Genomic DNA, 57,671 nt, shown 5'->3' with positions numbered 1-57,671 from the left:
AGGGAGGTTATGTCGTCTGGTTGTTCGTCAATGCGGCATGCTCGGCCAATTCCTGCTGGATAAATGCCGCAATCATTGCGCGATAGACCTGTTCGGTAACCTCAGGGTTGGCGCCCACCGCCTCGGATAAACCCCGCACCTTGGCGATCACCTGTTCAACCCGTTGCGGCGCCTTGACGCCATCGGTGTCTTTTTTGAAGCGCGCTGCCTGGGAGACGTAGTGGCCGCGCTCGGCCAGCAGGGTGACGATTTGCTGGTCGAGGTGGTCGATGTTTGCGCGGACTTCTTCAAGGGTGGTGCAGTTAACGGCCATGTCCAAGGATCTCCTGATTGGGTGTGGCAATACGGTGTGTCTGAATATACGCGAGGCAAATGTGGGAGCGGGCTTGCTCGCGAAGGCGCTGGGTCAGTCAATACATCATTGCCTGACCCAGCGCCTTCGCGAGCAAGCCCGCTCCCACCTTTGAACTGCGGCGGGCGCAGAGTTCATGTCTGGCACAAATAAGTGTGGGAGCTGGCTTGCCTGCGATGGCGGTGTGTCAGCCAAGTATTCAGTGACTGACACACCGCTATCGCGGGCAAGCCCGCTCCCACACTTTTGATCTTCGCCAGGCTTCAGTCAGTAGTGATACCACTTCACTTCCAGCATCACTTCATTCACCGGCGTCGACAGATGGCTGTATTCACGCTGGGCACTCAGGCGCAGGCCCAGGTTGCGCGACAATTCCCACTGCTGATTCAGGCTCAGGCTACGTCGCACTTCGCCATTGGTGAAGAAATCGCCTTTAGCCTCAAGACTCAAATTGCCCAGCGGGTTTTTCCACAGCACGCCGGTGTTGAACCCGGCCGCCGGGGAGATGGCTTCGCTGAAGTCGTTGTTGTGTTCCACGCGCACGGTGCCGAGGGCGAAGCCGAGCATGTCGTCGGTCAGTTGCCAGGTGCCGCCGGCGCCGCCGTTGACGTGGGCGACGAGGGTTTCGTCGTCGTGCTTGCCGGGCACGCGCTCAAGGCCACCGGTGACTTGCCAGGACCACGGCTGCAACAGCGCGTTACGCGGAGTCAGGGAGCGGATGGTGGCCAAATCCAGTTGCTGCAGTTGCCAGTGGTTGCCTTCGTACTGGCGCAGTTTCATCTGCAGGATTTCAATCTGCGCGCCCAGCGGGAAGCCTTCGGCGTTGTCGTTGAGATCGTGGTAGGCCATGCGCAGGCCGTATTCGCCGAAGGTTTTACTGCCTCGGGTGCCGATGCCGGCTTGCCAGGTGCGCGACTCGTGGCCGTTTTCCGGCAGGCCGGGGCGTTCAATTTGAAGGTCTGGCGGCGGGTTCTGGTTGATCGCGCGCAGCAGTTCGAAGCTGCGCTGGGAGCGTGCGGGGTCGCGCTCCAGGCCGTTGGCGCGGTAGCGGCCGAGGCGATAGGCGGCGTCGATGATCAGTGCCTGGCGGTCTTTGGCGATGGCTTTGAACGCCGGGTCTTGCAACTGCTTAGTGTCGTCGCTGACCTTCAGCACCCATTGCTGCTCATCGCTGTTCAACGGTTTGGCGCGCTCCAGCAACTCGCGCTCACGGGAGGGGCGATAATCAATCTTTTCAACCAAACCGGCGTCTTTCACCGCTTTGACGGTGTCGGTTGGAATGGCCGTCAGTGGGAATTGTTCGGTCAGGCGCAGGCCGGGCCGCGCCACTTGCAGCAGTTCGAGCAGGCGGTAGGAGCAGTTTTCGTCGAAGAAGAAGTAATCGAACTGGATCTGCTTGAGCTCCCACACGTGCTCGACCATGCGTTTGGTCTCGACCTCAGTGAGGTTCAGGCGGTATTCCCACAGGTCGCGGTTCTCGAGGCTACGGTATTCCGAGAGTTTTTCCTGATACGGCACCAGGGCAAACAGGCCGGGGTAGCCGCCCATCAGGCCTTTCCAGGCGTAGAGAATGCTGTTGTCCGAACCTTCGATGTAGGCGCCGAAGTTGATCGCATAGCTGAGCAGCGCGGTCTTGTCTTTCTGCACGTCTGCCTGGTCGATACGCAGCAGGGTGTGGCCGAACATCGATGACGGGCTGTTCAGGTAGGCCGCCGGGAATATCATCACCGCGCTGTGGGGCGCGACGTCCTTGAACCACTGCGTGAACTCCTTGCACTCCAGTGCAGGCAGGTCGGTCAGGTTCAACTGAGCCTTGAGCCAGCGGGTGCGTGCGGGATAAACGCATTGGACATGTTTTTCACCCAGGCTCGCCGGCGCATACAGCGCTTCAACGGTGGCCTTGAGTTCAGCGTCCGGGTGGTGCGCGCCATCGGCGGCGAGGAAAAATTTCTTGTCGCTGACATAACTGCGCCAGCCACTGATTTTGCCGGCTTCGTAATGGCCCAAAGACAGCCAGAACGGGTCGTTAGCCAGTTGCTGCAAACGTTGATCATCAATATGCGGGGCCGCGTACAGCGGGGCGCAGGCGAAGAGTGCCAGCCAGGCAAAGCGTTTGAGCATAAGGGCAACTTAAGTCGGGAAAAGTGAGACCCAAAGGGGAGGCGGGTCCAAAAACAAGACCCGCGCCTCGAAAGGCGCGGGCGGGTCGAGCTTAAGCCTGGGTTGCGTATTTCGCCAGACGGGTATCGCTTTTCAGTACAGCCAGGGTGTTGTTGTGCACGTCGTCAGCGGTCACGTCAGCTTTGCTGAAGATCTGCTGGAAGTGCTCGTGGGTCACGGCCGCGAAGTGCTCGCGATCTTCCGGTGCAACGCCCAGTACCACCGCGTAGGTGGTCAGTGCTTCGCCGTTGCCTTTAGCCATGTCTTCAGACAGCTCGTTCATCATGCCATTCATGGCAATCCAGGACTTGCCGCCGTAGGTCAGGGCGCTGTTGGTGCTGCAACCGTTGGTGCCCGAGGTCATGCCGAAAGTGGCGTTACCCGAGGTGCCGTTGGTGGTGGAGGCCAGGAAGTGAGCCGGAGTGCCGCGCTGGCCTTCGAACAACATGTTGCCCCAACCGCAGTTCGGGCCACCTGGTGCTTCTGCCATTGCATTGAGGGAGACGACGGTGAAGAGAGTACCAAGAAGGATCCGTTTCATAGCTTTGTTCTCTTTGTGTGCAAACCAATGGACAAGGGTTCAGGCGCGTCGCAGCGCCCTAGGGGCCAGTTATTAGTCCAACCCGCGCAGTTTGGAGTTTAGGCACGATCCCGGGGTTCCGTTATTTTTTATAAAACAATCAGAGTTAACGCGATTTTTTTGTAGGACGGCTCCCCCGTCTATGCTTTCCCCAAAGCGTGCCTTGCCAGAGCGCGCAACCGGGAGCCAGAATGCCGACATCTGCCCCGCCTGATGTAAGGAAGCCCGATGCCTGATCCTGTTGCTGCCAGCTTGCGTTTAGCGCCCGAAGCGCTGACTCGTCCTTTTTCCGCTGAACAGTTCAGCTTCTCGACCACCAATGATTTGGAGCCCTTTCGCGGTGTGCTTGGCCAGGAACGCGCGGTTGAAGCGTTGCAGTTCGGTGTGGCCATGCCACGCCCCGGTTACAACGTGTTTGTCATGGGCGAGCCCGGTACCGGCCGCTTTTCGTTCGTCAAACGCTACCTGAAGGCCGAAGGCAAACGCCTGCAGACCCCGGCGGACTGGGTTTATGTGAACAATTTCGATGAGCCGCGCGAACCGCGTGCACTGGAGCTGCCAGCGGGCGGCGCTGCGGCGTTCATCAATGACATCAACGGCTTGATCGACAACCTTGTCGCCACGTTCCCGGCGGTGTTCGAACACCCCACCTACCAACAGCGTAAAAGCGCCATCGACCGCGCTTTCAACCAGCGTTACGACAAGGCCCTGGACGTGATCGAGCGCCTGGCCCTGGAAAAAGACGTGGCGCTGTACCGCGACAGCACCAACATCGCCTTCACCCCGATGCTCGACGGCAAGGCGCTGGACGAGGCCGAGTTCTCGCAGTTGCCGGAAGCCGATCGCGAGCGTTTCCACTCGGATATTTCCGAGCTGGAAGAACGCCTCAACGAAGAACTGGCCAGCCTGCCGCAGTGGAAGCGCGAATCGAACAACCAGATGCGTCAGTTCAACGAAGAGACCATCACCCTGGCCCTGCAGCCATTGCTCTCGCCGTTGTCGGAAAAGTACGCAGAAAACGCGGCAGTCTGCGGTTATCTGCAGGCCATGCAGGTGTACTTGCTCAAATCCGTGGTCGAGCAGTTTGTCGACGACGCCAAGACCGACGCCCAGGCGCGCAAGCTGCTCGAAGAGCAATACTGCCCAAGCCTGGTGGTGGGCCACCCGGTCAACGGCGGTGCGCCGGTGGTGTTTGAACCGCACCCGACCTACGACAACCTGTTCGGCCGCATCGAATACAGCACTGACCAAGGCGCGCTTTACACCACGTATCGCCAGTTGCGCCCGGGTGCGTTGCATCGCGCCAACGGCGGTTTCCTGATCCTTGAAGCCGAAAAAATGCTCAGCGAGCCGTTTGTGTGGGACGCGCTCAAGCGTTCGTTGCAGTCGCGCAAGCTGAAGATGGAATCGCCGCTGGGCGAGATGGGCCGCCTGGCGACCGTGACCCTCAACCCGCAAATGATCCCGTTGCAGGTCAAAGTCATCATCATTGGCTCGCGCCAGCTCTACTACGCGTTGCAGGACGCCGATCCGGATTTCCAGGAGATGTTCCGCGTACTGGTGGACTTCGACGAAGACATCCCGATGGTCGACGAGAGCCTGGAGCAGTTCGCCCAGTTGCTCAAAACCCGTACATCGGAAGAAGGCATGGCGCCGCTGACCTCGGACGCGGTGGCGCGGTTGGCCACCTACAGCGCACGGTTGGCGGAGCATCAGGGCCGTTTGTCGGCGCGCATTGGTGACTTGTTCCAGTTGGTCAGCGAGGCGGACTTCATTCGCCACTTGGCGGGCGACGAGATGACCGATGCCGGGCACATCGAGCGCGCGCTCAAGGCCAAGGCCACGCGCACCGGGCGTGTTTCTGCGCGGATTCTGGATGACATGCTCGCGGGCGTGATTCTGATTGATACCGCCGGTGCCGCCGTGGGCAAGTGCAACGGGTTGACGGTGCTGGAGGTCGGTGATTCGGCCTTCGGCGTGCCTGCGCGGATTTCCGCCACGGTGTACCCGGGCGGCAGCGGCATTGTGGATATTGAGCGCGAGGTTAACCTCGGCCAGCCGATCCACTCCAAGGGCGTGATGATCCTCACCGGTTACCTGGGCAGCCGGTATGCCCAGGAATTTCCGTTGGCGATCTCGGCGAGTATCGCGCTGGAGCAGTCCTACGGTTACGTGGACGGCGACAGTGCGTCTCTTGGCGAGGCGTGCACCTTGATCTCGGCGCTGTCGAAAACGCCGCTCAAGCAGTGCTTTGCCATCACCGGCTCGATCAACCAGTTTGGCGAAGTGCAGGCGGTGGGCGGGGTCAACGAGAAAATCGAAGGCTTCTTCCGCCTCTGCGAAGCGCGCGGGTTGACCGGGGAGCAAGGGGCGATCATTCCCCAGGCCAACGTTGCCACGCTGATGCTCGACGAGAAGGTGCTGCAGGCTGTGCGGGCCGGGCAGTTCCATATCTATGCGGTGCGTCAGGCGGACGAGGCGCTGAGCCTGTTGGTGGGCGAGCCGGCCGGTGAGCCGGACGAGGAAGGGCAATTCCCTGAAGGCACCGTGAATGCGCGCGTGGTAGAGCGCTTGCGCGCGATTGCCGAGATGATCAGCGAGGAAGATTTGAAGGAGGCGGAGAAGGAGTTGGCGCAGCAGGCGTTGGCGGAAGCCAAACCCACCTGACAGCGCGGTGAGTGTGGGAGCTGGCTTGTCGGGTCGCCGCATCGCTGCGATAGCGGTGGGCCTGCCAGCAAAGATGTCGGCCTTGAGTCAGTCATCGCAGGCAAGCCAGCTCCCACATTGGATCGGCAGTGTATTTTGGGTCATCGTCACAAAATTGACTCCCATTTCAGGGACCAACGCCCGTTGGTCCCTACAACCTTGGTTTGTCGCGGTTTTCTTCTATTCTCAGTTCAAGGGATATCCACAGGAGTCGCTGGATAGAAACAGCCTCGGCCTTGCGCTGAGGTTGAACACCGATCTACCGAGGGTCGCCGCCATGCCGCGCAACCTTTGCCTTACCCGCCAATGCCTGGGCCTGGTCACCCGTATCGAATGCTCCATTCGTCCTCTCGCCGGGGATAACGGGATGTGGACCTTGTTGTTTGCCGCCGGAATGACCGGCGAACAGCCGTCCACCATCAAGTCTCAAGGCCCGTTCCATGGGCCTTTTGTGGCAGAAACCATTCTGGGGTCCATCGTCGACAGCCTGACGCTGCATGGCTATGAGCTGGCAGACGACCCGCAGATCTGGTGCCTGCACCTGCAGGCCCATCTGCGGCAGCTTAATGGTGGCCGGAACCAGACAGCCAGCGACACCCGCCACTGAGATCATTCCCACGCTCAGCGTGGGAATGCCGCCCCGGACGCTCCGCGTCCCGCTGTCGCCACAGGGCTGAAGCCTGAGTATGTGATGCGGAGCGTCACGGGATGCATTCCCACGCAGAGCGTGGGAACGAGCGGTGGCCCACCACTGAGGGTTACTTGCTCTCGGGCTTGTCCAGCTTGACCTCGAAACCATATTGCACGGTGTCCAGGTCGGTGCGCTGGTAGCTTTCCAGCGCGGTCGGCTGGCCGTAGAAGTAATGCACGTCAAACAAGGCGGTGCCGTATTCCTCGGCGCGGTGGCTGACCCCGAGGATTTCCTTGAGGTAGTTGCCGCTGGCGTCCTTGGCGTAGAAGCGCCAACTGTCGGAGGGGAATTCCTTCTGGTCGACGATCAGCGCGTTGTCCTTCAGCGACAGGCCTTTGGGCAGCTTGGTGACGTCAATCGTGGCCTTGTCGATGGTGGCCAGGAACAACGGTACCGAACCCACTACAAACGCCGGGGTTTCCGGGAACAAGTTGAGGTCATACGTCAGCGTGCCGCTGCCCGCGTTCATCTCAAAGGCTTGAGTGGGCAATTCGATCGGCTCGCCACGTTCACCCTTGTCGTCCGCCGTGAAGAAGGTGATGGGCGCGTCGCTGTTGTTGCGCTCGGCACCGACCAGGTCGTCGTTGAAGGTGAAAGGGTGGTCAAACACGACTTTCGCGGCACTGGCGTCTTCGGTCGACTGGCTGATGGTGACGCTTTTTTTCAGCTGATCCTCGGTCATCGCCGCGTCTTTGAGCCAGCTGGCGATGCCGTCGTCATACACCGTGACCGGCATCGGCAGGGGTTGCACGGTATTTTGCAGGCTGTTCTTGTCGAAGCGTTGTACCGGCAGGTCGAGGTCTTTGCGTGTGAGCGTGGCGGTGGAGAAGTCGAGAACGTTGACCTGCAGATTGTCGATCACGCCGTTGAAATATACCTTGGCGTAATGGCTGCTCTGCTTGTGTTCGAAGGCTTTTCGCTCGTCGGTCAGCTGCTTTTCAAATGCGTCCGACCAGGCTTTTTGCTTCTGCATCTCGGCCAGTTGCTTCTCGTAAAACGCCACTTGCGCGGCATTTTCGTTGATTGAGCCCGCGCGGGTGAGGAATTGCCCGGTGCTGTCTCGGGCTTGCACCAGCAACGGGTTCGGCGATTCGTCGCCGACTTCCGGCGCCAGCGGTGCGCTGTTGGTCAGCTCGATCTCGGCGTAGTTTTTCTCAAGCAGCAGCAGGTTGAGGGTGATGTTGCCTTCGGTGCGTTTGTGGCCGACGTCTTTTTTCGTCAGGTCGAAGGTCAGCACCTTGCCCGGCGCAACCACTTCCACCGCGCCTTTAAGGCTGACCGGCTGCGGCTGGCTCTTGTTTTCAGTCTCGATGCCGTCAATGAACGGGTAAGTGATCGTCAGGTCATCGGGGTTGGTGAGGTTGGAGCTGCTGGGGCTGAGCTGGATGCCGGGGTCGGTTTCCGACCATTCCGGCTGGAAGGGGATGACTTTATTGTTGCTCAAGGTCACCGACTGCCATTCCAGGCCGTGGGGGAAGGGAAACTGGTCCGGGGTGTTGAAGTTAAACGGGAAGACCGGCTGCAAGTCGGTCAGGTAGTCGGAGTGCGAGGCTTTGCGCAGCACGAACAGGCCATTGATGTAGGTGTCGACCAGGGCTTGGGGCGTGGGGTAGTGCTTGAGCAGCGCCAGGGTGTCTTCGCCGTATTCGGCTTCGATGGGCTTGTCGGCAAGCTTGACGCGGGCGCGCTCAAGCAACAGCAGCGAGCCGCCGAGGTCGGCGATAGCGTCGCGCAGTTTGGGGTCCTGGATGCTGTCCAGCGACTGCTCGAACGTGGCAGTTTTCTCTTCGAGGGTGGCTTGCTTCTGCTCTTCTTTGGGGGAGCAGCCGCCGCTCATCAGCAACACCGCACCCAGGCCGATAGTGGCCAAATGGGATCGCACATCCATCATCTGAGTTTTTCCTGTTCGACGTCATCGAGCCGATTTGAAGGGCTCGACACTAGCAGAAAAATCCGCTTACAGATGCCGCTCAGGTCAGTTTTCTCGCGGCGACAGGTGTTTGTGAGCGGCTGGTATACTCGCGGCCATTTTTAGCAAAGCTGTGTGGGATCTGATGGAACGCTTTATCGAAAATACGATGTACGCCTCACGCTGGCTGTTGGCGCCGATCTACCTGGGGCTTTCCCTGGGCCTGCTGATTCTGGCGTTGAAGTTTTTCCAGGAAATCATCCACGTCATTCCCAACGTGTTCACCATGCTGGAAGCCGACGTGATTTTGCTGCTGCTGTCGCTGATCGACATGGCGCTGGTGGGCGGTTTGCTGGTGATGGTGATGATCTCCGGCTACGAGAACTTCGTCTCGCAGCTGGATATCGATGACAACAAGGAAAAGCTCAACTGGCTGGGCACCATGGACTCTTCATCGCTGAAGATGAAGGTTGCGGCGTCGATTGTGGCGATCTCGTCCATCCACTTGCTGCGCATCTTCATGGACGACAAGAACGTCGATCCGCAGCATTTGATGTGGTACGTGATCATCCACATGACCTTCGTGATCTCGGCGTTCGCCATGGGTTACCTGGACAAACTCACCAAGCACTGATGCACCGCGTCAGCCTTACTGCTCGACGAAGAAGTAAGGCTGGCGGTTGATCGACATTTCCTTGATCACCGTCACCTTCTCGCTCAGTTGCTCCGTGCGGTCCAGCAGCGCCACGTTGCCAGGCTTGGCCGTAAGGTAGCTGCGCAATTCGGCTTCGGTCTGCAGGATCGGCAAGTAGGCCTGCAGGTAGAACACGCTGGCCCCGGCGATGCGTTCGTTGGGCTGGAACAACACCACGTCTTTGCCTTCGGCTTGAAGTTTCTGCACCGCGCTGATGACCGGCACGAACGACTGGCGTTTGTCTGCTTTCGGCGCAAACCAGAACGCTGCCGCCAGGTAACAGGCGATGGCCAAAGTGAAAACGCCAGCGATCACGCTGCGGTGATGGCGATACAGCGCTGGTTTGTGGGTTTTCGTCCACTCCAGAAGCACCCCGGCATATTCCGCGGCGAGCACGGCGGCGGCGGGTGTAAGGGCCATCAGGTAAACAATGCGTTTGCTCGATGCCAGGGTCAGCAGGGTGAACTGCGCCACCAGCCATACGCTGAAGAACAGGCGGTAGCGGTTGCGCACCAGGCTTTTGCGAAAGTGCCACAGGCCCAGGTACACCAGGATGTTCCACGGCAGGAATGCCTCGGGCAGTTTGGCGATGTAGTAGTAGAAGGGCTCGTAATGGCCGGCCTCGACAAACGAGCCGCTGAAGCGCCCGACGCTGTTGGTCCACAGCACCTCGGCCACTGACTGCATCCCGCCACGCTGGAACAGGAAACCCAGCCAGATCAGCAGCGGAATCAGCGCCAACAGTGTGAACAGCGCGGGCTTGAGCCAGTCACCGATGCGCACACGTTTGTCCATCACGCTGGTGCTGGCCAGGTACACAAAAATCACAATGCCCGGCATCGCCAGGCCCAGCACGCCTTTGCTCAGGGTGGCGATGACCATTCCGGCCGTGAACAACGCCCATGCCCAGGCACTGGAGCCTTGGCGGTCGGGGCGCACTGCCTGGTAAAACCCCAGCAGTGCAGCGGTCACGCCCAGGCTCAGCAACGAGTCTTCACCCACGCCGCGCACATTGCCCCAGTAACTGGCCATGGTCGCCAGGATCAGCGCGGCGCAGAACGCCATGTTCTTCGGCCGCCCGAACTTGCGCAGCATCCCGTAAAACAGCATCACGCTGAACAACCCGGCAAACGCCGACGCGAGGCGCACTGCCCAGGTCGTGCCGCCAAACAGGCGAATGGCGCTGGCGTCCAGCCATAGGCTCAGAGGCGGTTTTTCCAGGAAGGGTTCACGAAACAGGCGCGGGATCACCCAGTCATTGTCCAGGTGCATGGCCATGGCAATCCCGGCGACGCGAGCTTCGGTGGAGCCTTGCAGCTCATGGCCACCCAGGGCGAAAAAGAACAACAGACCGGCGAGAAGGAGCAGCAGAGAAGCGGGACGCGTCATGGATCTGGCTACCGAGGCAAGGGACCGCTCGGGGGAGCGGCCGTGACGATCGGTTAGTATCTGTCAGCATTTCTGAATATTTCATGAACGAGTGTCAGTTTTTTGTAAGGCCCGTTTCAGGGCAGCTTCAGGCTTGGCAGTGCGGCTTTGCCTTGCGCGGTCAGCACGGGCTCCAATTGCTCCCAGGTGAAGCTCAGCTCGTTGTCACAACCGTCGCCCGTGGCCGGCGTTGAGAGTTGCAGGCCGGTTGTGTTGAAGCTCAGGTCGAAGGTGGAATAGCTGGTGACCGCCGGGCAGCCCTCGTCGGGGGTGGTTTGCGTGGCCAGCCAGGTGCTGAATGCGTGCGGTAACTTGATCTGGCCGGAGTAAGGGTTGTCCCATTCCTCACGCCCGCCCAGCCAGCTCCACGGGTCAACGCTTTCGCCGGTTTGCAGGTTCCAGCTGTGCAAGCCCCAACTGATGCCGCCGCGACCGTAACCGGCGGTCCAGCGGTAGAAGCGCACAGTGATCCATTGAGAGGACCAGTAGAACGGCTCCACCGTGATCTCACTGGTCGACGTGCCGCCGCTTTGGTCCAGCGCGTTGCGCCGTTCACGATAGAAGTCGGTCTGGCCTTCCGGGCTGACCGCCAGCCGCGCGAGGTCACGGTTGATGCGCTCGATCGCGGGCCCTTCGCCCTCAAGTTTCAACGTGACTTGCCCACCCTGGGTGTTCACTTGGTAGGCGTGGTCGCCGAAGGTTTTCTTCTCGACCGTGACCGGCGGCGGCACGGCCTCGAGCGGGTTGTTATAGGTGTCGCTGGCACAGCTGTCCGAATCTGCACGCTTGAGCGTCAATGCCAGGCTTTTGCCGCCAAGCGTCTTGCTCCAGGTACCCGTCAGCGTGTCGCCTTGAGGTTCATCCAGGTGCCAGAAGCCGGTGTTGCCTTCTTCGGCCCATGGCTCGCTGGCGTTGGCTTGGGTCAACTGGATGGGGGTGAGGATGCGTTGGTAGTAATAACTGCCGTTGGAACCATGGGCGCCGTTGAAGCAGGCGGTGATGGCGGACTTGCCGAGTGTGCCGGTCCAGACGCCGGCCAGGTCGGCAGCGCAGGCGAACAAAGGCGCGCAGACGAGCGCGATGGCAGCGAGGGGCTTGAGCACGGGTATCGGACTTCCGGTTGTCTGATAGAGGCTGTCAGGGTAATGGGAAGTGTGGCGCGATTCCAACCCGTTCACCGAAGGCGCGACATCTTGACGGAAAAATCCTAGGCCGGACTTTCCCCCAAAAGCAACAAAACCCGCACCTGGCGGGTTTTGTCGATGCTTCGAATCGGCGCACGGTAGTTAAAAGACCGCCACGGCTCGGGGGTCAGCTCGTGTGCTGCAACAGCGGATACAGCGAAATCACCAGCAACGCCGCCATGCCGAAGTTGAACACGCGCAACCAGCGCGGGTTGCGCAGCACGTTGCGCAACACGCTGCCGAACCCCGCCCATACCCCCACGCTCGGCGCGTTGATCAGGGCGAACACCGTAGCGATGATCACTACGTTCATCGTGTAGCCCTGCAAGGGTGTGTAGGTGCTGATCGCACCAATCGCCATGACCCACGCCTTGGGGTTGACCCACTGAAACGCCGCCGCGCCCCAGAACCCCAGGGGTTTGCCTTTACCTTCGGTGTCTTCGGACGCCGGGCCCGAACGGGCGATGTTCCACGCCAGGTACAGCAAGTAAGCCGCGCCCGCGTAGCGCAGGACGGTGTAGAGCACCGGATAGGCGGTAAAGGCCGCACCCAGCCCAAGCCCCACCGCCAATACCAGCACCAGGAACCCGGAGCTGATACCCAGGATGTGCGGGATGGTGCGTTGGAAGCCGAAATTGACGCCCGAGGCCAACAGCATGGCGTTATTGGGGCCTGGGGTGACGGAGGTGACAAACGCAAACAATGCAAACGCCAGCATCAAATCAAACGACAAGGACATGGGTTTTTCCTGGAAACGGGCCTTCGCGCCTTACCCGCCCCCCAGACAGCGCGGGGGGGCAGGTGCACTGTGGCCACTTGTAGTTGGAGTCAGAACAACGAACTGAGAAAGCCAATGGCAACCATCGAGTAGAACGCTGCGCAAATCAGCCCGAAGGACTTGCGGGTCCGGGTGAAAAACGGTTCTGCCGAATGGGCGGAAAACGCCAAAGCGTAGGTGCAGAAAATCAGGAAACCCAATAACGCACAGGCCGCCACCAGCACGAAACTGGCCCAGGCCGGCGCATTGACGCTCAGGCCCACGGTGGTCACGGTGAACCACGTCAAGGCCGCCTTGGGGTTGGTCAGGTGGATGCCCAACCCCTGCAAATAGAAGCCCAGGTTGCGCGTCTGCTTTGCCCGCACCTTGGTCACCGTCGTGGCGTTATGCGCCAGCGCACTGCGCACCGATTTCCACGCAAGGAAGAACAGATAGCAGGCGCCAAACACCTTTAACCACAGAATGATCTGGGTATTGGACATCAACAGCGCCGATACACCGGCAGCGGTCATCGCGCCCCAGCACAACGACCCGGAAATAACCCCCGCCGCCAACGCCAGGCCCGGTGTACGCCCGTAGTTCAAGGAGGTGTTGGCGATCGCCAGGTTACCCGGGCCAGGGCTGGCGGTGCCGATCACGTAGACCCCCAGCGCCGCTGCAAAACTTGAAAACTCAAACATAGGTGCACTCATACCCGTCGCGCCAGCGCGCAGTGAGCACTTCACGCCACCAGCGGCATGAAGTGACGGCCAAAAAAAGCTACTTGAAGCAACGATGATCCGGCTCCTGGGCGCGAATCTTCTCCATCCAGGGCTTGAGTTCCGATTGCTTGTACAGACGCTCGCCCCAATTCTCTGGCGAGACCGGCAGCGGCCGCCCCTGCAGGATGTAGTCGGTGAGCAAGTGGATAAACTGCTGCAGGCAATAAGCGCCTACATGCAGGCGCAGCGATGAGGCGGTCTCGGCGGGTGCGACGTTGAAGCGCGCCACATTGATGATCTGCCCGCTGTCCACCGAAGGGGCCAGGTGATGGCAGGTCGAGCCGTAGGTTTCATCGTTGTAGTAGATCGCGTAATGCTGGCTGCCCAGGCCCCGGTACTTGGGCGGCGCGGGGTGCAGGTTGATCGCGCCTTTGCGGGCATTCTTGTAGATGCTCTGCGGGAAAATGAAGTCGCCACGGTAGGAGATGATCCAGTCGCCTTCCCAATTATCCAGGTGGTAAGGATAAGGATCGCCCGGGTCCCAGCAAAACACCTCAAGGTTGGAGAATACGGTCTTGGCAAATTCCACGCCGTGATCACACCAGTCCATGGTGCATACCGACAGCAGGACCTTGTCCTTGCATGGCTCGATTGTCTGCATCTTCACGTCTCCATTTCCAAGTAATACGGGGGACATCGACCGTCCCCCGGTGAACCCGCTCGATCGCTAGTACGCGACAGCCCTGACCACGGCGTTGAAGCGCTCGACCATTTGCCCCAGCTCGTCTTCGCTGGTGATAAACGGCGGTGCAAACAGCACGTGATTGCCTTGTGTGCCCTGCACCGTGCCGCTGCCGGGATAGATCAGCAGGCCTTGCCGCAGCGCCTCTTGCTTGAGGGCCGCGGCATACGCGCCGCCGCCCTTGAAGGGCGCCTTGGTGGCACGGCTTTCGACAAACTCGACGCCCACGAACAGCCCGCGCCCGCGCACATCGCCGACGATATCCAGGTCCGCCAGGCTTTCCCTGAGCCAGCTGCGCAGTTGCTCACCGCGCTGGCGCACTTGCGCCAGCAGGTTCTCTTCGGCAATCACTTGCTGCACTTCCAGGGCAATGGCGCAGGCGAGCGGATGGTTGACATGGGTCTGGCCGTTGCCCAACACACCTGAACCACCGGCCATTACCGAATGCACCTGTTCACTGATCAACAGCGCCGAGATCGGCATGTAGCCCGCCGCCAGGCCTTTGCCGACGGTGACCATGTCCGGCACGATGCCGTCGTCGGCATAAGCGAACAGTTGCCCGGTACGCCCCATGCCGGCCATCACCTCATCGAGGATCAGCAGCACATCGTGACGCTCGCACACCGCCTTGATCTTGCGAAAGTAACCGGGCACCGCAGGCACCGCACCGTTGGTGGAACCCACCACGGTCTCGGCAAAGAACGCCGCGACGTTTTCACGGCCCAGACTACGAATTCTGGCGTCCAGTTCATCGGCCAGGCGCGTGGTGTACTGCTCGTCGCTTTCGTCGGGCCGCTGATCACGGTAGGCGTAGCACGGCGAGACAAACTCGGCCGGCGTAAACAGTCGGCCAAACACCGACTGGCGCTGAGGGTTGCCGGAGATGCTCAAGGTGCCCAAGGTGCTGCCGTGGTAGCTCTGTCGGCGGGAAATGAACACCGACTTGTCGGGCAAGCCGCGCTCGCATTGGTACTGGTAAGCGATTTTCATCGCCAGCTCCATCACCTCCGAGCCGCCGGATAAAAATTGCGCACGTGCCAGGCCGCCGCTGGCTGTCACCAGGCGTTCGGCCAGTTCCTCGGCGGCGGCGGTGGTGAAGCTGCCCGCATGGGCCCAGGCCAGTTTCTTTGCTTCGCGTTCGAATGCCGCGGCGATACGCGGGTGGCCATGGCCCAGGCTCGACACCGCGACACCGCCGCAGGTGTCGAGGTAGCGTTTGCCCGTTGCGTCCTCAAGCCACACCCCGGCCCCGCCGACCGCCAGGATCGGTGAGGTGTTGAGGTTTTTGTAGATTACTTTTGACATGCGCGCGGTTCCTCGGGCGGTTGGCGTTACAGGTGACTCACGGAGTGATCCCAAGCCGTCGGGGCCTGGTGAAAGCGCCGTCCGAAACGGGAAGAGTGAAAGACCGAACGCGTCAGGCCGATGGGCAGCAGCACGACGATAAACATCAGAAACGCAAGAAATCTCAGCACGGTATAAGCTCCAAAAGGTTAAGGGTCAGGATCAATCCAGCGGGATCTCGCTGCGCCAGTCGACGGCCTCGACGAAGGCAGGCTGCCCGGGGCGCTCCAGCACGTAACGGCCGAGGACCAGCACGTCCATTTCCGTGCGCATGAAGCAGGCGTACGCTTCCTCCGGCTTGCACACAATCGGTTCGCCACGCACGTTGAACGAGGTGTTGACCAGCACCGAGCACCCCGTGCGCTCCTTGAAACTGCGCAGCAGGTAGGTGAAGGGCGCGTTGTCTTCCTCGGTTACCGTTTGCACCCGTGCCGACAGGTCTACGTGGGTCACCGCCGGCAACTGCGAGCGAATATTGTTGATGCTGCCCAAGCTCCGCTGCGGGCCGCCTTCCTGGAGTGACTGCCGGGATTTGATCGAGTCGGTGACCGGCGCGACCATCAGCATGTACGGGCTTTTTTCGCAGATATCGAAATAGTTGCCGGCGTCCTCGGCCAGTACGGCCGGGGCAAACGGGCGGAACGACTCGCGGTATTTGATTTTCAGGTTCATGGTGCGCTGCATCTCGGGGTTGCGCGCATCGCCGAGAATCGAACGCGCGCCCAGGGCCCTGGGGCCAAACTCCATGCGCCCCTGGAACCAGCCCACCACGGCGCCCTCGGCCAGGCGACTGGCGACTTGGTCATACAGCCCGGCGTCGTCATAGCGGGTAAAGGGGTATTGGTTTTCCAGCAGAAACCGGGCGATTTCTTCGTCGCCAAAGCCCGGCCCAAGCAGGCTGCCGCTCATGGCATCGGACTTGTTGCCCTCCAGGTGCGGGCGACCGCTGTGCTTGACCGCAAAGTCCAACGCCGCCCCCAGGGCACAACCGGCATCGCCGGCTGCCGGCTGGATCCAGATCGAATCGAAACGCCCCGAGCGGCTGAGCACGCCGTTGGCCACGCAATTCAAGGCCACGCCACCGGCCAGGCACAGGTTGCGCTCGCCGGTCTGCTTGACCGCGGCAGTGGCCAGGCCCAGCACCACTTCCTCAGTGACTTTCTGGATCGACGCCGCCAAGTCGCACTCGCGCTGTGAGATCGGGCTTTCGGGCTGGCGGATCGGCCCGCCGAACAGCGTCTCAAAGGCCTCGCCCACCATGCGCTCACCGCGCAGGTATTCGAAGTACTTCATGTTCAGGGTGAACGAGCCGTCCTCGCGGATATTGATCAGCTCGTCGCGAATCTTGTCGGCATAGATCGGCTGGCCATACGGCGCCAGGCCCATCAGCTTGTATTCGCCGGAGTCGACCTTGAACCCGCAATAGTAGGTCATGGCCGAATACAGCAAGCCCACGGAGTGGGGGTAGGAAATCGAGTTTTTCAGCTCAAGGCTCGAACCCTTGCCGTGCCAGATGGTGGTCGAATGCCACTCGCCGATGCCGTCGATGCACAACACCGCCGCGTTTTCGAACGGTGACGGGTAAAACGCCGCCGCCGCGTGGGAACGGTGATGCTGGGAGGCCTGGGTGCGCGGCGCCTTGCCCCGGTTCAGGGTCTCCAATTGCTCGTCGACAAACTTGAGCACGTTCCACTTCCAGCGAATCCACTCCGGCATCGCATTGATGAACGTACGCGCGCCGCCGATGCCGCCGCTGGCAAACGACGAAATCACCCGTGAGAATTTTTCCTGGGGGTCTTCGTAGTAAACCACTGCTTGCAGGTCATCCAGGGTGATGCCCTCGGCGTCCAGGCAATAGGCAATGGCCTGGGCCGGGAACGCGGGGTCGTGGCGCACGCGGGTGAAGCGCTCTTCCTGGGCGGCGGCGACGGGCACACCGTCCTTGACCAGGGCGGCAGCACTGTCGTGGTAGAAGGCAGAAATCCCTAAAACATAAATAGCCATTTAACTGTGCATCCTCATCGCATCATGCCAATCCGTGGAGTTGCCTGCGCCAATCGACATGCTGACGTCTTGGCAACCTTTCTCTGCGTTTCAAGACCACCATTGGGAAAATGGCAGGCTTCGTAAAACCGGGATCAAGGAGATCACGAGCACCAGGCTCATGCTGATATTGAACGCCTTCAAACGTTGCGGTTGGGTCAGGAATCGCCGCAGGTATTGCCCGAAAAACACCCAGACCATGGAGCACGGTGAACCGAATACAAAAAACAACAGGGCAATCAGGAACACCTGCACCGTGTACGAACCAGAGGGCGAGGTGTAGGCCAGCACCGCGCCCACCGCCATCACCCAGGCCTTCGGGTTGACCCACTGGAACAACGCCGCAGCGGTGAACCCCAAAGGCTTGCCGGATTTGTCACCCAGGTCAGTGGTGGGCGCACTGGCTATCTGGTACGCCAGGAACAACAGGTACAGCGCGCCGATCACCTGCAAGCCGTCATGTAGGCGCGGGTACTGCCGGAACACCGCCCCGGCCCCCAGCCCGACCGCCACCACCATCAGCGGAAAACCGATGTTGATACCGGCCACATGGCGCAAGGTGCGGCCCATGCCGAAATTGGCGCCGGACGACATCAACATCACGTTGTTCGGCCCTGGCGTGACGCACGTGGCGATCACGAACAGCACAATCGAGTAGTAATCCAGTACCTGCATGGTCACGCCCTGCTCAACGGTAATCTTCCAGCGTGCCGCGTCGACGAATGTCGACGGACACACAATGGAAGCCGCCGCTCAAACTGCGCGCATGGCGCATCTTCAGCGGCGCCACATCGATGCCGTGTTTTTCCAGCGCGCGAATCAGCGGGACCTGCTGGTCATTGATCACCGCCAGCGACGGGTTGACCATGATGAAGTTCATGCCTTGCCAGATCGACGCACGCGGGTACGACCAGCAGTAGCCGGTGTCGACCATGTCGGGAGCCCAGATGATGTCCCAACCCTTGAACACCTGCGGCACCTGGTCCTTGCCGATGCGCTCGGGGTTCAATACCACCAGCCCCGGGCGTACCAGGGTGATGGTGGTGTCCAGGTGCGTACCGTCGTAGAACCCGCTGAGGGCGTGCACCCGATATTGATCACCGAGCACGCGCTTGAGCCACTCGTAACCCTGGCGATTACCGCTGCGCGACACCAGGTAAAGAATGTCGCGGCCCATGCGAAGGACGTTGGCGGCATCGAAAATCGGCTCATCGTTGGCGATGATCGAACCTTCACGCGGGTTGACCCGGTAGGTGCTGTCCGGCAGTTCCGGCTTGGGCGCGGAAATCCAGTTGGCGCCGCTGGCGAAGTACGCGTGCAGGTGTTCGCGGTAGGCAAAAGGTTCGAAGTAACGGCTGCGCAAGGCCATCGGCGCTTCAATGATGGTCTTTCCAACCGGCAGCAGGACATCCCTTGGGCAGTAGTTGTATTCGCCGTCGGTTTTCCAGTCGGCGGTGCCGAACAGCGCGGCATGATAGGTCTCCCTGGGCCGGCGCACGGTTACCCCATGGCCGACCAGGAAGGCGGCAAAGGCGTCCAGGTCTTCCTGAGCCTCTTCAACCAGCTGCTCGGGATAAGGGCCTGACGGAATCTCCTGGGGCGAGTCGTGGTGTTCGCTGTAGTCGAGGGCGAACAGGCCTTTGTCCGGCCGAGGCACGCGCGCGCCACGGGCATTGCCCACGATCATTTCCTCGAGGGGGTCCCATTCGTTATGCACTTCTACCAAAGACATAATTGCTCCTCGTGGCGTTATTGTTCGTGGGTTTCCAGCAGTACTTCCCGCGTGATCGGCAAGTGATGCAGATAGCTTTTTGAAGCCGTTCTGCGTGCCGGACGCGGGAGTACGTTGCCTGCGGATGAGAGGCCCAATCGACGCAACAGCGAGGTCCACTTGCCCGGCATCGGCGCCAGCGACTCATAGCCCACCCGCACGCGTTGCCATTGCGCGGCGAGCTGCTCGGCGCTGGTGAATGCGCGCATGTAGGCGTCAATCGCATCGGCCGCCCAGGCCGAGTGCCCGGTGGACACGTTATCGATGGTGTTGTGCAGATCGACAAACGCTGTGCTGAAGCCGTAGTGCCGTAAAAAGCGTCGCGCCGAGCGATAACTGCCGCCCACGCCGGACAACTCCATCGCCAGGTTCATGCCGAGGACTTCAGGCATGAACGTCACGGGCAATTTGCCCAGGCACAGCCAATACACCGGCAGTCCGAAGGACTCCTCATACAGGCGCGGGTCTTCGGAGAATTCACGGCTACCGGTGGGGGCCAGTTCGAAATCCATTTCCCGCAGGCCATCGCGGTAGATCTTCGGGTGGTTGAGCGCCTCGATGCCGTTGCCCAATTCGTCCCAATAGGTCTGGAACAGGGTGTAACCCACATGGGAAGACGCCAGCCCCACGTCGGTAAACCCTTGCAGCCACGCGCCGTCGATCAGCGTGAGAGGCGCCAGTTGCAGGGTCGACTCGACGATTTCTTCACGGCTCGGCATTTGCGCCGGGTCGCTGTCATCGAACTGCCGGCCGTTCTGGTCATGCTTGTCCAGCAACCAGGCGCGCAGCACGTGGGGGCCCCACTGCTCGGGCAATTGGCGCCCGGAGGTTTTCAGCGATTGGCGCGACTGCTCCAGCCAACGGCTCACATAGGCATGGGCGAACGTCAGGGTGGTTGGCTGCAGCGCGCGCCCCTGCAAGACAAAATAGGCCTCGCGCAGGTTCTGCGGCCAGTGCCCTGTGTCGGCCGTGCTGGCGGTACTCGGGCGGGCCACCATGGCGCGGCTGTCGATCGGCTGGCGCGGCAGTTGCACCGTATTGGCAGCCTGGGGCAACCAATCGATCCACTGGCGAATCACGTTTAAGTCAGCCTCGCTGAAGATGCGGAACATGCGCCCGGTCGGCGCTACCAGGCTGGTGACCAGCAAGCTTTTTTTCGAGTTGCCAGGCACGATCAGACGGCTGCGCGACAGCACATCCAGCAGGGGCAACGGGTCGTGCTGCGCGTCTTCAAGCCACAGCGCCAGGCTGCGGCCTTCGATCAGGTAATTCTGGTGATACACCGCGCCAACCCGGGCCAGGCGCTGCATCAAATGCGCGATGGCCTGCTGCGGCGAGGTGGCGGTCAGCGAGGCGTTATACAGCCGCGCATTCCAGCGTTGCAGTGCGCCGAACAGCCAGTTGGCGCCGCGCAGTAGACGGGCTTGGCGGTCTTCGCCCTGTTCGATGATCCGGTGCGCAACCCACTGGCTGATATGGCGCAACGAAGCCGGCTCCAGGCCGGGGAAGGAGGCGCTCAGGTCCAGCCGACCCAGCTTCAGCGCCAGCCCCTCAAGCTGCCCCATGGCTGCCCAGCCCGGGCACAAGCCTACGGCGCGCAGGGCCCAATCGACACCGCACAGCTCATCGCCAAAGGCATCGCTGCGCCGGCTCAGGGCCAGCAACAGTGCGGGCAGTTCGAACGCGTCGTCATTCAGGTCGGGCAGGGTCGCCAGTTGCGCCGGGGCCAAGGCGTATGCCGTCAACTGTAACTGGCCCAGCAGCGCGTTGAAGTGATGGGCGCGGGAGGCGTTCGGGTAGCCGACGCCCACGTCATGGGCAAACAGTTGCATCAAGCGCAACTGTGCGGGGTCTTCAAATACGCCGGGCGCGCTCATGCCCTGCAGCCAGCAGCCCAGCACCGAGGCCATCGGTGCCGAGTAGACGGCCAACGCCTGGGCAAAGGCGTGGGCGTTGTGCTGTTCGACGGCGGCGGCCGCGGCACCGGCATACGCCGAAGCCTGTTCCAGTTGCCACGCGTCGATCTGCCGGGAGAGCAGCGGCAATGGCGCCGTCTCGCGGTTGTCACCCAACAGAGTGTCGAGATACTCCGCATCCAGGAAACATTCAGGGTCGAGCGCCAGACGGTAGAGTTCGCGCCACCTGTCATCTGCGGGCATCCGCGTTAAAACCGAACCATCCATAGCCATTACCTTCCAGTGCTGCGTCAGAACATCGGGTAAATGGAGGAGTCAGGCTTTTTCTTCTTTTTTCCAAACAGGCGCTGAAAAAACTTTTTGATGGATTTCATGTGCAAGTCCTTTAGCGGGTGACATCGAGAATTAGTTTTGAAACCCGGTCGTTGCCGGCATCGGTGAAGTGGATACGGTCGACGAACTGCCAGTCCTGTGGCTCCAGTGCCTCGGCCAGCAATGGCGTGATGTCGACAAACTTCACCCCCATGTCCTGTGCCCCTTCGCGCAGGCGCTGGGCATAGGTTTCGCGCACCGAGGTTTGCAGGATGTCGCCATACGCCTCGGTGAAATTGCCGAGCTGGTCGAGTTCGGCAAACAGTTGCTCTTCCTCGCGGCTGCCGGTCTTGCGGACCCAGCCGGCCAGGGGTTGCAGGATGAACGTGAGTTTCGCGCCCATGTCCGCGGCCAGGGCGCGCCAGATATCCAGGTGCTGCAGGGTCAGCCTGGCGGCGTAGTCAATCTGTTCCTGCATCGACGGCGGCTCGGGTTGCTCAGGCTCCTGAGACTTGCCGAACAGATTCGACAGGCTCCACGTGCTGGCGGCCGGCTGTTGCGGCGCCAAGGCATCGAAAAACTGATTGCAGTTGAAAAACGCCCCGTGCTCGCCCCGGGAGGCTTGGGGCTGACGCGCCAGGCCAAGGTTGTTGAACCCGGAAAACAGTACGATTTCATCCACCTTGGGCAGGTGGTGCCGGTTCAGGGTGAACAGCACCAGCTCTTGAGTGGAATTGAAACTGCGACCGCCGAAATTGATCCAGCGCGCGCCACGGGAATCGTTGTGCGTCAGACGCGAGGCCAGGGTCCAGCTGTCGGCGCTGGCGCCAATGCCGAACACGGTGGAGCTGCCCGCCAGCACGCGCACCGGGCCATTATTCTTGCTGGCATCGACCACCGAATAACTGGTGCCCAATGACTCGGAATAACGGAAGCCGGACGAATCTGTATTGACCACGGATGAAGAATGGTTGGTCGGGTGGAAATACATCAAATAGGGCAACCATCGAACTTCACCGGCATCGGTAAATTTCTGTTCGTACTCGGCCATTTGCGGTGTGAGCGTCATCCTTGCCGTCATTGCGCTTGGTCCTCTTGGCATTCGCCGGGCAGGTTCAAACACCTGGCTTGTTATTTATTCAGGTGTCTGTCGTGTAGGGCATTTCTTAAAATTGTGTGTGTACTGTGACGAGTTACGATTTAGCGTCTACCGTTTCCAAGGTCGTGTGCACCGTTCTGGGGCTTATCATCCCAAGGCGACGGTGTGTATTGCAGATACAGGAGAGTTCAATCTTTTAGATACAGATCGGGTTTTTAGGCTGAATTTTTTTCAAAAAAAGACCGATCTGTAACTTCTTAAGTATCAGATGAGCAGCTACAGTCAGACCCATGACCCTTTATCTGAACCTCGCCGAATTCATCAGCAGCCGCATCGAGCAAGGCCTTTACGGGCCTGGCGAGCGCTTGCCGTCTGTACGCACCCTCAGCCATGAGCACGGCGTCAGCCTGACCACCGTGCAACAGGCCTACCGTGTATTGGAATGTTCGGGGTTGGCGATACCGCGCCCCAAATCGGGCTATTTCGTGCCGTCGGATCGGCGCGTGGCGCCGTTGCCGCAGATGGGCCGGCCCATCCTGCGGCCGGTGGACATTTCCCAGTGGGACATGGTCCAGGAACTGATGCGCTTCGATCAAAGCACCGAGGTTGTCCAGCTGGGATGCGGCATGCCGGACATCAGCGTACCGACCCTCAAACCGCTGCTGACCGCGATGGCCCGTATCAGCCGGCGCAGTGACAACGCGAGCCTGCAATACAACCACATCCAGGGTGTATTGGCCCTGCGCGAACAGATCGCCCGGCTGTCCATCGATTCGGGCTGTCGCCTGGCCCCGGCTGACCTGATTATCACCAGCGGCTGCCAGGAAGCCCTGTCCACCGCGATCCGCGCGATTTGCTCGCCCGGCGACATCGTGGCGATCGCCTCGCCGAGCTATCACGGGATGATGCAGATCCTCAAGGCGGCCGATCTCAAGGCGCTGGAAATCCCCACCGACCCCGTCACCGGCATCAACCTGGAAGCCCTGGAAATGGCACTGGAGCAGTGGCCGATCAAAGTGATCCAGTTGACCGCCAACTGTAACAACCCCATGGGCTACATCATGCCCGACGAGCGAAAACTCAAGCTGATCCGCATGGCCCAGCGCTTCGACGTGCCCATCATTGAAGACGACATCTACGGTGACCTGTCGCACCGCTACCCACGGCCGCGCTCACTCAAGTCCTTCGATGAAGACAACCGGGTGGTGCTCTGCAGTTCATTTTCCAAAACCGTAGCCCCAGGCCTTCGCGTCGGCTGGATCGCTCCGGGGCGCTATTTGCCCCAAGTGCTGCACATGAAATACATCGGCTCCGGCGCCACCGTCACCCAGCCGCAACTGGCAGTGGCCGAATTCATCGCCAAGGGCAACTACATGCTGCACCTGCGCCGCATGCGCAAACAATACAAGCGCAACGGCGACCTGATGAGTGAGTGGGTCAACCGCTACTTCCCGGCGGGCACCCGCGTCAGCCAGCCCCAGGGTGGCTTTACCCTGTGGGTCGAACTGCCCGGCGAATTTGACACCTACGCCCTTAATCGGCTGTTGGAAGCTCAGGACGTGCAGGTGGCCAACGGCAATATTTTCTCGGCGGCGGGGAAGTACCGAAATTGTATTCGGCTGAACTTTGCTCATCCGCCGACGCGGAAGATTGAGATGGCGGTGCAGAGGGTTGGGCAGACTATTGGGCAGTTGATGCAGATGGAGTTGGATAATGCCCTTGTGGCGCAACAGCGGGGGGGGTGAGCGGCTGCGTTTTTTTGGTGTTTCTAGGGGTGGGAATGCCAAACCGTAGTGCCGGCCTCTAGGGTGATCGCGCTGCAATCCTGCCGGATGGCGGCCTGCACGAGATCCTACAAGGTCAGTCCCGTTTTGTTTCGAGTGAGCAAAAGTGCGTTGAGCGCTGAACTTTCTAGGACCGAGTTGCTGTAAAGCGACTCGGCCTTTTGATTTTTGCTACTGCGGGGACGGTGACGTGTCTGTTGCGGGGTGCAGTACAGCCAATACCCGCTCGATCAGTAATTCACCCAGCACGATTAATTGTTGGCTACCCAAAAGCTTCTGACGGTTTTCGCCTTCGAGTTCGAAAGCCAGGTCAGTGGTGATAGCGTTCAGCGAGGCAAGGGTTTCGCTGGCTTGAATCAGTAGAGTTTCAGGTTCGATGTCTTGAGTGACCGTGAAAAGGCTCGCTGGAGGATTGGGGGTGATTTTTTTCATGATGAAGCTCCCACACTGTTTAAGGAGCTGCCGCCTCTCTGCTGTCAAACAGGATTGGGTGGCAGCTGTACGCGGGTTGACAGACCGGAAGTGTAGGAACCCGGCGCACCCGAAGATGCCCCACGCACAGCCGCCATGAACGAGGCGGGATGCGTGAAGCATGCCGTTAAATCATGGGGTGTGAAAGGTTACACTTTTCGGCCTGTCAAAGCCGGTCGCTGATGAGCAGCGACGGGGGGAACGTTAGCGTTGTGGTGGGGGCTACGCCAGTTCACCAACGGCGCGACATCTTGAAGGAAAAATCCGAAGGCCCGCCGGCTGGGCTTTCCAACCCTCAGAAACAACAAAACCCGCACTAGGCGGGTTCTGTCGATGCTTCGAATTGGTGGGCCGGGGTAATCTGAATCGGTCTGTTATGCTATTGATTATTTTAAAAAATATTCGAGCTGTATTTTGATTGGAATACCAATTGGAATACTTCAGATGGCAATGCCATGACCCGCCGCTCGTAATCGAATTGACAATTTTGCTCGGCAGCCATGGTTTACGATTATTATTTGTTAACTGCCTACCCGTTGATAGAGGTCCACAGATTTCTATCGTGGACGAAATAAATTTGTAGGTGGCGACCGTTATCCCGGAGGCGCAATTTCAAGTTTCGGTCTTTCCGCATCTTGTGCTTTTGCCTTGGCCGCTAAGATACGGTCTTTCATTATTCGCGCGACCGCTTCGAAAACAGGCACTGCTACGGAGTTGCCGAATTGACGGTAAGCTTGGGTGTCAGAGACAGGAATCACGAAGCTGCTCTCGCCCGGTTTGTCAAACCCCATCAAGCGGGCACATTCATGAGGAGTAAGGCGGCGCGGCCTATTCATATGATTAAGTTCGCCATGAAATTCAAGTTTTTCCGAGAATCCGCGATCAACAAGAATTTCGGAGCCATCCTTGTGGTAGCGGGCGGACAGCGTACGCGCCACACTGTTGGGGCCAGTCAGGCCGAACCCGAAGCCGTTACCCTTCTCCTTGTGTTTCTGAGCGTACTTATAGAGATACTCCCACAGCTTGGGCGTGAGGATGTACTTGCTGTCGACGTCCTCGTCTAGAAGATCGCCGAACGAAGGCCGTTGTGCTGGCTGGTGCTTGACTATGTCTTTGAGAGTGAAGCCCTCATGGACATTTAAATCGCGTCTGAAGCCTACCAGTACGATCCGCTCGCGGTGCTGAGGCAGAAATTTCATGGCATCAATCACCTTCGGATCGGCACCCTTAGGTGCGTTTACATCAGCCACTTCGTAGCCGAGCTCGTCCAGCGTCTCGCAGATGATCCGGAATGTGTTGCCCTTGTCGTGACTCTTAAGATTTTTCACGTTTTCGAGCAAAAACGCTGCTGGCCGCTTGGCCGCTATGATTCTGGCAACATCGAAGAAGAGCGTGCCTTGAGTTTCGCATTCAAACCCATGCTTGCGACCTAACGAATTCTTTTTAGAAACGCCTGCCAAGGAGAAAGGCTGGCAAGGAAAACCTGCCAGCAACACATCATGATCTGGTATTTCAATATCAATATTGCGATATGCCTCGTCCTCGCTGACGTCAGGCCGATCGGATAGTGTCACGGACCTGATATCCAAGTTGAAGCGATGGCGAGCTGGGTCGCAATAATGGTTGGCTTTGTAGGTCCGAACTGCGTACTTGTTCCATTCGGAGGTGAACAGGCACTCGCCGCCGATCGCCTCGAAGCCCTTTCGAATACCGCCGATCCCGGCAAACAAATCGATGAAAGTGAATGTGCGCTTGCCTTCGACCTTTCGAGGTAGCAGCTCACTGAGGCGCGCGTGCTCGACGTAGGAGAGTTTCGGAGATGCCTTACCCTTGTGCCAGCGGTTGATCGTCTCGCGACACCAGTGCCCAGGACTGGCTTCGTTGAGGGTCTCAGCCAAAAAGCCTTGGTCGTAGATGTCGAGCAGCTTCTTTAACAACGTTAGGTCGTTGTCGGCATGATTAGCGGGACGATTCGCCAATAAGCTCGGTGCATCTCCATAAGCGTTTTGTTCATTGTCAACGAAATTCATATGAGCTCTTCTGGGTCAAATCTGTGACGAAATATCACTATAATATCCCTATGGCAGCTAATGTGAAGCGTTTTCTAAATTAGCTTGCAGGAGCAAAAAACGACTTGAAATTATGGCTTGGCTGTGTGCATGTACAGTGCTTTGCGGTGGCAGATTTTGTTTGCCGTTCTGGTACATGATCCAAGCTATTACCGAATCCAGCTCAGCTGCTAGCTTGTCGGCATGTTTCTTGAACCTCGCAAAGCGAGAGTTACCGAACAGAGATCTTTCACGGTTACGGTTCAGATATGGACACTGTAGACACTGCAACTCGTTCTAGGATGATGTCCGCCATTCGCGGCAAGGACACTGTGCCAGAAATGGTAGTCAGGCGCTTTTTGCACGGTCGAGGTTACCGTTATCGCATCCATCGTAAGGACCTAGCCGGCAAGCCAGACATCGTGATCCCACGTCTGAAGGTCTGCATCTTTGTCCATGGCTGCTTCTGGCACCGTCACCCGGGCTGCCCTTACTCAACGATCCCGAAGACGAGGCCAGAGTTTTGGAAGGAAAAATTCCAGAAAAATGTCGCAAGGGACCTCGCCAACATCAATAGCCTTGAGGCTGCCGGCTGGAATGTTCTGATTATCTGGGAGTGTCAATTGAAGAAGGAACCGGACACATTGGACCGGCTGGAGCGGAAACTTAGCCTGCTATCGTCCGATCAGGCACCCTCCTAAAAAAAATGGTTGCGACATCGGACTAGGCTTGCTGGAACGGATGTTCATTAAAAGCCGATTGAGCGAGTTGTCCTGCAGCGTCAGAGTACAATTATACTGGCCTGAATTTTCGCTTGGTGCAGAAACTCGCCGGACTAGACGGTAGAAGCCCATGATAAAAGGATTTCGATGTGAACGATTTGATCAACGAGCCCGATGCTCCACGTTTGATTTTTGGTCTTAGGGATACTGGCTACAACGTTAGGACTGCGGCTGCGGACATCATCGACAATTCGATTGCCGCGAAGGCGGGGCAGATCAATGTCGAGATCACTCTCCGTGAAGACGGCCGAAAGTTTGTCTATTTCGGCGACAACGGCGAAGGTATGGATGCGCAGGGCATCCATCGGGCCATGCGCTACGGGGCTCCCGAACGCGAGAATCCTGAGAGCCTTGGCAAGTTCGGGCTTGGTCTGAAGACGGCGTCAAGCTCCGTATGTCTCAAGTACACTCTGATTTCCCGCAAGAGTCCGGACCAGGAACTCGCAAAGCTTGCTTGGGATCTCGAGTATGTTGCCAAGCAGAAAAAGTGGGAAATGCTCAAGGAGCCAGTTACCTCAGACGAACAGGAGATGTTTGAAGAACTCTGCGGTGACAAGGGAACGCTCTTGATCTGGGAGAACTGTGACAGGATCCTGACGAAGGATTATGAGCCTGGCTCGGCTAAGGAACAGGCTGCGATCAAGCGGCTGGCAGAAAGCCTAGTCAAACATCTTTCGCTCGTTTACCACCGGTTCGTCGACTCGGCTGACGATAGGGAGCGCAACGTATCCATTTTCGTTAATCAAATCCCTGTCGATCCTTGGAATCCCTTCTATCCCTCCCGCTCAGAACAGGTCCTTGCCGAGACAAAGCAGAAGCTGCTAGTGGAAATGCCCGACGGCTCGGAAGAGATCGCGAATATTCGGGCGTGGATCCTGCCCCATCGCAGCGACATGACCAAAGATGAGGAAAAAGCCCATGCGCGGATCTCCAACCGCGCTCAGGGTTTCTACGTGTATCGAGAGGGGCGCTTGATTCAAGATGGCAGCTGGATGGAAGTCTTCGGAGCTCCTGAACCGCACACTTCGCTGCTGCGGATCGAGTTCGACTTCGGCCACGAGCTTGATGATGCGTTCCGGATCGACGTAAAGAAATCCCGGATTCTTTTCCACCCCGACCTAGAGGATGGTCTGCGTGATCTACTGCAGCCAATCTACCGGGAAGCTGGGAAGCGTGCTCGAAGGCAAACTCGTGAGCAGACAAATGTTCGTCAAATCGACCACACCAGTGCGAACAAGAACATTGCGGATACAGGCAGTGCCAGTAAGGCTCAGGTGACATCCGTCGATCCTGCTGCCCAGTCGGCAGTCATCTCCAACAACATGGGTTCGAAGATCAAGCTCAAGCTTACTGTCCAAAGCAATGTGAGCGCGGACACGGTATATGTCGATGCGGTCGAAGACATCAATACTGGTGAGCTATGGCAGCCTGCCCTGCGTAGCGCAGGCGATAGCGGCCACATGCCGGCGGTACTGCTGAACAAACATCATGATTTCTACCAGAAGATATATAAGCGTGCCGCTGCCAACGGTTACGCGGTAGAGGGTATGGACCTGCTTCTATGGGCATTTGCCGCAGCAGAGCAAAACAATACGAACGAAGAGCTGGAACCGATCTTCGAGGACATCCGCAGCGAGATATCGAACAACCTGCGCAAGCTCCTGCGCAATGTTCCTGATCCTGACCCTGCTGACTTGATGATTGAGGATGAAGACGCAGAATGATCGTAGGGAAGAAGGATCTGATTTTAAAGGAGCTGGAAGAGGGAACCGGGGCTGCGATCGCTGCCGCAGTCGACGTCAGCGGACTGCGATCGGGCCTGCGTATATGGTTCGGAGATCTTGACCAGAAGCACGGACCGGTTGCCGAGCTTAAGCCTTACGGCTTGAAAGGGCACAGCGTCGGTCTGTCGTTTGGTAGCTTCTCAGGAGAGATAATCGGACAAATCCGAAGGGCAGCTTCGGAGGATGTGCAGTTGGCGCGTGCTCTTGTCGCCTCGATCCGGTCAGATATTGCGGTGGAAATCGCTGGCCAAAACCTCGCCGACTGGGCTGTTACGTCTGGCTCTTTCCGGATGACTGCACTAATCCGGAATCAGGACCATCCACACGATGACGTTGCGATCATCGCCATCTGTCGCGACGTGATAGTACCGATGATGGCCGCAATGGCCGAGCTCATCGGATATGACGTTATTGAGGAGGAGGTCAATGATGAAATTCCCGCATTTGAAGGCGCTATTCTTCAGTCAGTCGTGAAGCGAAGGGAGCGAAACCCGCGCAACAGGCTCTTGTGTATCCGCATTCACGGAGAACGTTGTATCGTTTGCGGACTCGAGCCCCGACGGGTCTACGGGGAGGCGGGGGCGATAATTGAAGTACACCATCTTGAGCCGCTTGCTTCGCTTATTGAACCTCGCTCTTATGATCCACGTACCGATCTAGTTCCACTTTGTCCATCCTGTCATCGAGCGCTTCATACGAAGCGCCCAATTCCTTGGGATATTGAGGATTTAAAGCGGTTGAGGAGTGGCTGCAATGACTGAGCCTGCCGAGTTCCCAGAGATTTATGAGTCGCTGCGACAGAACATACCCGAAGGCTTGATGCTTTCGGAGCGATTGATCGACCCAGTAATGATCATCGGCCGGGCTGGGGACTGGATTGTTGCGCGACTTGGTGGGGTCCGCTTGCTGAGAGGAAATCGCTATGTGCATCTCGCGCCCAGCAATCGCCATGCATGGGTCATGGACGGTACGACGATTCGGCCTTTGCCGCGAGATGCAGTCATCCTTTTCGAAAAAATGCTGAATGGCTGTTCTCCTGATAGGCTTACCTATAGCCAAGCAATCAGCCTTATCCGCGGCGTGGATGCAAGTATGCAGGTCGAGGTCGAAGAGGGGTTTCTTCAGGCTGGTAGAGTCGCTGCTGAGGACCTAGATGGCGAAATGACTATTCAGGGGCTGACAGCTACCCTTTTTCCGTACCAATCGCGCGGCGTCAGTTGGATGTGGAACACCATTAAACATACCGGCGGATTGATCTTAGCCGACGAAATGGGGCTAGGGAAAACACTACAGATCATTGCGTTGTTGCTGATGGAGCCGCCGAAAACCGATGCTCCTGCCTTGATAATTTGCCCGACCAGCTTGATTGCCAACTGGGTGCGTGAATTTGAGCGCTTCGCGGCCGGGATGACAGTGATGGTTCATCGGGGGGCCAATAGAGCTGGAATTTACCGAGAGCTCCAACGGACAAGTGTGGTCATTACGACCTACGACACGATGGTTAATGACATTTCAATCTTTTCATCGTTTGAATGGTCATGGGTAATCTGCGATGAGGCACAAGCCATCAAGAACCCGGACTCGAATCGTAGAAGTGCAGTCGTATCGATCCCGCGCCGGCGAACCATTCCTATGACTGGCACTCCGGTTGAAAACAGTCTATTGGATCTGTGGTCACTAGCAGATTTTGCGATACCAGGTTTGTTGGGTTCGAGACGGGAATTTGAAGCAGCCTACTCGGACAGCCTCGAATCGGCACAAGCTATTGGGCACTTTACGGATCCGATCATTCTCAAACGCAGAGTGGTGGACGTGGCAGGTGACCTTCCCGCGCGAATTAATATCGATATTCCGTTAGAGCTGGATGATTTGCTCGCCGGCCATTATTCCATGGTACGTGCGGCTACCTTGGCTAAGTACCCTGTGGCGGGAGCTTTGGTTGCAACGCTCCAACTGCAATTAGTTTGTGCGCATCCTTGGCTGCGGAAAGATGAAGAAGGTGACGACGAGGGCGAAGAGGCGAGCGTGCTCCGCTCAACTGGGTGTCCTCTCATGACTCCCAAAATGGAGCGTGTTGTGAGCCTGCTTCGTGAGGCATTCTGTAATGGACGAAAGGTCATTGTGTTTGCGCTCTTCAATCGGGTCGGGGGACTCTTGATGGAGGCGGTCCAGAGCCTCCCCAGCACATATTGGGGAGCGATTAATGGTTCGACTCCTCAGCAAGACCGCCAGGCGATAATTGACGATTTTTCAAATCATGACGGGCCGGGATGTTTGGTATTGAACCCTAAAGCCGCAGGTGCCGGGTTGAATATCACCGCAGCCACAGTTGTAATCCATTTCACTCCAGTGTGGAACCCTGCATTGGAGGCCCAGGCAAGTGCGAGGGCCCACCGTCGTGGACAGACACACCCAGTAACCATCTATCGTCTTTTCTACAAGGGTACAGTAGAGGAAGTGATGATTGATAGATCACTTTGGAAAAGTGAATTGGCAAATGAAAGTGTCCCTGTTTCGTCCAGAGATGCGGCCGACTTGAAGCGAGCCCTAGAAATAACTCCAGGAAGAATATGACTCATAGAACCTTTAGCAAGACACTTAGCGCAAATGACGTTGGCTCGACCGGGGGGCATCAGGGTGGCATTCTCATTCCGAAATCGGAAGGAGAGCTGCTAACTTTTCTGCCTCCGTTGGATGCGACTGTCAAGAATCCCGATGCATGGATCGATTGTGAAGACGAAATGGGGACTCTGCGAAAGTTTCGATTCGTTTACTACAATAATAAGTTACATGATGTCGGCGGAACCCGGAATGAGTATCGCATTACCTACATGACTAAATACTTTCGTGAAATTGGGGCTAAAGAAGGCGAGGAGCTGGAAATATCCAAGGGTGTGGCTTCGAGCACTTACAAAATTCGTGTGGTGCGTACAAATGTCCCCCAACAAGACGAACAAGAAGCTGACGTCGTTAGAATAAAAATCAAATCAGGCTGGAGGCGAGTCCATTAATGAAATAGCTGTTTTATTTGAGAGGCAGGTAATAGCGTATGTCAACTGAGTTGGTCGAAGAATGGAGGTTGACGCTGACGATATTGGGCGAGGTGATTGTGCCTATCGTTTTGTATCCGTGATCTTCTGGCAAGGTTGCATATTTCTATCAAGCTATCATTGATGGCCTTCGCTTTTCGAAAAAAAGTATTTGGGGTGGGCGCTTTCCCTCTCCCCGCGTTCGTATTGAGTTAGGGCTAACTCGTAGGTCTCAAGTGGGTAGGTCGCGGTTTTCCCGAGCCGATCTCGAAAGGCCGGGAAGAAACTACGTCGAGTACATGCCCTTGATTGCCCTAATTTGCGCCACTTATCTGGCCAACTCATGCTGTGAGCATCGCTACGCGCATTGGCGAGCATTTTGAATAGTGATCTATTCCGCTCTCGCGGAGTATTTTTGTTTTATCTATATGAAAAATATAAGATTTTAATTGAATTCTATACCCTATTTAATCCTTCGAATTGTGTTTTTATACTGCGGTCTCCGGCTTCATTGCGATCCAATTGTCGGCCTGTCCTAGGCATGAAAAATTTTTTGTTACGCATCCGCAGTCAGTCGGCAGCGATTTTCCAGCACTCCCTCTTGAAATGCTGTCGATTTGGCATCATATGGTAAGGGCAGAGTCTCCAGGCGGTTGCTATGGTGAGCCTCGGTGATTACCCCCCAATATTTGAATTTCAGAAGGATTGGAATGCGATGTCGAATCGACCTATTGTGCTGAACCCCGCTTGTATCAAGACCCTTTCTGCGGTGGAGGCCCGCCCAGAGCGTTCAAACCAGCATGAGTTTAATGGCGTGGCTGCGCTCAAGGACGTGCTAGGAACCAATCGGTCAGAGTTGAATGTCCACTTCTCTGTGAGAGGGGAAAACATCGGCGCTCAAGCTAATGTTACTTGGTACGATGCTCGTGAGGACCACCCTACTCGCTCCGAGCATCGTCTCTACTTCCAAAAAAATGAAGTAATGGATCAAGCGCAAGAAGGTGACAACGTCATCATCGGCTACGATGGGCAGCGCACTCTTCACTGTATTCTCATCCGCACTGGCAGTAGCGAGCACCGTCCTGGGATCGGCCAGTGGGAAACATATTAAGAGTGAGTTTATGGCTGTGAGGGAGGGGTAGTAGCGCACATGCTTGTGTCGAGTATTTTCATCCGAGCAGCCTCGGCTTCAGATTAAGTGCCGCACTGGAGGATCTGCTTGGCGGCTCCTCCAAGGCTCAGATATGATTAGCACTTCGTTCCTTGGCTGCATGTGCTGCCAGTTGCTCAAGTGCATACTGGACTGCATACGGAGCTGGTCGATAGGTAGCTGACTCTTGATCGCTCAAGTAGTAACGCATAACTCGATCAGTGATACCTAGTGCGGTCGCTGCTGCTTCTTGGGTGACGCGCGCGATCTCCAGAAGTTCACGTAGATAGACTGGTGAAGGATTGTGTAAGGAAGCGTCCGGTCTTTGAGGGTGCTTATCTTCATTTCGGTATTCGGGATGCACGCTAAGGCTCCTCAATAAGGTATTCCTCTTTATCAGTAGATTTCAGCGAGCTTTACTTCTGTTCTCCTCAATGGCTGCTGCGTTCTAGGTAGTTGCAAAGTAATACTCGTCATCCGCGTGCGGATCGAACTCAGGTCGAGCGATGCGACCTTGATCCAATAGGTATTGGATTATGTCGCGCACTTCCAGCCAGCCATCGGATTCGATGATATTAAGATCTTCTATGGCTTTGCTAATTTCTCTCCAGCCAGTGTTTTTTGGCTTGATGACATTCAGTAATGTATTCAGAACCAGTTGCTGGCGCTCGTCTTGATTCATTTCAGTCAAGGGTTCCACCTCGTCGGTCGATTTCATTACGCTCGCACTTGCATCGACGCGGTAGTCACGAATAAATTCGTAAGCCTCTTCGCGGCTCATATCGCCCTTGATAATCTCCACGCGATCACGCATCGGCTTGTCGTAGTGAACAACAGTCACATCATATTTGCCGCCGCCGACTTGGACAGAAATATTCACCCCCGTACGTTCACGAGCCTCTAAGACGATGTTCTGTTCTGCTCGCATTTGGACTTCGGCGTCAGTAACGACATCCCACTCTGGCCGTTCAAAAATGTCTGGGTACACACGATGTTTGGTCGTGAAGTAGCGCTTGGACATCTCGATGCAATTTTCACGATTGCAATTTGGCGTTTTAATCACATAGAGGAATGGTGTTTCCAGGTTCTTTTCGCGCCAGTTGTTGCATTTACGGAAGCTGGAAAACTTGACTGTTTGAAATAGCTCTCCGTTATAGAAAATCTCGAAATCCAGAAGTGTTTCAGCAGGCTTGACTGTTTTTTTGACGCTCATATCGTCCTGCTCCGTCATTGTGTGTGCCACTGCGTAAACTTAATATCATTTTAGGAACAATGTTCCTGATTGGCAAGGGTGTGCGTGCGTGGCATTCCGATATGTAAGAGCGTCCTACCGCTCAATGCGTTAATCAACAGGTCGTCGGGTACTATCCTGTCGCCTGCGTTGAGGGCTGTCCTATGATCTAAAACCCCACGGGGCTCTGCGGAGTCTCAGGCTCCCCGAATAGTGCCCAACGCATTTCTTTTTTCGTCGACTCTTCAGCAAAATCATTTTTTCGAAAGGATGTCATGTATGTCGTTTCCGATCCTGTCAGGGTGATGGGGTTTAGGAGAAGACGCTGCATTCTATCGTGCCCGCAAAAGCCGCTAGATAACGACAACCGCTAGTTGTGCCGGACGCTTTCATCTGAATGCTACACTTATTGACACTCATGCTTGTGTTGTCGTGGCTTCACATTTACGCTTTGCTCTGTCGCGGTCAATCCCGTGGCCGGGTGTCAGAACCTGCATTGTTCGAGGCGCATAGCGCCATAGCCAGCGATTAAGTGCTTACAGAGGCTTAGCTGCTGCTTTTCTATGGCGGTCCGTGCGGGGCAGGCTTCGGCCTGGCCGGTTCCCTCGGACGCCGGTTTCTGACCCCCGTACGGTCCGCCACCCATTTCGTGTCAGAACGGCTGGGTGGACGGCTCCTTAACTGTCCGAGGAGATAAGGAAAATGACCTGTCCCCCTTTTAAGCTCGTGCGCCGCCCTGGCCGTTTTTTTAGTACCGCAAACTATCTCGGAGGATTCCGTGATGTTTGATCTCTCGCTCCTCATCGGCCTCCCCAAACCCAGCAGCATCGATACCGCGTTGCTTACCCCTGAAGATGCCGCGATTAAACTACGGCAGGCTGCCACTCTTCGGCTTAATGGAGCACAGAGTATTCTGCTTCATTTTCCGCAAGACGTTGAGCTGGCGGTAGAGCTGTTGGATGACGCGGCAGTGCTATTCGACAAGGCATTCCGATATCTGTCGGGTATCCCTGCTCAGCGCGTTCATCAACAGATTGGTGAGTACGTCTCTGTCCCTTCCGCAGAAGGCGGTCCAGGTATCCGAACACCATGGGGCAATGAATTCCGCCCGATGATTGAGGACGGCGTTCGGTGTGCTGAGACCTGGCTCGATGGTTCATCATTGCCGCTGTGGTGGGCACTGGCGCAAAACCGAAAGCATCATCGTCCAGGTGATCCCCAAGAAGCATTTGAAGCAGGTTTTCTGCTGCGGTTGCAGCAGACGCTTATCATGCGACGTGAGGCCGTCACTTCTCAATCAACCCGCTTTGATGCCTGAGTCTGTAATTGACGTTTGAGATTTGCTTTTTTCCGCCAAACCCTCCGATCAAGCGATCTTTGATCGCGCCGATCGGAGGGTTCACTCGCTTTTTCTCGAAGCCGCGGAGTTCCACCCTCCTATTTTCAAATTTGACGAACGCCACGCTTGCTTTCCCCCGTCAGTAATTCCCTGCAACCTTTATCAAACGCAGCGCCATTTCAGTGTATGTGCGAATCTTTTCGTTGGGCATGGATGTAGGTGTGGCGACAGCGGCGACGCCGGCGACAACCCACGTAGAACGTGGCCTGGAGCATGGCGACAAAATTGGCGACAGTCGCCACTTTCTGAGCGCTTTGGCAGTGATGCTTGACCGCCATTTCGAGTGGGTATAAAAATTGGCGCACGGATCGCTGTCGTTGACAGCACCAGCCCAGGTAGCCAGAACCTTCAAGGCTACGCCACTTGCGTGGTGGTTCTCCCAAAGTGCGATTAGCATCCGGCGGCTCGCACGGTCACTCCCCAAGAGTGATGGATGCCTACTCCACTTATCTGTCCACTGCGACAGACGATGGACCTTCCTCGCTGCACTGCAGCAACCTCACCTCTCGGCGCACTTCGCTGCGCCAGATCGCGCCCGTCTCTTTCTCCTGGAAAGAGACGGGCGCTCGTACCACTGCTGCAAGCCACGTCGTACAGGGCATTGCCGCAACTCTCCGCGTGACAATCGGCCTGACAAATCCGATTCGTCGCCATCCGCAACGACACAGGCACCGGTGCCGCAGCCTATTGAAAGGCTGCACCTGAATGACAGTCAGGCATGCCCCAGGTTTCGATGTTGTTGCCTTCTCTCGCTCAGGATCTCTAGGTGCCGAACTCGTCAGTCGGCACAGCCTCCACCCGCCCGCATCTTCGGATGCGTCTAAGGAGGCCAGATTCATGGGGTCATGCCCTTGCTCCCGGTCGTAAGGAGCCGTTCGTTCCGCGTCAGTGAGCACCTCACAGGCCGCAGGGGCCTTGATCCCTGATAACACTCAACAGCCGTGGCGGGACTACGTGAGGACAACCGGCAATGAACGAGGAGAGGGCCATGCAGCAGTTAGATCCGAAGCTTGAACTACCACGACCACCTCGACCGCTGTTTGAGTCGAATGCCGTGGCCCAGCCTTATCCGGTGCAGGCACTGGGCGGGATTCTTGGGCCTGCGGTGGAACGCATGGCCGAGGTCATCGGCGTGCCCCAAGCACTGGCCGCGCAATCGGTGTTGGCCGCGTCGGCCCTAGCCACTCAAGGTCATGCGGGCTTACAGCTCGACGGGAGAAATTATCCCCTGTCGCTGTACCTGATCACGGTGGCAGCGTCGGGGGATCGTAAAACGGCGGCAGACCGATGTGCATTGCTGCCGGCACGGCAATGGGAGCGTGAGCAGTGGCAGCGTTATCGCGAACAGCTTGCACGGCACCGTGCCGCACAGCGGCAGGCGCAGCGTATCAATCCTGCTGATCCTGAGTCCGCGAACGGGGCGCCGCTCGAAGCGGAGCCCTCAGCCCCTAGGCTGATCACCACGGACCCGACTATCGAGGCCCTGATAAAGGGGCTCTGTCATGACCTGCCCAGCATGGGTTTGTTCTGTGACGAGGGCGGACAATTCCTCGGCAGCAGCACCATGAATAGGGACAATCGTTTGAAAGCGGTCACGACCTTGTCGTCGCTCTGGGACGGTAGCCCGATTGATCGTGCGCGCTCCATGGCTGGCGAAAGCCTGCGAGCCTACGACCGACGCTTGAGCCTGCACCTGATGCTGCAACCGTATCTAGCCATGCAGTTGCTCAGTGACCCGTTGCTGCAGGGGCAAGGCATTCTCGGCCGCTGCCTGATGACCTGGCCCACTAGCCTGGCTGGACAACGCAGCTACCAGGCTGTCGACTTGTCCAATGACGCTGCCCTAACGCGCTATCACCACCGCCTTTCAGCCCTGTTTCGTCAGCCCTGGTCACTTTCCGCTGACGGTGCTCTGCAGTTGTCATCCCTGACCCTCAGCCCGTTGGCCCGCCGTCGCTGGATTGATTTGCATGATGCTATCGAGGCTCAGCTGGGTGAGTTTGGCGAGCTGGCCAGCGTGCGGCCCAGCGGTTCGAAGGCCGCCGACAACCTTTTGCGCGTCGCCGGTATTTTGGCCGTTGTGGAGGAGAGCAGTGTCGTGGAGGTCGACCATATCCAGCGGGCCTCGGCCTTAGTCGGCTACTACCTCACCGAGATCCAGCGCCTGACCGAGCAGGAGCCGGTGTGCAGGGTAAAAGAAGAGGCGGACCGGCTGTTGCGCTGGCTGCAGGTCAAGGATTGGAAGCGCTTCAGTATTCGAGATGTGAATCGCAACGGTCCCCGCTTTGCCCGCAAGAGCAGTCGTCATGCCGCAAAGCTGCTGGTCGAGTTGATTGATCATCAGTGGTTGATCTCCGACGGCCACACCTTCGAGGTGCGTCATGTTCAATCTTGATGAAGCGCTGCGCAACCATCTGGCTCAACGCGAAAAGGAGCCGAAAGTGCGATTTGTCGCCGGTACTGTCGCCACTTTGTCGCCACGCTCAAAGGCAGGCAAGGCAAGGGTTGTCGCCGGTGTCGCCGGTGTCGCCACCCTCCATAGAACTATCACCTCTACGACCGCCATTATCCAATGGTTGGAAGAGCAGGGCGCGCATCTTTACGTCACCGACAACACGCTGTGTTTTCGCCCGACTGATTGGGCTCAGTTCGCGATTGTAAGTGCGCACTGGCGAGCCCTTTTGCATGATCTCGCGGCAGTCGATCAGGAACAGAAAAATGGCTCGGGTCGGTAAGCGAACGGGGCGCAATTTCGGCTTCGGTCGCCAGCTCGGCTATGCCGGACCGCAAGCCCTGAAAGACCTGTTTGGGGACGGCCATTTTGCTACCGTCAAAGCCCATAGTGATCGCTGGCAGGCGTTCGTGCATTGGTGTCGATCTGATGAAGGGCCGAGGGTCAACGACGCGCGCCAGATAGACCGCGAGATCCTCATGCGGTACGCCGTCCACGTGCGGGAGCAGGTTGATCAGGGCAACGTCGGCATTGCCACCGCGCAGAACCGACTGTCCAGCGTGAACCGAACGATGGCCGCGCTGCGCGGTGATCAGTACGTCAAAATCCCGAGTCCGAGTAAGGCGCTTGGCCTGCAGCGCTCAAGCGTGCGTAGTGAGGCTCCGCAAGGCCAAGACCGTGCGCAGGTCGAGTTGATCGCGCGGGCACTGTCAGATCGTCAGCAATCGAGGGTGAGTGCCATTGTGCTCCTCGCCCGTGAGACTGGTATGCGCCTGCGCGAAGCGATCCTGGCCGATCTGCCACGACTGCAACGTGAGGTTCGGCAACTGGGCAAGATCAACATCCAGGATGGCACCAAAGGCGGTCGATCAGGGGCCTCGGCACCGCGCTGGATTACGGTAACGGATCAAGTTCGCGATGCCCTGGATTGGGCCAGCGCGACCTTACCCAATGGCAGCCGGAATTTGTTGGCGCCCGACGAAAGCTACAAAGACTTTATTCGGGCAGTTGTGCGACCGGCACGGGACATCTTGCATGAGCATGGATTGAAAGGCTTTCATGAGCTGCGGGCGGCTTACGCCTGTGAGCGTTATGAGCAACTGACTGGCTTGAATACACCCGTCAATGGCGGTCGTGTTCATCGAGAAGATCGAGAGCTTGATCAGCGTGCACGACAGCAGATCAGCCACGAATTGGGACATAACCGCATCGATGTGGTGAGTGCCTACATCGGAGGTCGGCGATGACGTCCGAGTTCGACATAGCGTTGTTTCTGCGCCCCGTGCTCAAAGGTGCACATGCCACGCGGCAGCGGCACATCAGGCAAGCAGAAAGGATGCACGAGGTGATTCGTGAGCGCTGGGGTTGCGCGACTCCCTGGTCCTGGAGAGAAAAGCACGTGAGATGGTTTCTGGAGCACTACCTGCGATGCTCAGCTCCAGCTACCGTCTACTACTACGCCTTAACAGCAGGGTTGATCCGTCGTATAAAGGCAAAAATCGTGGTTGCCTGATAGACCTTTAAGCGTGAGCCCCTGAGTATGGGAATGCGGAGCCTTCCCATACTCAGGGGCTTGGCTGAAAAAGCGTAGGCATACCAGAGATCTGGCAACTGTCGTCACTCCTTTCGCCCTACTACACGACACGGATCGTAGCCGGTGGCGCGTACTCGTTGGATGTTCAGCGAATCGGTACGACGTTGCGATCTCTGGTTTGATGGATAGCCGATGCCGACAGGCTGCCGGTGGCCGCCTTCTGGATATGTTCACTCCACCAAGCCATCATCGGGCGCCGACGTTCGATGTAATCCGCCCGGTTGTAGGCGCTACGAACTTCGTCCTTGTCGACATGCGCCAGCGCGACCTCGATCAGCTCGGGATCCCAGCCATGCTCATTCAGGATGGTGCTCGCCATCGAGCGCAAGCCGTGGCTGACTAAGCGGTCCTGAAAGCCCATGCGCTTCAACGCCATGTTGGCGGTCTGGCTATTGGCATGGGTGCGGGGATTTCTATCTGAGGGGAACACGTACTCTCTGTTACCGCTGAGTTGCTTGAGCGTCTCTAGTAACGAAACTGCCTGATCGGTAAGAGGGATTGTGTGCGGCCGACGTTTTTTCATGCGCTCTGGCGGAATGGTCCATATGCGCTTGTCGAAGTCGATATCTGCCCATCGTGTGGTGGCTGCTTCGGCAGGGCGGGTCATCGTGTGCAACTGCCATTCGATCAGGCAGCGGGTCGTGCGCTTGATGCTGGCATTCGCGATTTCCATCATGAGCTCGGGAAGCTCCTCAGGTGGTAGCGCAGCCATGTTCTCTTTTTTGGGTTTCTTGAACACGGCCCGAATTCCATTGAGGGGGTTCGCAAATATCAGCCCGGAGTTGACCCCGTAGGTCATGATCTCGTTGAGTCGTTGGCTCAATCGTTTGACGGTTTCGAGGCTTCCTTTGGCCTCGATTGGGCGAAGGATCTTGATAACCATCGGAGCAGTGATTTGAGAGAGCGGCGTTGTTTTCATGCTTGGGAAAACATGGAGCGTCAGCGATCTCCAAATGTCTTCGGCGTAGGCTTTGGTTACGGAGTCTTTCTTCAGCTCGAACCAAGCGGTGGCCACCTTCTCGAATGTGTGTTCAGTCTCAGCAAGTTTGGCTTGCCTTACCTCATCACGCTGGGTTTTGGGATCAGTGCCCAAAGCAAGCAGCTCACGCGCCTCTGCGGCTTTCTTGCGGGCGTTGGCTAACGAGAGGTCGGGGTATGGACCAAGCGCCATGTTGATACGGCTTCTGGTCAACGGCTCGCGGTAATTGAAATTCCACATCATCGAGCCGCTCGCGCGTACTCGAAGCTGCAAGCCATCGCCGTCGCTGAGGACGAAGTCTTTACCAGTTGCCTTGACTGCCTTGAGCTGGCGATCGGAGAGGCGGGTTGCGTTAGTAGGCATGGGGGCTACCTCCAGCACCGTTTTGGTATCCTGAAAATAGCATCTGGTAGTCCGGGATACCACCTGGGATACTAAAACGGCTGGAACTCAGAAATCCTCCAAAGCCCCCAAAAGAGCTGAAACCCCCGTATTCACTGGATTTCAGGCACAAAAAAAGACGTCCGTGGACGTCTTTAGATGATGAAGTGGTGGAGCCGGGGGGATTTGAACCCCCGTCCGCCAGTACTCCGCTGTCGGTACTACATGCGTAGCCGTTTCTATTAAGTTAACCCTCAGCGACCCGAAGGGCAGGGTGCTTTGGGCGAGTTGTGTAAGTTTTAGCCGCTTCGTCCACAACGTACTGCACGGCGATTCTGTTCTATATGACAATCACTTTGGGTTTACAGACATCCCCTGGTGATTGCTGGACCCGAAGGTACCAGAAGCTCAGGGCTAAGGCTGCTTACGCAGCGAGAGCGAATTCCTGGCCGTAGTTTTCGTCATTGGCAACTATAAGAAGTTGCAACAGTGGATTTACGAGTTCTGTTACCAACTCGGCATGCACCTAAAGTTTCGCGACCGGCGTCGAATCCTAAACGGCCCCGTGCTTGTAACTCGTTGTTTCTTAGTGAGTGACAAGCCTGTGCAGTGTACGCCAAACGGTCCGAGAAGGCCAACCCGAAGGTTGGCCTTGAGACGGCGTCCGGTTTACTGGCCGCCTTTCTCACTGTTCTGCAGGTCTTGAATGGCCTTGGAGGTGATCTCGATGCACTTCTTGTCATCGCCAGCGGCGTGAGCGGCTTTGGCTTGGGAGACGGCGGTGTCGATTTCACCACTTTTGCCACTGGTGTCGGTGGCGAGGAGGGCTTTGCCGTTGTTGATTTTGTCGAGGTTGATCTTGCACAGATCGGTGTCGCCGGCAGCAAAAACAGGGGAGGCCAGCATCGCAGCGGTAATGAACAAGCCAGCAAGAGCGGAACGCTTCATAGGGTATCTCCTTGCGAAATAGGGCTCGACGCTGCTGGCGTTTCACAGGCTGCCAGCGACATCACTGTTGAGCCTCGTGCGCCGAGGCCTATGTAGATGACTACGCCGGCGCGCAGGGGTTCTGTTTGTTTGCAGGTTTAATGCACGCGGGCCTGGGTGACGCGGTCCACGAGGTACACCAGCCCGTGGTAGTCGATGCCGCCATGCTGGCTCAAGCCGATCTCGCAGGTGCGGCTGGTGGAAATGCCTTCACTGCAATATTGCACTGCGTCCTTGAGGGTGCGCAGTGAGTGGGCGTTGAGCTCCGGTGTGGTGAAGCCTTTGTCGCCCGCAAAGCCGCAGCAATGGATGCCTTCCGGAATCACCACGGTGTTGGAACAGCGCCGGGCGAGGTCGATCAGCGCCTGGCTTTCGCCCAAATGCTGGGTGCTGCAGGTGACGTGCACGGCGATGGGCGCTTCCTGCGGGGTGAAGTCGAGGCGGTCCATCAGGTGCGTGCGGATGAAGCGTACCGGGTCGTAAAGGTCGAGGCGCGTTTCGCCGAGGTCTTGCAGTAGCCGCAGGGTGCAGGGGCTGGTGTCGCAGTAGATGGGGTCGAGGCCGCCACGGCTGGCGTGGAGCAGCGCGCCGATCAGCTCCTGGCGTTTGTGTTCGGCTTGCTCGGCGTAGCCTTTGGAGGCGAAAGGCTGGCCGCAGCAGAGGTTGTCCTGGTTGTCTGGGAAGACGACTTGGTAACCGGCTTTTTCCAGCAGGCTGCGGGTTTTGTCGTACAGCGACGTCTGCTCTTTATCTCCCGCTGCCGGGCCCATGGCGCGTGAGACACAGGCCGCCAGGTAGACCACGCGCGGGCGCTCGTCATCGACGGCCGGGCTGAAGCGAATGGCTTTTTCCGGCTGCGGCATGGCGTCTGTCCATTGAGGGATTTGCCCCTTGGACAGCTGCGTGATTTTCGCCGAGAGCTTCGCCAGACGCGGCGCGCCCAGCAGCATGCGTGCGCCATTGGCGACGTGCAGGGTAAAGCGCGCACCTTGCAGCGCAGTGGCGAAATGGCTGGCGAGCCAATCGGCTGTTTTCGTACGGTCTGCGTCACGGCTGCGCAGCTTTTTCACCAGGTCGCCGGTATTAATGCCGACAGGGCAGCGTTGGGCGCACAGCCCGGTAGCGGCGCAGGTGTCGATGCCTTGGTAGTGGTAGGCCGCCTCCAGTTCGGTGGTGTCGATGCCTGCGCGTTTCTTCGCCTGGATATCGCGCCAGATCACGATGCGTTGGCGCGGGCTCAAGGTCAGGCCTTTCGATGGGCAGACCGGTTCGCAGAAACCGCATTCGATGCACTTGTCCACAAGCTCGTCAGCGGCGGGCAGCGGTTTGAGGTGTTTGAGGTGAATTTGCGGGTCGTCGCTGAGCACCACGTCGGGGTTGAGAATGCCGTTCGGGTCGAGCAGGCGTTTGAGCTGCCACATCAACTGATAGGCATCGCTGCCCCATTCCAGCTCAACAAAGGGCGCCATATTGCGGCCGGTGCCGTGCTCGGCTTTCAACGAGCCGCCGAACTCCACGGCCACCAGGTGTGCCACGTCGTCCATGAACGCCTGATAGCGTGCGACTTCTTCGCTGCTGTTGAAGCCTTGGGTGAAGACGAAGTGCAGATTGCCTTCCAGGGCGTGTCCGAAAAGGATTGCTTCGTCGTAGTGATGTTTGTCGAACAGCTCGATCAAGCGGTTTACGCCGATGGCCAGTTGTTCGACCGGGAAGGTCACGTCTTCGATGATCACCGTGGTGCCGGTTTTACGCACGGCGCCGACGGCGGGGAAGGTGTCTTTGCGGATCGCCCACAGGCGGGCGTTTTCCACGGGGTCTTGGGTGAAGTCGACCTGTTTTTCCACAGGGAAGGGCGCCAGGGCCGTCATGATCAGCGCCAACTGCTCCTGCAGCAATGACGTCGACGCGGCGCGCGATTCGATCAGCATCGCGCAGGCATTTTCCGATAACTGCTGTACGAAAGCGGGCATGCCCGGTTTGTTCTGCACCGAGCGCAGGCTGCGTCGGTCAAGCAGCTCAACGGCTGAGACCGGTTGGGTTTTCAGCACGGTGACCGCGTTGCAGCAGGTTTCGACATCCGGGAACACAATCAACGCCGAGGCTTTGTTCGGGTGGTCGATCACCGTGTCGTAAGTCACTGCACTGATAAAGCCCAGGGTGCCTTCGGAACCCACCAGCAAGTGGCTGAGGATATCCAGCGGCTCATCAAAATCCACCAGGGCATCGAGTGACAGGCCGGTGGTATTTTTCAGACGGTATTTGTGGCGGATCTTTGCAGCTAATTCAGCATTTGCCCGCGTCTCGCGGCCGAGTGTTGCCAGGTGTTCCAGCAATGCGCCGTGGCTTTCACGAAAGGCTGTGATGCTGGCGGCGTCTTCGGTGTCCAGGCAGCTGCCGTCTGCCAATACTAGGCGAATGCCTGCCAGGGTGTGGTAGGTGTTCTGCGCCGTACCGCAGCACATGCCGCTGGCGTTGTTGGCGACGATGCCACCGATTTTGCACGCGTTGATCGACGCCGGGTCCGGCCCGATCTTGCGTCCGAACGGTGCCAGCCACGCATTCGCCTGGGCGCCGATCACGCCGGGTTGCAGGCGGATCTGCGTGCCTTGCCCGCGAATTTCGCGGCCATTCCAATTGTCGCCGAGCACGATCAGCACCGAGTCGCTGATGGCTTGGCCGGACAAGCTGGTGCCTGCTGCGCGGAAGGTCACCGGCACATGGTCACGCTGAGCCAGTTGCAGCACTGCAACCACTTCGTCTTCCGACTCCACGCGGATCACCAATTGTGGGATCAGTCGGTAAAAGCTGGCGTCGGTGCCGAAAGCGAGGGTGGAGAGTGGATCGTCGAAGCGACGATTTTTCGGAATCAGTTGTGCGACGTCGCTCAGAAAAGCAGCAGGCAGGCCCATCGGTCCTCCAGAAATAGCAGACGCCGGACGCGTTGTGCGGCGTCGATTCTTACTCTGTTACGTGCGGGTCTTTAGTGCACCAGCATACCGGTGAACCCGTAGGCCTGCGACATGCTGATCGGTCAGCATCGGGATCTGTACTTGGCGATTATCGAGGGGTGGGCCGAGCAGGCGCGGGAAGTCTCAACACGTCACCTGCTGTATGTGCAGGAAGTGCTGGAGGAGGTGCGTCAGGAGGTTCAGCGGGAACGGCGTAAAGGCATGTAGCCCCGGGTGATTGGCCCAGGGCTACATCGCTGCAAGGGTTAGTCTTCCTTGCCCTTGTTGCGCACGGCGCGGTGCAGCTCGCGATTGGAGTCGCGTTCGCGCTCGGTGTCGCGCTTGTCGTATTCCTTCTTGCCCTTGCCCAGCGCGATCTCGCACTTGACCAGGTGCTTGCTCCAGTACCAGGACAGGCAGATGCAGGCGTAGCCTTTCTGCTGTACGGCGGCGGCGAGCTTTTCCAGTTCGCGCGCATTGAGCAACAGTTTGCGCGTGCGCACCGGGTCGGCAATCACGTGGGTGCTCGCGGTGGTCAGCGGGGTGATATGACTGCCCAGCAGCCATGCCTCGCCATCCTTGAGCAGGACGTAGCTGTCGACCAGTTGCAGCTTGCTGGCGCGCAGACTTTTTACTTCCCAGCCGGCCAGGACCAGACCAGCCTCGAACCGATGTTCGATGAAGTAATCGTGTCGCGCCTTTTTGTTTTGCGCGATGGTCCCTGTGGGGTGTTTCTTTTGTTTAGCCATAGGGGCGGCATTATAGGGAGTTGCGAGCGTGTCGGCTACGGTCAACCTGCGTGCTTGAGCGTGTTGAGCGAATCCCGGACAATACGGGCAGTTCTTTGGTTTTTTTCTCTCGCGGATCGGGCTGTTCTTTCGCGATGTTTGCCTCAGCAGTGGAAGTAACGCTCACATGACGACGCATATTCAACGTTCGGCTTTATTGCCTTATCCGGCGCAGGCGCTCTATGACCTGGTCAACGACGTGGCGCGTTACCCGGAATTTCTGCCGTGGTGTTCCGCCGCCGAGGTGCTGGAGAGCAGTGACGAGCACATGGTTGCCAGTGTTGGGGTGGCCAAGGCGGGGCTGAGTCAGCATTTTGTGACGCGCAATATTCTGGTGCCCGGAAAATCCATTGAAATGAATCTGGAAGAAGGGCCGTTCACTCAACTGCACGGTGTGTGGGTGTTCAAGGCGTTGACGGAGAAGGCCTGCAAGATCAGCCTGGATTTGTCATTCGAGTATGCGGGGCCGATTGTGCGGGCGACCTTGGGGCCTTTGTTCAATCAGGCGGCGAATACCCTGGTGGATGCATTTTGCCAGCGAGCCAAGCAACTGCATGGTTGAGGTCGAAGTGGTGTATGCCGCTGAAGATCGCCAGGTATTGTTGGCGGTGGCGGTGCCCTCGGGCACGAGCGTGAGAGCTGCCGTGCAGGCATCTGGAATCGCAATGCAATTTCCACAGCTGTCGCTGGCTGAGTGCCCACTGGGCATATTCGGTAAGGCGGTCGCGGACCCTGAGGTGCGTGAAGTGCAATCGGGCGACCGCATCGAGATTTATCGACCTTTGCTGGCTGACCCAAAAGAAGTGCGCCGGCTGCGCGCGGCGAAGGCGGCGATGGCCAGGAAGCAGGATTCATAGACTTGGTAATCGACAGGCAACAAAAAGCCCGGCATGCCGGGCTTTTTATTGAGCGCCGCAAAATTACTGCGGGCTGGTGTCCAGAGGCTGAGGCGTCGGGACGGGGACGGCTTGCACGCCATCGACATCTTTCTGGATGGTATCCAGCAAGGAGCCTGGCTTGGCCGGTACTTCAGACTTCGGCTTCTCGGCTTCCTGCGCAGGCGCGGTCACGTTAGTGCCGTTGTCTTTGCCGAGCAGGGCTTCATCACGGCTGACGCCGGGCATGAAGTCACCGGACAGGCTGACAAGCTGGTCATTGCCATTAAAAATGACGCTGACGCGCTCCTGCTGGCGTTCACCGCCACCAGGCTGGATGCTGTAGAGATAATCCCAGCGATCGGCATGGAAAGTGTCGGTCAGCAGGGGGTTACCCATGATAAACCGTACTTGCCGTCGGGTCATTCCGGGGCGTAACTGGTCTATCATGTCCTGCGTGACGACATTGCCCTGCTGGATGTCGATTTTGTAAACCCCGGGGAATGAACAACCGGCGAGTGCGAGCAGTCCCACAAAGGTGAAACTGGTTAGCAAGAGCTTGGTGTTTTGCATCGGTGGGCGACTTCCACTATCTTGGCTGGGACAACGTAAACGCCGATCATACCCGTATTAAGAGAAGCTGCGAAGCAGCATCCGCGAGAAAGCTAACCATGGTTGAAAATAGCGAACTACGCAAAGCCGGTCTTAAAGTGACTCTGCCACGAGTCAAGATTCTACAAATGCTCGATTCTGCTGAGCAGCGCCACATGAGTGCCGAGGATGTTTACAAGGCACTGATGGAGTCTAACGAGGACGTTGGCCTGGCCACGGTTTACCGTGTGCTGACCCAGTTTGAAGCCGCAGGGCTGGTGGTTCGTCATAATTTCGACGGCGGTCATGCAGTGTTCGAATTGGCTGACGGCGGTCATCACGACCACATGGTTGATCTGGATACCAATGAGGTTATCGAGTTCACCAGCCCGGAAATTGAAGCGCTGCAGCACAAGATTGCTGAGGAGCATGGCTTCGATTTGGTAGACCATAACCTGGTGTTGTACATCCGTAAGAAAAAGTAAAAATCGTCGCAGATGTGCTCTGCGAAACGATGGAAGGCGACCCTTGGGTCGCCTTCGTGCTTTCTATAGAGAGGAAAATGCCGGCTTAAGCCTTGGCTGCCACGACCATTTTCTTCGCGTGAGCCAGGGACTCCTTGGTTAGATCGATCCCCCCCAGCATCCGCGCAACTTCTTCCACGCGTTCTGATTTGTTCAGTTTCGACACGGCTGTGTGCGTTGCATCGTTCCCGCGCACCTTATGCACAAACAAGTGCTGATGCCCTTGGGCGGCCACTTGCGGCAGGTGAGTCACAGTCAATACCTGGCCTCTATCCCCAAGTCGGCGCAACAGCTGGCCAACGATCTCGGCCGTCGGCCCGCCAATCCCTACGTCTACTTCGTCAAATACCAGTGTCGGCACCCGCGAGGTTTGTGCAGTGATGACCTGGATCGCCAGGCTGATCCGCGACAGCTCACCGCCAGACGCCACTTTAGCCAGTGCCTTGAGCGGTTGCCCAGGGTTGGCGCTCACTAATAGCTCCACCTGCTCAAGCCCGTGGGGTTGCAGTTCGTTGCTGGCGTTGGTGCGCAGCTCAATGGTGAAACGCCCGCCTGGCATGCCCAATCGCTGAATTTCCAGCTCCACGGCGTTGGCCAAACCTGTGGCGGCCTGGTGGCGCAGGTCGCTCAGCTCGCGTGCCTTCTCTTGATAGTGGCGGGCAAAAGAGGCGAGTTCTTCGCCGAGGCGCTCGATGGATTCGTCATTGGCGTTCAGTGTTTCGATTTCATCCAGCAGCTTTTGCTGCATCGTCGCCACTTCAGTGGGCTGGATGCGGTGTTTGCGGGCCAATGTATAAATAGTATCCAGGCGTTCTTCTATTTCCTGCAGGCGCGACGGGTCGGCATCGAAGTGACCCAGGAAGCGGTTCAACTCGCCGACGGCTTCTTCTACCTGGATTTGTGCACTGGTCAGCAGGGTTGTCGCTTCGCTCAGGGAGCCAGATCCGCTGTTCACGCTGGACAGTCGGTTCAGGCTCGCCGTCAGTGCGTTAAGGACATTCCCTGAATCACTTTCGCTGCATTGCTCTACCACCTGACGACAAATACCCAGCAGGGTTTCGGCGTTGGTGAGGTTTTTGTGTTCCTGCTCCAGTTGCTCCAGTTCCGTTTCGCCAAGGCCAAGACTTTCCAGCTCTTCAAGCTGGTAGCTGAGCAACTGATGGCGGGCGCGTTGCTCGTCGCCGGAATTGGAAAGGCGCTCCAGTTCCAGGCGTGTCTGGCGCCAGCGTTGGGCAGCGAGCTGCACCTGGCGGGCAAGGTCGGTGGCACCGGCGTATTCATCGAGCAGGCGACGGTGGGTGTCAGTTTTCAGCAGGGATTGGTGTTCATGTTGGCTGTGGATATCAATCAGCAATTCGCCCAGGGCTTTCAAATCACCGAGTGGGCAGGGCGTGCCATTGATATAGCCGCGCGAGCGCCCTTCGGCTGTGATGACCCGGCGCAGGATGCACGGGCCTTCATTATTAAGGTCGCGCTCGGCCAGCCAGGTTTCGGCTTCGGGAATATCCGCGAGGTCAAAGGTGGCCAGGATGTCGGCCTTGTCTGCGCCGGGGCGCACCACGCCGCTGTCGGCGCGGTCGCCCAGGGTCAAGCCCAAGGCGTCGAGCATGATCGACTTGCCGGCGCCGGTCTCGCCTGTGATTACGCTCATCCCGCGATCCAGTTCCAGATCCAGATGTTCAACGATTGCGTAGTTATGTACGGACAGGTGCACGAGCATGACGGCCGCTCCCAGGCTTAATGTCTGGTTATTTATACAGTGTTTTGCTCCGAGCTGACAATCCTGGCGCTTAGCTCGATTTGCTCGATATGCCGTGCTACTTAGCGCAAAGAGGAATGAGCGATCATGAATTGATCCGCATCACTGGAAAGACTTTTGGTAACGCTTGCGCCCTTGAACCTGAAAATTGTGGCCCCATATACCGGAACAGAAGCGCGAGTTGAGTTCGCGCATGATTTTGAAAGGAGAAATCTATGGCTGACGAACAGACGCAGGATACGCAAACTCCAGACGCCAATTCGGCTGCCGGTGATGAACTGGCGACTCGCGTGCAAGTGCTCGAAGAGCAGTTGGCCGCTGCGCAGGATCAATCGTTGCGTGTTGCCGCCGATCTGCAGAACGTCCGCCGCCGCGCCGAGCAGGATGTAGAGAAGGCTCACAAATTCGCGCTGGAAAAATTCGCCGGTGATCTGCTGCCGATCATCGACAGCCTGGAGCGTGGCCTTGAGTTGTCCAACCCGGACGACGAAAACATCCGCCCAATGCGCGAAGGGATCGAACTGACCCTGAAAATGTTCCAGGACACCCTGAAGCGTTATCAGCTGGAAGCCATCGATCCGCAAGGCGGCGAACCGTTTAACGCTGAGCATCATCAGGCGATGGCCATGCAGGAAAGCCATGACCTTGAGCCTAACAGCGTGTTGAAAGTGTTCCAGAAGGGCTACCAGCTCAACGGTCGCCTGTTGCGCCCGGCAATGGTTGTTGTGAGCAAGGCTCCTGCACCTGTTGCACCTTCTATTGATGAGCAGGCTTGAAATCAGTCGTAACGGCCCCATCTATAAGTCAAGCGTTTAAGTGCTACCGCAGTTAGCCACCACTGCTGCGGCAACCAAATTAAAGTTTCGGGAGAGTAAATCATGGGCAAAATTATCGGTATCGACCTAGGGACCACCAACTCCTGCGTCTCCGTACTGGAAAACGGCGTTGCCAAAGTTATTGAAAACGCTGAAGGCGCGCGCACCACGCCGTCGATCGTTGCTTACGCCAACGACGGTGAAATCCTAGTCGGTCAGTCGGCCAAGCGTCAGGCTGTCACCAACCCGCACAACACTCTGTACGCGGTAAAGCGTCTGATCGGTCGTAAGTTCGACGAAGAAGTCGTACAGAAAGACATCAAGATGGTCCCTTACAAAATCGCCAAGGCTGACAACGGTGACGCCTGGGTTGAAGTAAACGGCCAGAAAATGTCGCCGCCACAAATTTCGGCTGAAATCTTGAAAAAGATGAAGAAAACCGCCGAAGACTACCTTGGCGAAACCGTGACTGAAGCGGTGATCACCGTTCCGGCCTACTTCAACGACAGCCAGCGCCAGGCGACCAAAGACGCCGGCCGCATCGCGGGTCTGGACGTAAAACGTATCATCAACGAGCCTACCGCTGCTGCTCTGGCTTACGGTATGGACAAGGCCAAAGGCGACCACACCGTGATCGTTTATGACCTGGGTGGCGGTACGTTCGACGTGTCCGTGATCGAAATCGCTGAAGTTGACGGCGAGCACCAGTTCGAAGTGTTGGCCACCAACGGTGACACGTTCCTGGGCGGTGAAGACTTTGACATTCGTCTGATCGACTACCTCGTTGACGAATTCAAGAAAGAAAGCGGCATGAACCTTAAGGGTGACCCGCTGGCCATGCAGCGCCTGAAAGAAGCTGCCGAGAAAGCCAAAATCGAGCTGTCTTCCGCTCAGTCGACCGACGTGAACCTGCCGTACATCACTGCAGACGCCACCGGTCCTAAGCACTTGAACGTGAAAATCTCGCGTTCCAAGCTGGAAGCGCTGGTTGAAGACCTGGTTCAACGCACCATCGAGCCTTGCCGCATTGCGCTGAAAGACTCCGGTATTGACGTTGGCTCGATCAACGACGTGATCCTGGTCGGCGGTCAGACCCGTATGCCACTGGTTCAGAAGCTGGTGACCGAATTCTTCGGTAAAGAAGCCCGTAAAGACGTGAACCCGGACGAAGCGGTTGCCATGGGTGCTGCCATCCAGGGCGCGGTATTGGCCGGCGACGTGAAAGATGTGCTGCTGCTGGACGTTAGCCCGCTGACCCTGGGTATCGAAACCATGGGTGGCGTGATGACAGCGCTGATCGAGAAAAACACCACGATTCCTACCAAGAAATCGCAAGTGTTCTCGACTGCCGATGACAACCAGGGCGCTGTGACCATTCACGTGCTGCAAGGTGAGCGTAAGCAAGCGGCTCAGAACAAGTCCCTGGGCAAGTTCGACCTGGCCGAGATTCCACCAGCACCACGTGGCGTGCCACAAATCGAAGTGACCTTCGACATCGACGCCAACGGCATCCTGCACGTCGGCGCGAAAGACAAGGCGACTGGCAAAGAGCAGAAGATCACCATCAAGGCCAACTCCGGCCTGTCTGATGAAGAAATTCAACAGATGATTCGTGATGCTGAAGCCAACGCTGATGCGGATGCCAAGTTTGCCGAGCTGGCTGGCGCTCGCAACCAGGGCGACGCACTGGTTCACTCGACGCGTAAAATGGTCTCCGAAGCGGGCGACAAAGTGACTGCTGAAGAGAAAACCGCTATCGAAGCTGCTGTGGTTGCTCTGGAAGCTGCCATCAAAGGCGACGACAAGGCTGCCATTGATGCCAAGGTTGAGGAGCTGTCGAAGGTTTCCGCGCCGGTCGCACAGAAAATGTACGCCGAACAAGGTCAGCCAGCTGATGGCGCTGCACAACACGCAGAGCCTGAAGCCAAGCACGACGACGTTGTCGATGCCGAGTTCGAAGAAGTCAAAGACCAGAAGTAAGTTGGTCGCCCGGTTGACCGCTGTCCAGCGGTGACTGGTAGGATGTCGCCGCGCGGGAGCTTGCTCCCGCGTTGGCGTGTCTGGGGTATGCGAATTTTTACAGCATGCGACAGCGTTCGGATGTTGGCGGTGTGATCGGGAATGCTCCTGCGTTCCGAGCAGTAAATACCGCATTTTTGGCCGGGTGCCTGGCTAAAAGCAGTAATGACCAGGATCGTTGAATTGACGTGAGTTGGGTCCGGGCCTGTATTGGGGCTCAACGAGTTTGGCAAGGCTCAGGAGGGTCTGGCCGAACGTCCTTAAGAGTGCAAAGACTTATGGCAAAGCGTGACTATTACGAAGTATTGGGTGTGGAGCGCAGCTCCAGCGAGGCGGACCTGAAAAAGGCCTACCGTCGCCTGGCGATGAAGCATCACCCGGACCGTAATCCGGATAGCAAAGAATCCGAAGAGATGTTCAAAGAGGCGAACGAAGCCTACGAATGCCTGAGTGATCCCAACAAGCGCGCGGCCTACGACCAGTATGGCCATGCCGGCGTTGACCCGAGCATGGGCGGCGGCGGTGCCGGTTTTGGCGGTCAGAACTTCTCCGACATTTTCGGCGACGTATTCAGCGACTTCTTCGGCGGTGGCCGTGGTGGTCAGCGTGGTGGTGCTCAACGCGGCAGCGACTTGCGTTACACCCTGGAGTTGAATCTGGAAGAGGCCGTTCGCGGTACCAGCGTCAATATCCGCGTGCCGACGCTGGTCAACTGCAAGCCGTGCGACGGCTCGGGTGCCAAGAAAGGCTCCTCGCCGATCACCTGCCCGACCTGTGGCGGTATCGGCCAGGTGCGCATGCAGCAGGGCTTCTTCTCGGTGCAGCAAACCTGCCCGCGCTGCCATGGCCAGGGCAAGATCATTTCCGATCCGTGCGATTCCTGCCACGGAGAAGGCCGCGTAGAAGAGTACAAAACCCTGTCGGTGAAAGTGCCTGCGGGCGTGGATACCGGTGATCGCATTCGCCTCTCGGGTGAAGGCGAGACGGGGACTCAGGGCGGCCCTACCGGCGACCTGTACGTGGTGATCAACGTGCGCGAGCACTCGATCTTCCAGCGCGACGGCAAGCATCTGTTCTGTGAAGTGCCGATCAGCTTTGTCGATGCGGCGTTGGGTGGCGAGATGGAGATTCCGACGCTGGACGGTCGGGTCAAACTCAAGATCCCGGAAGGCACGCAGACCGGCAAGCAGTTCCGTATCCGTGGCAAAGGCGTTGCGCCGGTGCGCGGTGGTGGTGCAGGCGACTTGATGTGCCGTGTGGCGGTGGAAACACCGGTCAACCTCGGCCGTCGTCAGCGTGAACTGCTCGAAGAGTTCCGCAGCTCGCTGGAAGGTGATGACTCTCACTCGCCGAAATCCACTGGTTTTTTTGACGGTGTTAAGCGCTTCTTCGGCGACCTGTAAGGAATGAGTATGCGACGTATAGCCGTGATGGGCGCTGCAGGGCGCATGGGCAAGAACCTGGTTGAGGCGGTGCAGCAGCGTTCGCCGGCTTCCGGGTTGACTGCCGCGATCGTTCGTCCGGGCAGCTCGCTGATCGGTGCGGATGCTGGTGAGCTGGCGTCTCTGGGCCGTATCGGAGTTTCGCTGTCGGGCAGTCTCGAGCAGGTAGCTGATGAGTTCGACGTACTGATCGACTTCACCTTGCCGGACGTGATGCTGAAAAACCTCGCGTTCTGCCGCAAGGCAGGCAAGGCCATGGTGATCGGTACCACGGGTTTGAGTGCTGAGCAGAAGCAGTTGCTGGTGGAGGCGGGCAAGGATATTCCTGTCGTCTTCGCTGCCAACTTCAGCGTCGGTGTAAACCTGTCGCTGAAACTTCTGGATCTGGCGGCGCGCGTGTTGGGGGATGAGGCGGATATCGAGATCATCGAGACCCATCATCGCCACAAGATTGATGCGCCGTCGGGGACTGCGCTGCGCATGGGTGAGGCGATTGCCGATGCGCTGGGGCGTGACCTGTCGAAAGTGGCCGTTTACGGTCGTGAAGGTCATACCGGCGAACGTGCGCGTGACACCATCGGTTTTGCGACCGTGCGCGGTGGTGACGTGGTAGGTGATCACACCGTGCTGTTCGCCTCTGAAGGCGAGCGCCTGGAGATCACGCACAAAGCGTCCAGCCGCATGACATTTGCCAAGGGTGCGGTACGTGCAGCGCTCTGGCTCGACGGTCGCGAGCCTGGCCTGTACGACATGCGCGATGTGCTGGACCTGCACTAATCAGTAGCTAAAAAGGGGGCTCAAGCTTATGCTTTGGCCCCGTTTTTACCCGCTAAGCGACGTCCTGTCGCATTCCCCTGCCTTTTAGGCTCATTAGCGGTGGACCAAAAAAGCCTTTTTCTGTAAGCTACAGCTTTAGTGTGTTCACTAAAAGCGCGCAGAATAATTCAGTGAATAAGCGGAGTGACGTGTCCATACGTCACTCCGCTTTTTTACACCTGCGATCGCCCTTTCAGGCTTTATTTACGGGAGGTCTTCTTGACTAAGCCAGCCATACTCGCCCTTGCTGATGGCAGCATTTTTCGCGGCGAAGCCATTGGAGCCGACGGTCAAACCGTTGGAGAGGTGGTGTTTAACACCGCCATGACCGGCTATCAGGAAATCCTTACCGATCCTTCCTACGCCCAACAGATCGTTACCCTGACCTATCCGCACATCGGCAACACCGGTACTACACCGGAAGATGTCGAGTCTGATCGTGTCTGGTCGGCGGGCCTGGTGATTCGTGACCTGCCACTGGTTGCGAGCAACTGGCGTAACACGATGTCGCTGTCCGATTACCTGAAAGCCAACAACGTTGTGGCAATCGCCGGTATCGATACGCGCCGCCTGACACGCATCCTGCGTGAAAAAGGCTCGCAGAACGGCTGCATCATGGTCGATGACAATATTTCCGAAGAGGCGGCGATTGCCGCAGCCCAAGGCTTCCCTGGCCTGAAAGGCATGGACCTGGCGAAAGTTGTCAGCGTCAAAGAGAAGTACGAGTGGCGCTCCACTGTCTGGGACTTGAAGACCGACAGTCATGCAACGATCGAGGCCGCTGACCTGCCTTACCACGTCGTGGCCTACGACTACGGCGTCAAATACAACATTCTGCGCATGCTGGTCGAGCGCGGTTGCCGCGTGACCGTGGTGCCGGCGCAAACCCCGGCAAGCGACGTGCTGGCCCTGCAGCCGGATGGCGTGTTCCTGTCCAACGGCCCGGGTGACCCTGAGCCTTGCGACTACGCCATCCAGGCGATCAAGGAAGTACTGGAAACCGAGATTCCAGTCTTCGGTATCTGCCTTGGTCACCAGCTGCTGGCCTTGGCCTCCGGTGCCAAGACCCTGAAAATGGGTCACGGTCACCACGGTGCCAACCACCCTGTGCAAGACCTGGACACTGGCATTGTGATGATCACCAGCCAGAACCACGGTTTTGCGGTGGACGAAGCGACCTTGCCGGCTAACGTCCGGGCTATCCACAAGTCGCTGTTCGACGGTTCCCTGCAAGGCATCGAGCGCACCGACAAGAGCGCGTTCAGCTTCCAGGGCCACCCTGAAGCCAGCCCGGGCCCGAACGACGTAGCGCCGCTGTTCGACCGTTTCATCAATGAGATGGCCAAGCGACGCTGACTGAGCGGCTTGCGGGCGGCCCCGAACTTCGGTGGCCCCCGCAGGCACTTCAAGGATTGTTCAAGACGGCTTGCCGACTGACCTGCGGATTTGAGTGACAAACCCATGCCAAAACGTACAGACATAAAAAGCATCCTGATTCTCGGCGCTGGCCCGATCGTGATCGGCCAGGCCTGCGAATTCGACTACTCCGGCGCCCAGGCCTGTAAAGCCCTGCGCGAGGAGGGTTACCGCGTCATCCTGGTGAACTCCAACCCGGCCACCATCATGACCGACCCGGACATGGCCGACGCCACCTACATCGAGCCGATCAAGTGGCAGACCGTTGCCAAGATCATCGAGAAAGAGCGCCCGGACGCACTGCTGCCAACCATGGGCGGCCAGACTGCACTGAACTGCGCCCTGGACCTGGAGCGCGAAGGTGTCCTGGAGAAATTCGGCGTAGAAATGATCGGCGCCAATGCCGACACCATCGACAAGGCTGAAGACCGTTCGCGTTTCGACAAGGCCATGAAGTCCATCGGCCTTGATTGCCCGCGCTCGGGCATCGCCCACACCATGGAAGAAGCCAATGCAGTGCTCGAGAAGCTGGGCTTCCCGTGCATCATTCGTCCGTCCTTCACCATGGGCGGCACCGGTGGCGGTATTGCTTACAACCGTGAAGAGTTCGAAGAAATCTGCGCCCGTGGCCTGGACCTGTCGCCGACCAAAGAGCTGTTGATTGACGAATCCCTGATCGGCTGGAAAGAGTATGAGATGGAGGTTGTCCGCGATAAGAAGGACAACTGCATCATCGTCTGCTCCATCGAAAACTTTGACCCGATGGGCGTGCACACCGGTGACTCGATCACTGTTGCGCCGGCGCAGACCCTGACGGACAAGGAATACCAGATCATGCGTAACGCCTCCCTGGCGGTATTGCGCGAGATCGGCGTGGAAACCGGCGGCTCCAACGTCCAGTTCGGCATCTGCCCGGACACGGGTCGCATGGTGGTCATCGAGATGAACCCGCGGGTATCCCGTTCCTCGGCGCTGGCCTCGAAAGCCACCGGTTTCCCGATTGCGCGTATCGCCGCCAAGCTGGCGATCGGCTATACCCTGGACGAGCTGCAGAACGAAATCACCGGCGGCGCAACGCCGGCGTCCTTCGAACCGTCGATCGACTACGTCGTCACCAAGCTGCCACGTTTCGCTTTCGAGAAATTCCCGAAAGCCGACGCACGCCTGACCACTCAAATGAAGTCGGTGGGTGAAGTC

The 57,671-nt window shown here is 57.9% G+C and carries 48 protein-coding genes, 1 other RNA gene and 1 pseudogene (1 of these 50 only partly in view); 25 read left to right on the top strand and 25 right to left on the bottom strand.

All coding sequences use genetic code 11. The annotated features are described in order from the left end of the window. Positions 1–7: 7 nt before the first annotated feature. From BFW87_RS07010 to BFW87_RS07000, 3 genes are all read right to left on the bottom strand, one after another. Entirely contained in the window at positions 8–313 is a 306-nt protein-coding gene (locus BFW87_RS07010; protein WP_078739193.1) for a chorismate mutase, read from the bottom strand. A gap of 306 nt (positions 314–619) precedes the next feature. Then, positions 620–2,473, bottom strand: a complete 1,854-nt coding sequence (locus BFW87_RS07005) for an Lnb N-terminal periplasmic domain-containing protein (RefSeq protein WP_078739192.1) — start codon at positions 2,471–2,473, stop codon at positions 620–622. Between the two features lie 91 nt (positions 2,474–2,564). Beyond that, positions 2,565–3,053 (bottom strand): DUF3015 domain-containing protein, encoded by a 489-nt coding sequence (locus BFW87_RS07000; protein ID WP_003215845.1) that lies wholly within the window; start codon positions 3,051–3,053, stop codon positions 2,565–2,567. 267 nt (positions 3,054–3,320) lie between these two features. Here BFW87_RS07000 and BFW87_RS06995 point away from each other — a divergent pair, with 267 nt between their 5' ends. Then, on the top strand, positions 3,321–5,759 hold the full coding sequence (locus tag BFW87_RS06995) for a Lon protease family protein (RefSeq protein WP_078739191.1): 2,439 nt from the start codon (positions 3,321–3,323) through the stop codon (positions 5,757–5,759). Between the two features lie 316 nt (positions 5,760–6,075). Then, on the top strand, positions 6,076–6,405 hold the full coding sequence (locus BFW87_RS06990; protein WP_078739190.1) for a PA4575 family protein: 330 nt from the start codon (positions 6,076–6,078) through the stop codon (positions 6,403–6,405). A gap of 151 nt (positions 6,406–6,556) precedes the next feature. Here BFW87_RS06990 and BFW87_RS06985 read toward each other — a convergent pair whose 3' ends face one another. After that, on the bottom strand, positions 6,557–8,380 hold the full coding sequence (locus BFW87_RS06985; RefSeq protein WP_078739189.1) for a hypothetical protein: 1,824 nt from the start codon (positions 8,378–8,380) through the stop codon (positions 6,557–6,559). A 163-nt stretch (positions 8,381–8,543) separates the two neighbouring features. Between BFW87_RS06985 and BFW87_RS06980 the strand changes: the two genes are divergently transcribed. Next, a complete protein-coding gene (locus BFW87_RS06980) occupies positions 8,544–9,032 on the top strand; it encodes a TIGR00645 family protein (protein WP_078739188.1) in 489 nt (162 codons plus the stop codon). A 15-nt stretch (positions 9,033–9,047) separates the two neighbouring features. Here BFW87_RS06980 and BFW87_RS06975 read toward each other — a convergent pair whose 3' ends face one another. From BFW87_RS06975 to BFW87_RS06925, 11 genes are all read right to left on the bottom strand, one after another. Further along, positions 9,048–10,481, bottom strand: coding sequence for an ArnT family glycosyltransferase (locus tag BFW87_RS06975; protein ID WP_078739187.1), 1,434 nt, complete (start codon positions 10,479–10,481; stop codon positions 9,048–9,050). A 116-nt stretch (positions 10,482–10,597) separates the two neighbouring features. Further along, positions 10,598–11,623: a hypothetical protein gene (locus tag BFW87_RS06970; RefSeq protein WP_078739186.1), complete on the bottom strand. Its 1,026-nt coding sequence runs from the start codon at positions 11,621–11,623 to the stop codon at positions 10,598–10,600. 208 nt (positions 11,624–11,831) lie between these two features. Then, positions 11,832–12,443: a LysE family translocator gene (locus BFW87_RS06965; protein ID WP_078734878.1), complete on the bottom strand. Its 612-nt coding sequence runs from the start codon at positions 12,441–12,443 to the stop codon at positions 11,832–11,834. Positions 12,444–12,532: 89 nt separating this feature from the next. Continuing rightward, positions 12,533–13,162 (bottom strand): LysE family translocator, encoded by a 630-nt coding sequence (locus BFW87_RS06960; protein WP_078739185.1) that lies wholly within the window; start codon positions 13,160–13,162, stop codon positions 12,533–12,535. Between the two features lie 79 nt (positions 13,163–13,241). Further along, positions 13,242–13,844: a formyltransferase family protein gene (locus BFW87_RS06955; protein WP_078739184.1), complete on the bottom strand. Its 603-nt coding sequence runs from the start codon at positions 13,842–13,844 to the stop codon at positions 13,242–13,244. A gap of 66 nt (positions 13,845–13,910) precedes the next feature. Next, the gene (locus BFW87_RS06950; RefSeq protein ID WP_078739183.1) at positions 13,911–15,230 is read right to left on the bottom strand and encodes an aspartate aminotransferase family protein; all 1,320 of its coding nucleotides are present in this window, start codon (positions 15,228–15,230) and stop codon (positions 13,911–13,913) included. 201 nt (positions 15,231–15,431) lie between these two features. Further along, complete coding sequence (locus BFW87_RS06945; RefSeq protein ID WP_078739182.1) at positions 15,432–17,273, bottom strand: carbamoyltransferase family protein; 1,842 nt, start codon at positions 17,271–17,273, stop codon at positions 15,432–15,434. 90 nt (positions 17,274–17,363) lie between these two features. Continuing rightward, on the bottom strand, positions 17,364–17,987 hold the full coding sequence (locus tag BFW87_RS06940) for a LysE family translocator (protein ID WP_078739181.1): 624 nt from the start codon (positions 17,985–17,987) through the stop codon (positions 17,364–17,366). Between the two features lie 13 nt (positions 17,988–18,000). Beyond that, on the bottom strand, positions 18,001–19,044 hold the full coding sequence (locus tag BFW87_RS06935) for an inosamine-phosphate amidinotransferase 1 (protein ID WP_078739180.1): 1,044 nt from the start codon (positions 19,042–19,044) through the stop codon (positions 18,001–18,003). A 17-nt stretch (positions 19,045–19,061) separates the two neighbouring features. Beyond that, complete coding sequence (locus BFW87_RS06930; RefSeq protein WP_254865857.1) at positions 19,062–21,242, bottom strand: iron-containing redox enzyme family protein; 2,181 nt, start codon at positions 21,240–21,242, stop codon at positions 19,062–19,064. Positions 21,243–21,384: 142 nt separating this feature from the next. Next, entirely contained in the window at positions 21,385–22,392 is a 1,008-nt protein-coding gene (locus BFW87_RS06925) for an SGNH/GDSL hydrolase family protein (RefSeq protein ID WP_078739178.1), read from the bottom strand. 308 nt (positions 22,393–22,700) lie between these two features. On the opposite strand from BFW87_RS06925, the gene BFW87_RS06920 reads away from it, so the two are divergent. Next, positions 22,701–24,155, top strand: coding sequence for a PLP-dependent aminotransferase family protein (locus tag BFW87_RS06920; protein WP_078739177.1), 1,455 nt, complete (start codon positions 22,701–22,703; stop codon positions 24,153–24,155). A gap of 210 nt (positions 24,156–24,365) precedes the next feature. On the opposite strand, the gene BFW87_RS06915 is transcribed toward BFW87_RS06920, so the two are convergent. Both BFW87_RS06915 and dcm read right to left on the bottom strand, forming a co-directional pair. Then, complete coding sequence (locus BFW87_RS06915; protein ID WP_078739369.1) at positions 24,366–24,626, bottom strand: DUF6124 family protein; 261 nt, start codon at positions 24,624–24,626, stop codon at positions 24,366–24,368. A gap of 632 nt (positions 24,627–25,258) precedes the next feature. After that, positions 25,259–26,695, bottom strand: coding sequence for a DNA (cytosine-5-)-methyltransferase (gene dcm / locus BFW87_RS06910; protein WP_078739176.1), 1,437 nt, complete (start codon positions 26,693–26,695; stop codon positions 25,259–25,261). Positions 26,696–26,982: 287 nt separating this feature from the next. Here dcm and BFW87_RS06905 point away from each other — a divergent pair, with 287 nt between their 5' ends. The 6 genes from BFW87_RS06905 to BFW87_RS06880 all read left to right on the top strand — a co-directional run bounded on the left by BFW87_RS06905 (position 26,983) and on the right by BFW87_RS06880 (position 33,419). After that, on the top strand, positions 26,983–27,414 hold the full coding sequence (locus tag BFW87_RS06905) for a very short patch repair endonuclease (RefSeq protein WP_078739175.1): 432 nt from the start codon (positions 26,983–26,985) through the stop codon (positions 27,412–27,414). Positions 27,415–27,584: 170 nt separating this feature from the next. Continuing rightward, positions 27,585–29,219 carry an ATP-binding protein gene (locus tag BFW87_RS06900; protein WP_078739174.1) on the top strand — a complete coding sequence of 545 codons (1,635 nt, stop codon included), beginning with the start codon at positions 27,585–27,587 and terminating at the stop codon, positions 29,217–29,219. Further along, entirely contained in the window at positions 29,216–30,040 is an 825-nt protein-coding gene (locus tag BFW87_RS06895) for an HNH endonuclease (protein ID WP_078739173.1), read from the top strand. Before BFW87_RS06900 ends, BFW87_RS06895 begins: the two co-directional genes overlap by 4 nt. Beyond that, positions 30,033–31,853 (top strand): DEAD/DEAH box helicase, encoded by a 1,821-nt coding sequence (locus BFW87_RS06890; RefSeq protein WP_078739172.1) that lies wholly within the window; start codon positions 30,033–30,035, stop codon positions 31,851–31,853. Before BFW87_RS06895 ends, BFW87_RS06890 begins: the two co-directional genes overlap by 8 nt. Next, positions 31,850–32,290 (top strand): EcoRII N-terminal effector-binding domain-containing protein, encoded by a 441-nt coding sequence (locus BFW87_RS06885; protein ID WP_078739171.1) that lies wholly within the window; start codon positions 31,850–31,852, stop codon positions 32,288–32,290. Before BFW87_RS06890 ends, BFW87_RS06885 begins: the two co-directional genes overlap by 4 nt. A 733-nt stretch (positions 32,291–33,023) precedes the next feature. Continuing rightward, on the top strand, positions 33,024–33,419 hold the full coding sequence (locus BFW87_RS06880; RefSeq protein WP_078739368.1) for a type II restriction endonuclease: 396 nt from the start codon (positions 33,024–33,026) through the stop codon (positions 33,417–33,419). 487 nt (positions 33,420–33,906) lie between these two features. Here the strand turns inward: BFW87_RS06880 and BFW87_RS06870 are convergent, their stop codons facing one another. Beyond that, a complete protein-coding gene (locus BFW87_RS06870) occupies positions 33,907–34,671 on the bottom strand; it encodes a hypothetical protein (RefSeq protein ID WP_139372403.1) in 765 nt (254 codons plus the stop codon). 799 nt (positions 34,672–35,470) lie between these two features. On the opposite strand from BFW87_RS06870, the gene BFW87_RS06865 reads away from it, so the two are divergent. From BFW87_RS06865 to BFW87_RS32230, 5 genes are all read left to right on the top strand, one after another. Then, positions 35,471–36,007, top strand: a complete 537-nt coding sequence (locus tag BFW87_RS06865; protein ID WP_078739168.1) for a LasR-specific antiactivator QslA — start codon at positions 35,471–35,473, stop codon at positions 36,005–36,007. Between the two features lie 1,069 nt (positions 36,008–37,076). Continuing rightward, positions 37,077–38,483, top strand: coding sequence for a YfjI family protein (locus BFW87_RS06860; RefSeq protein WP_078739367.1), 1,407 nt, complete (start codon positions 37,077–37,079; stop codon positions 38,481–38,483). Further along, positions 38,470–38,823 carry a hypothetical protein gene (locus BFW87_RS06855; RefSeq protein WP_078739167.1) on the top strand — a complete coding sequence of 118 codons (354 nt, stop codon included), beginning with the start codon at positions 38,470–38,472 and terminating at the stop codon, positions 38,821–38,823. Before BFW87_RS06860 ends, BFW87_RS06855 begins: the two co-directional genes overlap by 14 nt. Further along, the gene (locus BFW87_RS06850) at positions 38,807–39,787 is read left to right on the top strand and encodes an integrase domain-containing protein (RefSeq protein ID WP_078739166.1); all 981 of its coding nucleotides are present in this window, start codon (positions 38,807–38,809) and stop codon (positions 39,785–39,787) included. Before BFW87_RS06855 ends, BFW87_RS06850 begins: the two co-directional genes overlap by 17 nt. Next, a complete protein-coding gene (locus BFW87_RS32230) occupies positions 39,784–40,053 on the top strand; it encodes a hypothetical protein (protein WP_078739165.1) in 270 nt (89 codons plus the stop codon). Before BFW87_RS06850 ends, BFW87_RS32230 begins: the two co-directional genes overlap by 4 nt. Positions 40,054–40,219: 166 nt before the next feature. Here the strand turns inward: BFW87_RS32230 and BFW87_RS06840 are convergent, their stop codons facing one another. From BFW87_RS06840 to BFW87_RS06825, 4 genes are all read right to left on the bottom strand, one after another. Further along, on the bottom strand, positions 40,220–41,476 hold the full coding sequence (locus tag BFW87_RS06840) for an integrase domain-containing protein (protein ID WP_078739164.1): 1,257 nt from the start codon (positions 41,474–41,476) through the stop codon (positions 40,220–40,222). A gap of 186 nt (positions 41,477–41,662) precedes the next feature. Continuing rightward, positions 41,663–42,059: a transfer-messenger RNA gene (ssrA, locus tag BFW87_RS06835) on the bottom strand. Positions 42,060–42,163: 104 nt separating this feature from the next. Continuing rightward, on the bottom strand, positions 42,164–42,442 hold the full coding sequence (locus BFW87_RS06830; protein ID WP_078739163.1) for a hypothetical protein: 279 nt from the start codon (positions 42,440–42,442) through the stop codon (positions 42,164–42,166). A gap of 137 nt (positions 42,443–42,579) precedes the next feature. Then, positions 42,580–45,390 carry an FAD-binding and (Fe-S)-binding domain-containing protein gene (locus BFW87_RS06825; protein WP_078739162.1) on the bottom strand — a complete coding sequence of 937 codons (2,811 nt, stop codon included), beginning with the start codon at positions 45,388–45,390 and terminating at the stop codon, positions 42,580–42,582. 108 nt (positions 45,391–45,498) lie between these two features. Between BFW87_RS06825 and BFW87_RS06820 the strand changes: the two are divergent. Next, a pseudogene (locus BFW87_RS06820) lies at positions 45,499–45,657 on the top strand (GntR family transcriptional regulator); the annotation flags it as partial. A 38-nt stretch (positions 45,658–45,695) separates the two neighbouring features. Here BFW87_RS06820 and smpB read toward each other — a convergent pair. Then, positions 45,696–46,178 (bottom strand): SsrA-binding protein SmpB, encoded by a 483-nt coding sequence (smpB, locus tag BFW87_RS06815; RefSeq protein WP_003235073.1) that lies wholly within the window; start codon positions 46,176–46,178, stop codon positions 45,696–45,698. 166 nt (positions 46,179–46,344) lie between these two features. Between smpB and BFW87_RS06810 the strand changes: the two genes are divergently transcribed. Continuing rightward, positions 46,345–46,779, top strand: coding sequence for a type II toxin-antitoxin system RatA family toxin (locus tag BFW87_RS06810; protein WP_078739161.1), 435 nt, complete (start codon positions 46,345–46,347; stop codon positions 46,777–46,779). Then, positions 46,772–47,074 (top strand): RnfH family protein, encoded by a 303-nt coding sequence (locus BFW87_RS06805; RefSeq protein WP_078739160.1) that lies wholly within the window; start codon positions 46,772–46,774, stop codon positions 47,072–47,074. The genes BFW87_RS06810 and BFW87_RS06805 overlap by 8 nt, the downstream gene beginning before the upstream one ends. A gap of 63 nt (positions 47,075–47,137) precedes the next feature. Here the strand turns inward: BFW87_RS06805 and BFW87_RS06800 are convergent, their stop codons facing one another. After that, positions 47,138–47,665, bottom strand: coding sequence for an outer membrane protein assembly factor BamE (locus BFW87_RS06800; RefSeq protein ID WP_078739159.1), 528 nt, complete (start codon positions 47,663–47,665; stop codon positions 47,138–47,140). Positions 47,666–47,763: 98 nt separating this feature from the next. Here BFW87_RS06800 and fur point away from each other — a divergent pair, with 98 nt between their 5' ends. Beyond that, positions 47,764–48,168, top strand: coding sequence for a ferric iron uptake transcriptional regulator (fur, locus tag BFW87_RS06795; RefSeq protein ID WP_003194220.1), 405 nt, complete (start codon positions 47,764–47,766; stop codon positions 48,166–48,168). 85 nt (positions 48,169–48,253) lie between these two features. On the opposite strand, the gene recN is transcribed toward fur, so the two are convergent. Continuing rightward, entirely contained in the window at positions 48,254–49,927 is a 1,674-nt protein-coding gene (recN, locus tag BFW87_RS06790) for a DNA repair protein RecN (RefSeq protein WP_078739158.1), read from the bottom strand. 254 nt (positions 49,928–50,181) lie between these two features. On the opposite strand from recN, the gene grpE reads away from it, so the two are divergent. From grpE to carB, 6 genes are all read left to right on the top strand, one after another. After that, the gene (grpE, locus tag BFW87_RS06785; RefSeq protein ID WP_078739157.1) at positions 50,182–50,742 is read left to right on the top strand and encodes a nucleotide exchange factor GrpE; all 561 of its coding nucleotides are present in this window, start codon (positions 50,182–50,184) and stop codon (positions 50,740–50,742) included. Positions 50,743–50,844: 102 nt separating this feature from the next. Next, complete coding sequence (gene dnaK / locus BFW87_RS06780) at positions 50,845–52,761, top strand: molecular chaperone DnaK (RefSeq protein WP_078739156.1); 1,917 nt, start codon at positions 50,845–50,847, stop codon at positions 52,759–52,761. Positions 52,762–53,078: 317 nt separating this feature from the next. Continuing rightward, the gene (gene dnaJ, locus BFW87_RS06775; RefSeq protein ID WP_078739155.1) at positions 53,079–54,203 is read left to right on the top strand and encodes a molecular chaperone DnaJ; all 1,125 of its coding nucleotides are present in this window, start codon (positions 53,079–53,081) and stop codon (positions 54,201–54,203) included. Positions 54,204–54,212: 9 nt separating this feature from the next. Beyond that, positions 54,213–55,019 carry a 4-hydroxy-tetrahydrodipicolinate reductase gene (dapB, locus tag BFW87_RS06770; protein WP_078739154.1) on the top strand — a complete coding sequence of 269 codons (807 nt, stop codon included), beginning with the start codon at positions 54,213–54,215 and terminating at the stop codon, positions 55,017–55,019. Positions 55,020–55,277: 258 nt separating this feature from the next. After that, positions 55,278–56,414 (top strand): glutamine-hydrolyzing carbamoyl-phosphate synthase small subunit, encoded by a 1,137-nt coding sequence (gene carA / locus BFW87_RS06765; protein ID WP_078739153.1) that lies wholly within the window; start codon positions 55,278–55,280, stop codon positions 56,412–56,414. A 105-nt stretch (positions 56,415–56,519) separates the two neighbouring features. Beyond that, positions 56,520–57,671 carry the 5' portion of a carbamoyl-phosphate synthase large subunit gene (gene carB, locus BFW87_RS06760; protein ID WP_078739152.1) on the top strand. 2,070 nt of this gene lie beyond the right edge of the window, so 1,152 of the gene's 3,222 nt are visible here — the first part of the coding sequence; the start codon lies at positions 56,520–56,522; its stop codon lies off the right edge, out of view.

Origin of the sequence: Pseudomonas fluorescens, assembly GCF_002022275.1 — a bacterium.
Taxonomy (GTDB): Bacteria; Pseudomonadota; Gammaproteobacteria; order Pseudomonadales; family Pseudomonadaceae; genus Aquipseudomonas; species Aquipseudomonas fluorescens_AJ.
Note: the sequence above shows the minus strand (reverse complement) of the source record. Positions and strands in the feature narration are given on the sequence as shown.

What these genes read in the sequence shown, in the direction of transcription:
- BFW87_RS06990 (WP_078739190.1), top strand. Translation starts at nt 6,076, where the DNA reads ATGCCGCGCAACCTTTGCCTTACCCGCCAATGCCTGGGCCTGGTCACC.
- BFW87_RS06930 (WP_254865857.1), bottom strand. Translation starts at nt 21,242, where the DNA reads ATGCCCGCAGATGACAGGTGGCGCGAACTCTACCGTCTGGCGCTCGAC.
- BFW87_RS32230 (WP_078739165.1), top strand. Translation starts at nt 39,784, where the DNA reads ATGACGTCCGAGTTCGACATAGCGTTGTTTCTGCGCCCCGTGCTCAAA.
- recN (WP_078739158.1), bottom strand. Translation starts at nt 49,927, where the DNA reads ATGCTCGTGCACCTGTCCGTACATAACTACGCAATCGTTGAACATCTG.
- BFW87_RS06925 (WP_078739178.1), bottom strand. Translation starts at nt 22,392, where the DNA reads ATGACGGCAAGGATGACGCTCACACCGCAAATGGCCGAGTACGAACAG.
- BFW87_RS06880 (WP_078739368.1), top strand. Translation starts at nt 33,024, where the DNA reads ATGTCGAATCGACCTATTGTGCTGAACCCCGCTTGTATCAAGACCCTT.
- BFW87_RS06885 (WP_078739171.1), top strand. Translation starts at nt 31,850, where the DNA reads ATGACTCATAGAACCTTTAGCAAGACACTTAGCGCAAATGACGTTGGC.
- BFW87_RS06985 (WP_078739189.1), bottom strand. Translation starts at nt 8,380, where the DNA reads ATGATGGATGTGCGATCCCATTTGGCCACTATCGGCCTGGGTGCGGTG.
- dcm (WP_078739176.1), bottom strand. Translation starts at nt 26,695, where the DNA reads ATGAATTTCGTTGACAATGAACAAAACGCTTATGGAGATGCACCGAGC.
- smpB (WP_003235073.1), bottom strand. Translation starts at nt 46,178, where the DNA reads ATGGCTAAACAAAAGAAACACCCCACAGGGACCATCGCGCAAAACAAA.
- BFW87_RS06980 (WP_078739188.1), top strand. Translation starts at nt 8,544, where the DNA reads ATGGAACGCTTTATCGAAAATACGATGTACGCCTCACGCTGGCTGTTG.
- fur (WP_003194220.1), top strand. Translation starts at nt 47,764, where the DNA reads ATGGTTGAAAATAGCGAACTACGCAAAGCCGGTCTTAAAGTGACTCTG.
- BFW87_RS06975 (WP_078739187.1), bottom strand. Translation starts at nt 10,481, where the DNA reads ATGACGCGTCCCGCTTCTCTGCTGCTCCTTCTCGCCGGTCTGTTGTTC.
- BFW87_RS06905 (WP_078739175.1), top strand. Translation starts at nt 26,983, where the DNA reads ATGGACACTGTAGACACTGCAACTCGTTCTAGGATGATGTCCGCCATT.
- BFW87_RS06935 (WP_078739180.1), bottom strand. Translation starts at nt 19,044, where the DNA reads ATGTCTTTGGTAGAAGTGCATAACGAATGGGACCCCCTCGAGGAAATG.
- BFW87_RS06915 (WP_078739369.1), bottom strand. Translation starts at nt 24,626, where the DNA reads ATGAAAAAAATCACCCCCAATCCTCCAGCGAGCCTTTTCACGGTCACT.
- BFW87_RS06810 (WP_078739161.1), top strand. Translation starts at nt 46,345, where the DNA reads ATGACGACGCATATTCAACGTTCGGCTTTATTGCCTTATCCGGCGCAG.
- BFW87_RS06840 (WP_078739164.1), bottom strand. Translation starts at nt 41,476, where the DNA reads ATGCCTACTAACGCAACCCGCCTCTCCGATCGCCAGCTCAAGGCAGTC.
- BFW87_RS06860 (WP_078739367.1), top strand. Translation starts at nt 37,077, where the DNA reads ATGCAGCAGTTAGATCCGAAGCTTGAACTACCACGACCACCTCGACCG.
- BFW87_RS06965 (WP_078734878.1), bottom strand. Translation starts at nt 12,443, where the DNA reads ATGTCCTTGTCGTTTGATTTGATGCTGGCGTTTGCATTGTTTGCGTTT.
- BFW87_RS06850 (WP_078739166.1), top strand. Translation starts at nt 38,807, where the DNA reads ATGGCTCGGGTCGGTAAGCGAACGGGGCGCAATTTCGGCTTCGGTCGC.
- BFW87_RS06955 (WP_078739184.1), bottom strand. Translation starts at nt 13,844, where the DNA reads ATGCAGACAATCGAGCCATGCAAGGACAAGGTCCTGCTGTCGGTATGC.
- BFW87_RS06825 (WP_078739162.1), bottom strand. Translation starts at nt 45,390, where the DNA reads ATGGGCCTGCCTGCTGCTTTTCTGAGCGACGTCGCACAACTGATTCCG.
- BFW87_RS06870 (WP_139372403.1), bottom strand. Translation starts at nt 34,671, where the DNA reads ATGAGCGTCAAAAAAACAGTCAAGCCTGCTGAAACACTTCTGGATTTC.
- BFW87_RS06920 (WP_078739177.1), top strand. Translation starts at nt 22,701, where the DNA reads ATGACCCTTTATCTGAACCTCGCCGAATTCATCAGCAGCCGCATCGAG.
- BFW87_RS06890 (WP_078739172.1), top strand. Translation starts at nt 30,033, where the DNA reads ATGACTGAGCCTGCCGAGTTCCCAGAGATTTATGAGTCGCTGCGACAG.
- BFW87_RS06895 (WP_078739173.1), top strand. Translation starts at nt 29,216, where the DNA reads ATGATCGTAGGGAAGAAGGATCTGATTTTAAAGGAGCTGGAAGAGGGA.
- dnaK (WP_078739156.1), top strand. Translation starts at nt 50,845, where the DNA reads ATGGGCAAAATTATCGGTATCGACCTAGGGACCACCAACTCCTGCGTC.
- BFW87_RS06995 (WP_078739191.1), top strand. Translation starts at nt 3,321, where the DNA reads ATGCCTGATCCTGTTGCTGCCAGCTTGCGTTTAGCGCCCGAAGCGCTG.
- BFW87_RS06800 (WP_078739159.1), bottom strand. Translation starts at nt 47,665, where the DNA reads ATGCAAAACACCAAGCTCTTGCTAACCAGTTTCACCTTTGTGGGACTG.
- BFW87_RS06960 (WP_078739185.1), bottom strand. Translation starts at nt 13,162, where the DNA reads ATGTTTGAGTTTTCAAGTTTTGCAGCGGCGCTGGGGGTCTACGTGATC.
- BFW87_RS07005 (WP_078739192.1), bottom strand. Translation starts at nt 2,473, where the DNA reads ATGCTCAAACGCTTTGCCTGGCTGGCACTCTTCGCCTGCGCCCCGCTG.
- grpE (WP_078739157.1), top strand. Translation starts at nt 50,182, where the DNA reads ATGGCTGACGAACAGACGCAGGATACGCAAACTCCAGACGCCAATTCG.
- BFW87_RS06865 (WP_078739168.1), top strand. Translation starts at nt 35,471, where the DNA reads ATGTTTGATCTCTCGCTCCTCATCGGCCTCCCCAAACCCAGCAGCATC.
- BFW87_RS06805 (WP_078739160.1), top strand. Translation starts at nt 46,772, where the DNA reads ATGGTTGAGGTCGAAGTGGTGTATGCCGCTGAAGATCGCCAGGTATTG.
- BFW87_RS06855 (WP_078739167.1), top strand. Translation starts at nt 38,470, where the DNA reads ATGTTCAATCTTGATGAAGCGCTGCGCAACCATCTGGCTCAACGCGAA.
- dapB (WP_078739154.1), top strand. Translation starts at nt 54,213, where the DNA reads ATGCGACGTATAGCCGTGATGGGCGCTGCAGGGCGCATGGGCAAGAAC.
- BFW87_RS06945 (WP_078739182.1), bottom strand. Translation starts at nt 17,273, where the DNA reads ATGGCTATTTATGTTTTAGGGATTTCTGCCTTCTACCACGACAGTGCT.
- BFW87_RS06940 (WP_078739181.1), bottom strand. Translation starts at nt 17,987, where the DNA reads ATGCAGGTACTGGATTACTACTCGATTGTGCTGTTCGTGATCGCCACG.
- BFW87_RS06950 (WP_078739183.1), bottom strand. Translation starts at nt 15,230, where the DNA reads ATGTCAAAAGTAATCTACAAAAACCTCAACACCTCACCGATCCTGGCG.
- dnaJ (WP_078739155.1), top strand. Translation starts at nt 53,079, where the DNA reads ATGGCAAAGCGTGACTATTACGAAGTATTGGGTGTGGAGCGCAGCTCC.
- BFW87_RS07000 (WP_003215845.1), bottom strand. Translation starts at nt 3,053, where the DNA reads ATGAAACGGATCCTTCTTGGTACTCTCTTCACCGTCGTCTCCCTCAAT.
- BFW87_RS07010 (WP_078739193.1), bottom strand. Translation starts at nt 313, where the DNA reads ATGGCCGTTAACTGCACCACCCTTGAAGAAGTCCGCGCAAACATCGAC.
- BFW87_RS06830 (WP_078739163.1), bottom strand. Translation starts at nt 42,442, where the DNA reads ATGAAGCGTTCCGCTCTTGCTGGCTTGTTCATTACCGCTGCGATGCTG.